Genomic DNA, 57,671 nt, shown 5'->3' on the forward strand with positions numbered 1-57,671 from the left:
CGATGTCGTGTTGGTGGTTCGTTTGGTTTTATTTGCCGCACTAAATTAAGTGAAATCACCGACATGACCAAATCCTGGGCAACTTTTTGTTGCTCAGGATATTATAAAAATTGTTAACAAAAGTGCTGCGGAATTAAGGAAGATGGCAGTTTTCTCCATTAGTGTGAAGCAGAACATATCCCATTCTTTCAAAGCCTGGTGTTACGAGTATAGAGCCCTTAGACTCACCTGCACGCATATAGGTTATTCCCTTTTCTTTCATTATAGGTTGGAGGGTTGACCTGACATGATTTACAAGAACCTGTACTTCTTCGGGATTCTCAGACATTCGTTCGTATAGCTGGTTTGCCCTATCTTCGTTCTCTAATTCTATTCTTCGTTTATTTGCAAGAGCAATAAATTTCTCATCTTGTTCTATGCCAATAAAATTACGGTTTAGGAGATTTGCTGCAATGCCTGTTGTGCAGCTTCCTGCAAATGGGTCAAGAATAGTTTCCCCTTTACGTGTTGAAGACAGAATTATTCTGTATAATAGACGGAGTGGCTTTTGAGTAGGGTGCTTACCGCAAGTCTTTTCCCAAGTGCCAGGAGCAGGCAATTTCCACACGTCAGGCATGTGAACACCATTATTCATTGCCTCCATCAATTCATAGTTGAAGTAATGACTGACATTTTCACATTTCCTTGCCCAAATTATATACTCGGCAGAGAAATTGAATCTTTGGTTGGTTAGTGTTTTGGGAGGATCAGTCTTTTGCCAAACTATCATGTTTAGAATCTTATAGCCTAAATCCTTCATACAGTTGGCGACTTCGTATATATTATGGTATGTTCCACATACCCAGATTGTTCCAGAGTCTTTAAGCTTCTCTCGACAAAGAGAGAGCCATTTATAGTTGAACTCATAGATTTCTTCTTTTGATCGCACTCGATCCCAATCCCCTTTGTCAAAACTGTGATACCGGTTGCCGATTTTTACGGTTCCATTTCCTGTTGAGAGGAAATATGGAGGATCCGCAAAAATCATATCAACAGGACCTACGATCCGAGGTATTTCGGTCATACAATCACCTTGTATAAGACTAAACTTGTTCATCAGGGATTATAGTCGATAGTTGGGGCATACAATTTCTTGTCCAGCTCCAAGCTGGCTCATAAATACGGATTTTTGCATATCGCCGCCCTTTATGGCATCTGCATAATACAGTAGATTTTCAGCTGTAAGCACACAACCATCAATACCAGTACTTTGCTTTATGTTATTCAGCATGTGCTTAATTTCTCCTTTGAAAAGAGAAGAAATGAAAACGAAATTGAAATGATTAACATCGTCGCCAAAGTTAAGCCACCATTGGTTTGGATTACGTTCTGGGTTTCTATCGTTGTTTTCTTGAACATATCTTGTCATTTCATCTGCCATGCCTCTTGTGATTGTAAAGCCTTTTGAGTAGGCTTTATTGTCAATAATAACTCCGTTGTTGCCATGATAAAATATACCATCAGGTTTTCTGGTTCCTCCAAGGTGAATACCATTAAATGCTAATTCATTTACAAGCAAGTCTATTGTATAGACCTCAAAGTCTGTGCATTTATTTTTGCCAGAGAAAGCATAGTCTATAAGTGTAAGATATTTATGGTCAATATGTTGTAATCTTAGTCGTGCTCTGTCCTTAGCAATAACAGCATCAGTAATATCTTTGGCAATCTTTTCTTGATATGGAATCAACTTCTCAATTTTGTCATTGAGTTTATAGCACTTGCCATCATGCTCTATATCCATACCAATATTGATTAATCCTGACATATCATCCTTGATAGTTGTCCACTTTTCTTCAATATTTTTTGACACAAGGAAAGCCCTAATCTCATCGACACTTCTTGGTGTATGGTTGCTAAGATACGCTAAGATAAGAGAACGACGCATTCTTAAATAGTTAGCGTCTGAAGCTTTGCTTGCAAGCATTTCTCTATATACGAATTTGGGAACTCTGGGGCTGTTTGATTTGCCTAAGGCTTTGTTATAGTTGATTATACCAGTACTTGTTATATCAAAAGCAGAGGCAATAACGCATGTGTAAGTTTTAGAGCCAAAGGTTTCTCTTACAGTCTTAGGTCTCTTGTTGACCCAACCTATAGCTTCTAACCAACCACAAATCATACGTGCGTATTTATCAGACGAACCCTCTGTGTCTGAGCGTAATGTTTTCTTCTCATTATCATCTGTAGATTCTTCATATGCTTGAACCCAAATGTTCTGAGGAAATGAAGTGAATCCTGCTTCGTCAGTAAAACCAAGTTGAGAGCCAATCTCGAATTTTGTCATGTGACCTTTTGATGCCAAGAGCCCTAATACACGGCAAACAGGAGGATAAGATAAATATGCTTGACCAAGAATTGAGTTTTTATCTTTTGTTGTCTTGGCCATTACAAGAGCAACTCCAGATTCCGTTATTCTACATGTGTCATCAGCATAATTGTAATCAAGAAACCCCAACGAGACAGCCCACCTAAGGAAACCATCTGCTGACCAATCATCAGTATATGGCTTCTTAATACGAATTTTTCTGCCATCAACAATATACTCCTTAAATTGTTGACCTGTTATTGCAGCCTGAGCGAGACCAGAACATTTCGCTTTTGCGCGTCTCTCTCTACCTGCACCTTGTCCCTTTAGGATGTCAAATGCAATAGGCTTGTTTGTTCTCAAGATTTTCTGGAACTCCATGTAAAGACTTGGAGTCTTGAACAGTCCAGCACTTGCCAATAATGGCAATCTTTCGTTTACCATATAGGTATGAAATTCGGATCCTGGAACAAATAGTCCAAGGATGTCCCTTAATGTGTCAGTGGAAGAAGGATTTTGAATCCAACCAAAGGTTCTATTTGCCATATTTTAATAATTTGTTATCAAAACTTCAATTGTCTTACTTTCTGTTGCTTGATAGTTTGAATTCGAATAATCTGCGTTTAGATAATGAATATTGTAGTTGTTAGCCCATGCAATAAGAGGTTCGTTTGCCTTACCTTTATGTCTGGTTACATTGGACAAGGCAAAACTGATTCCCCGTTGATTTAGTTTGTCCAGTTTTTCAAACAACGCTAAATCATCATTTGGACTCCATCCCTCGAAGCCTCTTTTGCCATCATTGTATGAGCCACAAGAGATTAAATAAGGAGGATCTGCATAAAGGAAATCACCAGGAACCATGAATCCTAAATCAAATTGTCTGAAATTGCTAATATGATACTCAAAGCCCTGAATAGCCTCATGTAGTTGCCTGAGATTCCTTTCGGTATTTGCATTATATGAGCTTCTGTTTATGCCAAATGGATTGTTAAACTCTCCACTGCTGTTAAACCTAAATTGGTGATTAAAGCCGTAGCAAACGAGCAAAAACAAATGAAGTGAAGAACGAGTTCTATTAAACTCTTCACGCAGAGCATTGAATCCTTCTCTGTTTTGCTTTGTTAATCCATATTCATTGATTACTCCATGAATATTCTTTATCAGCTCTTCAATCGTGTAGTGTTGAAAATACTCAAACAGCCCTATTACATAATAATTTATGTCATTGCATATTACATGTTCTGCATTTACATTTATAGAAACGTCAAGTCCCCCTGCAAACAAATCAACAAAAGTGTTGATGTGCTCAGGAAACAGTGGAAGGATTTGAGGCAACAATTTATATTTACCTCCGATGTAATTTAGTGGAGATTTTATCATGTTACTTTTCTATAAAATAAAGTTGTTCCTTTAAGCCTTCTGTGTTATTAGGTATTTTATTCTTATAACGTCTATAATTGTATTCAAAAAGCCTGAAACTGGCTGCATTACCCGAGTCTTTAACAATTTGAGACATCAAATCTGTACTCAATAGTCCTTCGTTGTTGTAGGACAAAAGAAGGTATCTGCATTTCAAAGAGCTTAACAATTCTCTAAATGCAACTTCTGCACGACTTTTCTTGCAGAAATCAGACATTTTATCAGGATCGATTCTAACACCTGTTACACCCTTAATTGGTGGGTTATCATACCTTGCTATCGTTTCGAGTATATGATAATTTGGCATATATTGCCTACCGTTATATGGAGGATCAAGATATACCAAATCACATTCTATTTGATGTGCAAATTCACTTGCATTTTGATTATAGCAGTGGCAGTCAACATCACTTGGAATAATATCAACCTCTTTTAAAACCAATTTGTTGAATGTTCTTTTGTCCCAATACTTTAGGTAAGCTCCATAAGTGCCTGTTATGTTAGAAACATAGGGTACAGCATTTAGAAGAAGGGACAATAAGTAGTAGTACTCGGAATCAGAAATCTCATTTCGCAATCTATCAATTTCTTGACGAACTAAATCAATCTTCAATGCGTTGTCGCATTGAAAGTACATTCTCTTGCAATCGTCATGCGGGGAATAATTCTGATAGATAAAAGCGCTTTCAATGTCAAACCAGGGGCAATTATCTATTGATAGATGGTTCAAGTGACCAATGATATCATGCAAATTGTGAGAGATTGGTGCATTCATCTCAAGAACCCCTTTGTTAATAACATAGGAAAGATATAAAATATCATTTGATAGTACTGAATAACCGTGTTCCTTAAAGAACCGAGACACAGTACCAGTACCAGCAAATATATCCGTGATTATACGGACGTTTTGAGTACACTCATTGATTACCTCCTGAATGTTGTCAAGCATCAGGCCTTTACTACCTAGATAGCGCATTATAATGATGTTGTTTAGTTTTCTTTTTCATGATTCGCGGTTGTGTTACATGTGTGATAAAAGCACGACGATGTTAATAGCGGTCGAAGTTTGTGGAGATGACTTGGAACTCGGTGCGGCGGTTGATTTGGTCGGCTGCCTGTTGGTCCTCGGGTGAGAGCCCCTTGATGAATTCCTCGTTGAGTTCCACGCCTTCTTCAAACTGCGGGTACTGGCTGTTGATGCGCTTGGTCACCTTCTTGGGCACGGTCTTGCCGTAGCCTTTGGGTTTGAGGCGTGAATTGTCGATGCCGTGCTCTACCAAGTAGTCCACTACGCTCTTGGCGCGGCGGTCGCTCAAGTCCTGGTTGAAGCGTTCGCTGCCCACGCGGTCGGTGTGTGCTGCCATCTCGATCACGATGTCGGGGTTGTCCTTCATCACCTGCACCATTTCGTTGAGCGCTTCCTGGCTCTCGGGACGCAAGGTTGCCTTGTTGTAGTCATAGAAGATGTGCTCAATTACCTGCGGCTTGGTTGTTGCTGCTAGAATGAAATCAACGTTATACTCGGCATCGGCCTCGTCGGGGTCGCTTGTGAACTGCTGCTTGCCGTTGAGATAGCCCTTAGCGCCGGCGAGCATCACATAGTCCACACCGCGCTGCAGGTCGAAGCGGAACGATCCGTCGGGCTTGCCTGCTGCCTTCTGGTTGCTGCCGTCATTGCCCACGATGCGTATCACGGCATTAGGCACTGGCTCGTCGTCCTTGTCCAGCACATAACCGCTGATCCATATCTTGAGGTCGGGTTTCTCGAAACTGTAGATGTGGTCGTAGCCGCGTCCGTCGTTGCGGTTGCTTGAGAAGAACCCTGCTTCGGTCTGGTTCTTGGCATAGGTGATGCCGAAGTCGTCGTAGGCCGAGTTCACGGGCGAACCCATGTTCTCGATGAACCATTTTCCCGAGGGCTGTAATTTGGCGCAGAAGATGTCCAGTCCGCCCATGCCAGGGTGACCGTCGCTTGCAAAGTAGAATGTGCTGTCGTCGCGGCAGTAGGGGAAACGCTCGTCGCCCGGGGTGTTGATTTGTTCGCCCAGGTTCTCCAGCGTGCCGTGCTTGTCCTTGAGGTTGATGCGCCACAAGTCCTTGCCGCCTTGTCCGCCAGGCATGTCGCTCGAGAAGTAGAGCCATGCGCCGTCGGCGCTCACGGCCGGGTCGCAATAGGCGCTCAATGTGTCGGCGGTGATTTCCACCTTCTGTGCCGCGCTCCACTTGGCCTCGCTGCGCTGCGAGGTGTAGATGTCGATGCTGCTGGGAGAGTTCTTGCGCACGGCCTTGGCCAGGTACATCGTGGTGCCGTCGGGGCTGAACGAGGTGATGCCCTCGTCGTCGGTCGTGTTGAGTTCTCCCTCCACAGCCTCGGGGCGCGACCACTTGCCTTTCTCGTCCTTCTTGGAGAAGAAGATGTCGCTCTTCTTGGTGCCGGTGATTTCGCTTTTAGTGTCGCCCATGGCTTTCTCGGTTGACGATGTGAAATAAAGCTGGTCGGCATTTCCGTCGAGGAACATCGGGGCAAAGTCGGCTCGGCGAGAGTTGAACATCTTGGCGTTCTTCACGATGTAGCGCGATCCCTCTTGCTTCCACTTGGGGGCAAGTTCGCATCCTCTGATGCCCTGTTGCGACTTCCAGTCGCCGGGCACGAGTTCCAGGAACTTGTTGTATTGCTCGATGGCCTCCTTGTACTTTCCCTCGTGGTGCAAAGCCTCGGCGAGGTAGAAGATGGCCATAGAATCTTCATATTCATATCGCAAGGCATTCTGATAGGCAGCCGAGGCACGCGATGCCTGGTTGAGGTGACGGTAGCATTCGCCCAGTTGGAAGGCCACCTCGCCACGCATCCAGCGGTCCTCGCGGGCAGTGAGTTTGTTGTAAACCTTGCGGTAGATAGTTGCTGCCGCGTCATACTCGCCGCGGTCATATGCCTCGTCGGCATCACGCATTTTAGCGCTCTTGCAACTGGTCACCGACAGCGCCACAGCCGCCAGCAGTGATATGATAATATAGTTGAAAATCCTGTTCATAAACATGCACATTACGGCAGGTTCTATCAAGCCGAGACGATTGAGCAAATCAATAGTTCTCATAATTAGCAGAACCGACCTTATATTTTACTATATATAACGCATCAGCCCGGCTTTTATTGTATCGCCAGCCAGCAAATTCCTGCGCGACGAGCCGGCAACGCTCATTAATGCAAATCTAAACTTATGGCGGCAGGAAGAAAAACTTTGCGTTTGCGTTTAAGTTTTCGTTAAAAAATAGTACCTTTGCATGTTGAAATAATTTTAAAAACTAATATAAGGATTATGAAACTGACCGAAAGATTCTTGCAGTATGTGAAGTTTGACACCCAGAGTGACGAACTCACTAATCTCACTCCTTCGACTCCGGGCCAGATGGTGTTTGCCCGCGCCCTTGAGAAGGAACTCCACGATATGGGCTTGAGCGATATCTCGCTCGACGAGAACGGCTACCTCTTTGCCACGCTGCCCAGCAACACCGACAAGAAGGTGCCCACAGTGGGCTTCATCGCTCACATGGACACTGCCCCCGACATGAGCGGACACGACGTGAAGCCTCGCATCGTTGACTACCAGGGCGGCAAGATCGTGCTCAACCAGGAGCAGAACATCGTGCTTGATCCCGAGCAGTTCCCCGAACTCAACGACTACGTGGGCCAGCAGCTCATCGTCACCGACGGCACAACCCTGCTCGGAGCCGACGACAAGGCCGGCATCGCCGAGATTCTTGCTGCCGTTGAGTACTTCCAGGAGCACCCCGAGGTGAAGCACGGCGACATACGCATAGGCTTCAACCCCGACGAGGAAATCGGCATGGGCGCACACAAGTTTGACGTTGAGAAGTTTGCTGCCGACTGGGCCTACACCATGGACGGCGGTGCTGTGGGCGAGCTTGAGTATGAGAACTTCAACGCTGCCAGCGCCAAGATTACATTTACCGGCCTCAACGTGCACCCCGGTGCTGCTAAACATAAGATGCTCAACTCAATGCGTGTGGCCAACCAGTTTGCCATCATGCTTCCACGCTGGGAAACTCCCGAGCACACCGAGGGCTACGAGGGATTCTATCATCTCATCGCTATGGAAGGTAGCGTAGAGAAGACCACGCTCACCTACATCCTGCGCGACCATGACCGTGCACGCTTCGAGAGCCGCAAGCGCGAGATTGAGCACCTGTGCCACAAGGTGAACTGCGAGTTCCCTGGCTGCGCCAAGGCTGAAATCAAGGACCAGTACTACAACATGCGCGAGCAGATTGAGCCCGTGATGCACATCATCGACGTGGCGAAGAAGGCTATGGAGAACGCTGGCGTTCCCGTCAAGGTGCAGCCCATACGCGGTGGCACTGATGGCGCGCAGCTGTCGTTCAAGGGTCTGCCTTGCCCCAACATCTTCGCTGGCGGCATGAACATGCACGGACGTTATGAGTACGTTCCCATTCCCTCGATGGAAAAAGCAATGAAGACTATTGTCGAGATTTGCAAGATAGTGGCTGAATAATAGACAAGCCGCACACAAAAAAATCGCTTAACCTGGGCTCGATGTCCAAGTTAAGCGATTTTATTGTTGTCGCATGCTGTGTAACTATTCAGCAATAGAATTTTGCAGAGTCCCCGCCCAGACCTTATGAAAATTATTGTTGTCCGGTAAAAAAAGAAAATATTTTTATTATGATTTTTATGCTTCGCTTAGAAAATAGCTTGCTCTGCAAGCAAAATGGAATTACCTCATAAATAGTGTATTATCATTTTGAGGACAGAGTCCTCCATTTTAAGGGAGGTTCGCTGGTTGCGGCACGGGCTTTGCCCACTTACCGCTGCTCACTCCCTTGAGCATGGTTCTTGGCGTGAGCCATATAAACTAAAAAATTCATTTTCTTTTTTTTGTTCTATACCAAGCCCCGGTTATACCAAAGTGTCGTAACTGACAGTGTTTGGAGAAGTTAGTACGACTCTCGCAACTTTAACCGGACAGCAATATATGAAAATCTTTCTCTCGCACAAAGCATAAGGCAAAGAGAGGCCATACCTCTCGTGTGATTACACGTTGCCCTGCACAATGCGTGAGTGCGGCGGCACGTCGTGAGTGAGCCAGATGTTGCCGCCCACCACGGTGTCATGCCCTATCGTGATGCGTCCCAGCACCGAGGTGTTGGAGTAGATGGTGACGTTGTCCTCGATAATGGGGTGTCGCGGAGCGTCCACGGGGCGGCCGTCGCTGTCGCGTTGGAAATTCTTTGCACCCAGTGTCACGCCCTGGTAAATGATGACGTTGCTGCCGATTATCGATGTCGCTCCGATGACAACACCTGTGCCGTGGTCGATGCAGAAGTGGTCGCCTATGGTTGCGGCGGGATGTATGTCAATCCCCGTGTCGCTATGCGCCATCTCGGTGAGCATGCGCGGCAGCAGTGGCACCCCCATGAGCAGCAGCTGGTGTGCCACGCGGTAGTGAAGCATCACCCATGCCAGCGGGTAGCAGTACACCACCTCAGCACGGCTTTCCACCGCTGGGTCATTGGCCAGCACAGCATCAACGTCGGTGTGCAGCAGGCGAGAGATCTCGGGCATCGCGTCGAGAAAATCGCTGGCGATTTTCCTTGCGTGTGCATTGTCGTCGAGCACTGTTGACAACTGGTAGGTGAGTACCGTCTGCAATTGCAGTTCCAGCGGTTCAGTTCTCGGGAAAAACTCGGGAAACACGATCGAGCGCACCGTCTCAATCAATTTCTTCAACTCTTTATGTTGCGGAACAGATGTTATCATTGTTTTTTTGTTTAGGACGCTTTTAAGGGACGCCTCGCGTAGCGTTCTTAAATATTAAAATACGCTCAGGTAACGTTCGCCGGTGTCGGGGAGGATGGCTACGATGGTCTTGCCACGGTTCTCGTTGCGGCGTGCGAGTTCAAGGGCTGCGCTGAATGCGGCACCGCTTGAGATGCCCACGAGCAAGCCGTGCTGGCGTGAGAGTGTGCGGGCCGCGTCAAATGCTGCTTCGTTCTCCACGGTCATGACCTCGTCGATCACCGCCGCGTCATAGACTGCGGGGACGAATCCCGCGCCGATGCCTTGGATCTTGTGGGGGCCAGGCTTGCCGCCACTCAACACGGGTGACGATGCGGGCTCTACAGCCACTACCTTGACGGCGGGGTTGTGCTGCTTGAGGGCACGTCCTGTGCCAGTCACTGTGCCGCCTGTGCCTGCTGCCGACACGAAGATGTCCACCTGACCTTCGGTCTCGTTCCATATTTCTTGGGCAGTGGTACGCTCATGCGCGGCGGGATTGGCGGGATTGACAAACTGCCCCAGGATGACAGCACCCTCGATGCTGTCGCGCAACTCCTCGGCACGTGCAATAGCACCCTTCATGCCTTGTGCGCCAGGAGTGAGTTCGAGCTGCGCGCCATAGGCCTTGAGCAAATTGCGACGCTCCACGCTCATGGTGTCGGGCATGGTGAGGATCACCTTGTAGCCCTTCACAGCGCCTATCCATGCCAGTCCCACGCCGGTGTTGCCGCTTGTGGGTTCAATGATGGTGGCGCCGGGGGTGAGCACGCCGCGCGACTCGGCATCTTCGATCATCGACAATGCCACGCGGTCCTTGACGCTGCCGCCAGGATTGAATGCCTCTACCTTTACTACCAGACGTGCCTGCATGCCGTCGATTCCTGTAATCTCAACTAAAGGGGTGCGACCGATAAGGTCAGCCATACTTTTGTAAATCATAATAAATTTTGTTTTTGCGCCAGTGACTTTGCAAGAGCGAACATGGTGAAAAAACTTTTCAACATAACAACAATGTCCGCCGCTGAAAATCACTGGCAGACATTGTGTATATTTATTCAAAAAACTAACTTTACTAATGATGAGTTGTTTTATCGCACAATAGAATCACACCAGTGAATATCAGTGGTGCAACAACAACAATATGTGGCGTTAAAATTTTTCATCGCTGCAAAGTTATACACTATTTTTGGTTTGAGCAAGAATTTTTGTATTTTTTTGATTTTTCTTATCCTGTCGCGACCCCTTCGAGGCTGGTTGCTATATGCCCCTTTGTTCTGACGACCATCGGTTACGATGCAATGTGACGACTGTTGCCAAGAAGCGAAAAAATCCGTGAGATCATTGAGATCCGCGCGGGGTGGACTCTGCAAAAAACATTGCTGTATAGCCCCCATTTCAAGGCGGGTGTGTAAACATGTGTTAAAAATACACATGTGATTGAATTTTGTGCCTGAAAAACTTGGTTATTTCATGTTTTTTTTGTACTTTTGTACTATGAAAAACAAAATTTCTTGAATTCCCCCCCATATATAATTATGAATTGGACTAGGTAATGGTTTTTACCTGAACCGTTTTTTTTTTTATCGTTGTGCTTGCCCTCTCATCCAGGGCAGTGTTGTTCCTTACGGAGTTTTTTGAGCAGATTCTACTGATGGCTCCTGAGGCTTTATCTTGCTGACTTTCAGACTTTATAGCTAGGATAATAATTAAAAAAACTAATAGATCATGTTAGACATCTACACAAATAAGGGTTTTATCACGGAGTTTTACGGAACACAGGAAATAGCAGCCGATTTTGCTCTGCTCAAGGAGCACATCGGCAACGAGAAATGCCTCATGGCGCTGGCTCGCTTGCAGCAGTGCATGGGGGTGGACACTGCCGACGACAAGCGTGCCTCATGCCGCAGTATCACCCTTGAAATCAAGAAGGTGCCAGTGCCGTCGAAGTGCGCGCGCGGGACGAAGATGAAGTATGGCGTAGAACTGACGGTAGGTGGCAGAACGACGTCGATATACTTGCGCAGCACCCATGCCACGATGATCTTCGTGTGCACGTTGTTGCGCCACAAGGCGGGGCAGCGTCTCTACCGCGGCGAGATGCTCAAGGGTGTCGAGGCTCCTGCGGCGGCTTGGTTCAAGGGGGTGTATAACTTCATGTTCCCCTATGCCGGCATGCGTTTTGAGAAGTGGTTCGCCCAACTGCAGAAGGGCGATGGACACAACTTGAGCCAGGGCAAGTGTAACTGCAATGCGATGCTTAAGGCTGAATTGCCGCAGCACGTGGCCGAGTTGTGCGAACTGGTAAAGGTGAACGGCAAGTGTGGCGCATACTATAAGGTGGGCATCGATGCGCAGAACATCATCGTTCCCGAGGAGTTGCTTCGCGTGGTCGGACAGCACAACTTGACATGTGCTGCGTGATATATTTTTTTATACGTATAGTTGTTTTCTCCAACTCATTTTTATAATATACCTTTGCACACGAAAACAAGAGTAAAACATTAAAAGACAATAGATATTATGAGCAAAAAACACATCACCCCCAAGAGAAAATCAATGACTAGCGGTCAAAGTTGCGTAGAAGATCCCGTAGAGATCACCAAGTCCATGCCCACCAAGTGGACCATTATCACAGCCCTTGACTGGGTGCTCGAGAACGCTTGCGACTCTCAATTGAGCGAGGTATTCTGGAAGGAGAACGAGAAGCCGCTCAAGTATCTCACTCGTCGCCTCAAGTTGAACAAGATTCAGGTTGTGTTTCTCGCCATCCTTGTCGAGAGAGCCGAGCCTCTGTCTTGGCGCAAGTTTGGCCGTTTCCTCGACTGCTCTCGCATGTCGATGATGACTTACACTGACGACCTCGACGACCTGGTGGCTAAGCGTTGGGTTGTGCGTCGTGGCTCTCAAGAGTGTGGCGTTACCTACGAGGGATTTGACCTTGCCCAAGGTGTGGTGAGTGCACTGCGCAAGAACAAAGTGTTTGTCCCCGAGAAGATTGAGGACCTGTCGGAGCAGCAGTTTATGGACCGCATTGAGGGTAGGCTCTCCCGTGACCTGCATGACCGCAACGTTGCCTTTGCCGACACCGAGGAGTGGCTGGTGATGATGTGCAAGGCCAACCCCAATCTGCCCGTGTGCAAGCGTCTGCTGCGTTACCGCGACATCCATGTGCTCTCGCTCATGCTTGCCATTATCTTTGACCATCTCCAGTGGGCTGGCAACGACCAGGAAGGCGTGTCGATGAACTCTCTCTCCATTTTCCCCGACGACTATGAGTGCGACGGCATGAGATATGATCTCACGCATGGCGAGCATGTGCTCATGCGTGACGGCTATCTCGAGTGGGCGTGTGAGGACGGCGTGGTCAACAACTCCAAGTTCAGGATCACCAGCAAGGCCAAGAGCGAGTTCCTCTCATCGACCACTCCCAGCCGCTCGATGGTGCCCATGGGCAGCAGCAACAACCGTCTCCTCGCCAGCCACACGAGCATCACGCCCAAGACGCTGTACTACAACGCCAGCGAGCAGAAGCAGGTGGAGCGCATCATGAGTATGTTGAGCGAGGACAACCTCCCCGCCATCCAGAAACGCCTGCAGGAGCAAGGCATGCGCAAGGGGGTGGCATGCTTGTTCTACGGTGGCCCAGGCACAGGCAAGACCGAGACTGTGTTGCAGCTTGCTCGCGCCACTGGACGTGACGTGATGCAGGTGGAGATCGCCGGATTGCGCGATAAGTTTGTGGGCGAGAGCGAGAAGAACATCAAGGAGGTGTTTGCCTCTTACCGCAATCTGTGCAAGACGGCGCCGGTGATGCCCATCCTCTTCTTCAACGAGGCCGATGCCATCATCAACAAGCGTTCGGCCAATGCCTCTCAATCGGTCGATAAGATGAACAATGCTATGCAGAACATCATCTTGCAGGAGCTTGAGACACTCGACGGCATCTTGATTGCCACAACTAACCTCACTGCCAACATGGACTCGGCATTTGAGCGCCGCTTCTTGTTCAAGGTGGAGTTCAATAAGCCCGAGACCGACGTGAAGGCCAAGATATGGAGCTCGATGCTCAAGAACATCAGCGACAGCGATGCCTATGAGCTCGCGTCGAAGTATGACTTCTCGGGCGGTCAGATTGAGAACATCGCCCGCAAGCGCGCTATCGACTATGTGCTCACCGGTGAGTTTGCCGGACTCAAGGACATTGAATCGATGTGCGACAGCGAGCTGATCGACTCGCGGCAGGCGGTACATCGCCAGCATGTGGGGTTTGCAGTGTGATTTACCTGCGCAGATAGTTGTAATCACACAAAAATATTGTATATTTGTAGTTATTGCTGTCCGGTTAAAGTTGCGAGAGTTGTACTAACTTCTCCTAACACTGTCAGTTACAACACTTTGGTATAACCGGGGCTTGGTATAGAACAAAAAAAGAAAATGATTTTTTTAGTTTATATGGTTTACGCTTAGAACCATGCTCAAGGGAGTGAGCAGCGGTAAGTGGGCAAAGCCTGTGCCGCGACCAGCGAACCTCCCTTAAAATGGAGGACTCTGTCCTTAAAATGATAATACTCTATCTATGAGGTAATTCCATTTTGCTTGCAGAGCAAGCTATTTTCAAGGCGAAGCATAAAAATCATGATAAAAATATTTTCTTTTTTTACCGGACAACAATAATTTGCAGTGAAGTTATATCCTTGATTAGCATAACTAAAAAAACAGATAGAAATACATGAAGATCATTTCAACTAGCGACTGGCACTTGGGCAATCTGTTTCACGGAAACGATCGTCTGGCCGAACATAAGCATTTCTTATCATGGCTGTTGCAGCGCATTGAGGAGCATCAACCCGATGCCTTGCTTGTGGCAGGCGATGTCTTTGACAACGGCAACCCGAGTGCTGCGGCACAATCGGCCTACTATGAGTTCCTTGCCGATGCCACCCGGGCATGCCCTGCCATGCAGGTGGTGATCACCGCTGGCAACCACGACTCGGCCAATCGGCTTGAGGCTCCGCGCGCATTGCTGTCACGCCACAAGGTAGAAATACGCGGCACAGTGCATCGCGAGTGGGTGGTGACCGACGACGGCGGGTGCTGGACCGTGAACTATGACGACCTCATCATTCCCATGCAGAGTTCCGACGGCTGCCAGGTGGTCGTTCTTGCCGTCCCTTACCTGCGCAACGATGTGGTGCGCGGCGGCAGTTACTCGGAGGGCGTGAATGACTTCATGCGTTCACTCATGGCGAGAGCGCGTGAACTATATCCCAGCCACAAGCAGGTGATGATGGCTCACATGTATGCCAAAGGGGCCGACATCGCTCATAGCGACGCAAGCGAGAAAATCGTCATCGGCGGACAGGAAGAGGTGAACATGGAGGGATGGGACCACCACCCCGACTATCTGACCTGCGGCCACATACACAAGCGCCAGCACATCTGGGACACAACATGGGCACGTTACACCGGCAGCATCCTGCCCATGTCGTTTGCCGAGAAAGACTATGTGCATGGTGTGGACCTCGTCACGATGACACCCGGAGGCAAGACCATCAACGTGGATTTCCTCGAATACACCCCGCAGCATGCGTTGTGCGTGCTGCCCGAGGGCGACGAGGAACTCACGCCCAAGAAACTCGCAAAACTCATCAACGAGTCGCTCGCCGAGCGTGTGGATGGAGTGCTGGGCGATGACTTCAAGTATGTGGTGCTCAAGGTGAAACTCGACAAGGTGAAGAACGACGAGATCAAAGCCCTGGAAGACCTGATGGGGCGCAAGAACGCCGTGCTGTGCAAGATACAGAAGGTGGTGGGCAACATAGACCTCACCACTGTGGTGGGCAACCGCCACATCACCAGCATCGACGACATCATCGACCGCGACCCGCTTGAAACGCTCAAAGAGACATTTGTGGCCGAGCACAAGCGAGAGATGAACGAGCGACAGGAATCATTATTGAAGGAATTATTAAGCAGCATTAACGACTAATCTCCACTACTATGAAACTCATCAAACTCGAGATACTTAATCTTGCATCGCTCGACAATAAAGACGGCGAGGTGATAAACTTTGAAGAAGGCGCCCTGGGCGAAACCTCTATCTTCAGCATCGTGGGGCCCACGGGCAGCGGCAAATCGACGTTGCTCGATGCCATCTGCCTTGCCCTGTACAACCGCGCGCCGCGTTACCCGCGCAAGAAAGGCGACCGCAACCAGACCATAGAAATATATGGCCAGGCCGACAGTGACGAGAAAAACCGCATTGCTCCCACCGACGGACGAAACATATTGACACAAGGCAAGAAGGACGGTTACAGCAAACTCACATTCCTTGCCAATAACGGCAATGTTTACCGTGCCGAGTGGCATGTGCACATCAACATCAAGAAATTCACGGAGCCCATCACCAATCTGTTCCTTCTCTCAACGAAGGACGGCCAACCCGTGGAGGAGATGCGTGAATGGAGCGAGCTCCCGTCTATCATAGGCCTTGACTACGAGCAGTTCCTGCGCACCGTGCTCATTGCGCAAGGCTCGTTTGCCAACTTCCTTACTGCCAAGGAGAACGAGCGTTACGAATTGCTTGAGAAACTCATTGGCTGCGAGGAAACCTACACCCGCATCGCTGCCGAAATCAAGGCGAGGAAAGACGCTGCCGACGATATCTATAACAACATCAATGCCAGCGTGAACGCTTTCAGGCAAAATGTACTCGAGGCAAGTGATCTCGAAGCCCTCAACGAGGAGATCGCCCGACTCGAAGCGCTGGAAAAGCAACGGAACGAGCAGGTGAAGAAGGTCGAAGAAGACTTGAAATGGTTTACCGACAATAATGCCTTCCTGGGTCAGGTTGAGAAACTCATCGGCGAAGAAAAGGAAGCCCAGGAAGGGCTTGACAGCATCAAGACGGCAGTAGAGCGGCTGTCGCTGCACGATGCAATCTTGCCAGCCGTTGACATCCAGCGCGAAGCGGTGCGCCTAGAAAAAGCCGTCGCCGATGCCGACAAGGCCATCAGGGACCTGACGCAAGACATTGAAAAGAGGGAAAAGGGTATCAATGAGCAAGATGAGGCGAGAAAACACCTTGTGGACAAGGTTGCTGGTGTCAAGGCCGAGATGGATAGGCTGACACCTCACATCGCGAAGGCACGCGAGATACGTGCACTCATGGAACCTGCACGTCAAGATGTGCAGGACAAAATCAAAGCTTACGGCATCGCACAGAAAGAAAAGAACGATGCGCAAAAGGCCGTAGATGAGAACCTGAAAAACATCAGTGCCGGCGAGGAGCAAAGGAACAAAGCCCTGACGGCGCTGGAAAACCTCACCGCCGAAATCTCCGTCAAGAAGACTAAACTGGCGCAGGCCGAGGAAAACGCGCTTGCCCTGCTTGAAGCCGAGAAGAAGAAAATTGAGGGCGTCAATGCCGATAAACTGCAGGCCGACAAGGACCTTGCTGCGACAAACTATGCCCACCTCGCCGAGGCGATTGAGGTGGTCGAGCGTATAGGCGACATATCAAATGAGTTGGCCTCAAAACGCTCGCGCCAAGACGTGCTGAACAAGGAAAACAATGAATTGAAGGATAGGCTGAAACATCTCGACGTGGATAGCCTGAAGAAAGATGTTGAGGATTTGATGAGGGTCTATACCCTCACCACCAGCGAGCAATGGACGAAGCATCGCCAGCAACTCCGGGACGAGCAACCCTGCCCGTTGTGCGGCAGCAAGCATCATCCTTATGTAGCCAGCGCAGAGCAATGTGAGGAGGCTGCAAGTGCACTGAAGACTATGCTTGACAATAAGAACGACCAGCTGACCCGGATGCAGCAGGAAGAGAAAGAATGTTCGGGCAAGTTGCACCAGAACGATGGTGAGTTGACAGCGCTTGCCGATAGCATCGGCAAGGCAACAACCGAATTGGCGGCGATGGACAACAAGTGGAACGTGCTGGCAGCCAGCCACTCCGAGTGGATTAAGGACAAGACGTCGCTCCAATCTTTGAAACCCGCATGCGAGAGCGCCAAGGAAGAAAGCGAAGCGGCGCTCGCCCAGTTTAACCAAGCGAGCCGGAACATAGAAACACTGCAAGGCCGCAGAGATTCTGCTACACGCGACAAAAACCTCTATGAGTCCACTGCAAGCACTCTCATGGAGAAGGCAAGGGGCGCGGTGACTAGTGCCGAGACCGCACTGGCAGGATTCAATGCACTCAAACCCAAACTTGACGAGGTGCTTGCTGGCAAGACCAATGTGTTCAATCAGGCCAACGACGCGCGTGAGGATGCTTTGGAACACGAGAAAAAACTCGTTGCCAGTTTTGAAGCCGAACTAGGAGGAAAAAGCCCCGAAAGCGAGGAGAGACGCCTTCAGGACGACAAAGCTGCTGCCGACAATGCCGTGGATGCCAAGGTCGAAGAAATCACCCAGTTGAAGACCCGATTGGGCGAACTGCAAGGAAATCTGGCAGCCAAGCAGCACCAGCAGCAAGAGGATGCTGCCGCCCGTGAGGAAAAGGTCAAGGAACTTAACGAGTGGATAGGTAAATACAACTCGTCGAGCAACGCACGGCTCTCGGTGGAAGACGTGAATGCTATGCTCACCGACACCTGCGACTGGGAGGCTGTGCGTGCTAGCAAGAAAGACAAGGAGCAAAAGCTCAACTCGGCCACAACATTGAGAAAACAAGCCGAGGAAGTGCTGACCAAGCATCAAGAGAAAAAACCGTCGAAGACGATCGACGAGTTAGAGGTTGAGCATGTAAAGCTCTGTGACGACTCCCAGCATCAACAACTTGTCGCAGCCAAGGCAAAACTCACGAACCACGATAACGCGGTGTCACAGATGGGTGCAAAGGCCGACGAACTGAGCCGCGCCGAACAAGATAAGAGCGACTGGACCGAAATCACCAAGGCGATAGGCGGCGACGGCAAGACTCTGCGCAAGATTGCACAGTGCTACACGCTGCGTTTCCTCATCGAGCATGCCAACGACGAGATACGCAAGTTCAACAACCGCTATGAATTGCAGCAAGTGAAGAACTCACTGGGAATACGCGTGATAGACCACGACCGTGCCGACGACGTGCGCGACACCACATCGCTCTCGGGCGGCGAGACATTCATCGTGTCGCTGGGACTTGCACTGGGCCTTTCATCACTCTCATCTCGCAACATCTCGTTTGAGAACCTGTTTATCGACGAGGGATTTGGCACGCTTGACCCTGACACCCTTGCCACCGTGATCGACTCGCTGGCAATGTTGCAGACCTCGCAAGGCAAGAAGGTGGGCGTGATATCGCACACCGACACGATGAGCGAGCGCATCACCACTCAGATACGCATCATCAAGAATGGTAATTCGGGTAGCAGCCACATCGAGGTCTATCCGATGTAACCGTCTTATTTCCACCAGCATTCAAACTCGTGGTGGCTATTGCGCTTGTCCTCGGGCGGGAGTTGCATGTAGTCACCATAGTGCTTGGTGAGGTAGGCATCGTAGGCTGCTATGGCGCGATAGGTGCGGTTTTCAAACTGCACGTCGATGTAGTCCCTGAACACATCGGCGTCCATAAACTCTTTTTCGCCATAAGTGCCGGTGATGCATCCTGCCACCTGCGCGGTGTCAAAGTCATGGCTGCGCAGCAATGTGTTAAGTTGGCGCAATCGTATGCAGCGGGGCACAATAAATCGATAGAAGTGTAAGATGATGTAGGCTTGTTCTTTATAGTTGAGACTAGACCACGGGTATCGAGTCATCCTCACCACGTACTTGTATTTTTTATACAGTTGATAGTACTCAGGCAGTTGTTCCCATGAGGGTAAACCGTCTATCGCAAAGATATCAATATATACACCGTTGTTTAGACCAGGTTCAGTGAGCACTGTGCGATCGTCAAAAATCTTTGCAAAGAGCAGATGATACCCTCTGGTGTTTCCCATGTGTTGCAGCTTATAGTGCTCATAGTTGCCCTCAAAGCCGGCAATAAACTTGTCGTAGTCGGGCCGTGGCATCATGATGTCGATGTCGTCGTCCCACGGGATAAATCCCTTGTGGCGAATGGCACCCAGCAGCGTGCCTCCGCCCAGCGAGTAACGCAACCCATGACGCGTGCAATAGTCATGGATGCTGTCCATCATGCCGAGTTGCAACTCGTGCATCTCCTCAAGAGTAACAGGCCGTTTATTCATGATTATATGAAATAAAGAAAATGATTTTAATTTTTTATGGCTAGCGCCTGGAAAATGGTGGACTCCGTAAATAATATTACTTTATCTATCAGGTATTTCCATTTTGCTTGCGGAGCAAGCCGTTTTCTAAGCGAGTTACTATTCAGCAATGGTATTTTGGGTAATATCCCCGCGCAGATCTCGCTGATAACACTGATTTAATAATAACTGAAAGAAATTAAAATAATTAGAATAATTTCTTATTCAGTTAAATCAGAGCAATCTGTTGTAACTATACTACAATAGATTTTTTTGCAGATTCCCCGCGCAGATCTCACATGATTTTGTAATGAGAGGCTGGAAGCCGACACGCAGAACGCAGTTCTGCACATAACCCTGTCCTAACTGAGCGCAAGCGAAGGCAGGGCGGGGTAAACGCGATACACTATACTGCGGTTGAAGACCGCAACCTTGATACGTGCAAGATTCGCACAGTGCGACCCCTTCGAGGTCGTTTTTTTGGGGGGGGCGTATTCCTTTCCGACGGCCTGCGGCCATCGGTTACGATGCAATGTGACGACTCTGTCGTCAAGACACTATCTGTGATGTAATTCCATTTTGCTTGCAGAGCAAGCTATTTTCAAAGCGAAGCATAAAAATCAGAATAAAAATATTTTCTTTTTTTACCGGACAACAATAATTTTCAATGAAAAAATCAGTGAGTTCAGTGAGATCCGCGCGGGGAGTTCCATTGCTGAATAGTTACTCTAAGTGAAGCAGAATGTCAAAGATAAAAAATTTTCTTTTCTTTTACCGTACACTAATAATCTGTGCTTACTACTGCTCAAAAAAGTGTAAAGTACGGGCGATGCCTTCGGTGAGGGTAACGCGGGGAGTGAAGCCCAGTTGCTGAATCTTAGCGTTGTTGAGTGCGGTGCGCTGGTAATTGCAGTAGCCAGTGTTGCTAGATGGGGCTGCATGTTTCACTACCTTGATGTCGTGGCTGCTGGTCTCACACACGATCTGTGCCACGTCGCCGATGGGTGAAGGCTCACATTCGTTCGAGAGGTTATAGGCCTCGCCTGGTGACCCTTTCAGTGCCACATGCATCATGCCGCTGATAGCGTCGGAGATGTAGCAGAATGCTCTCACCGCAGTGCCGTCGCTTGTGAGCACGATGTCGCGGCCGGCTATGGCGTCGGCAATGAAGTCGCTCATCACGCGTCCGTCGCCCTCGGTCTTCATGCCAGGGCCAAAGACATGGGCTAGCCGCACGCTGTTAAATGACACGCCATGCTGCAAGTAGTAGCTGCGGGCAATGGTTTCCTCGGCGCGTTTGCCCTCGGGGTAGCAGGACCGGTCGTCCATGGGGTCGAGTACCCCCATCTCGTGCTCGCTCACGCAGTTGTGGTCGCCGGTGACGACATTCATGTCGCCATAAACCTCGCGCGTGGAGGCGAGAATGACACGCTCCGACTTGCAGCGGCGGGCAAGTTCCATCACGCTGAAAGTGCCCATGAGATTACACCTCATGATGCCCACCGGGTCGGTCTTGATGTAATGAGGGCTACAATTTCCTGCAAAATGGAAAATGAAGTCGGCTTCGTCAGTATTGATAGGCGCAGTCACATCTTGACACAAGAATTCACCGCTATCAAGCAGTTTGCCAAACAAGTGTTGCATGCGTTGCATGTTGCGTCCAAGCAGCTTGAGGCTCACTTTGATGCCATGCTCACGGTTAAGGTATATTAGGAACAAAGCTAAATAAGTGCCCAGCATGGAGTAAGCCCCGGTGATGAGCACCGTCTTTCCGTGAAAGCGCTGCCAGTCGAGCTGTTCCCGGGCAATGACCGCAAGGTCATGCTGTACTATATTGTTGTGATACATTAGTTTCGAGAGGTGTCGTTACTGTCGTTATTAATGTTGTTAACGGTAATAAACTGATAATTAATTGATTAAATCATAAAGGGGGGGGGTAAAAACCTGTTGCATCTCGATGTAGTTGAGCAACGAGCGGAACAGGATCACGTCGCTAGGGAATGTAATCTTGATATTGGTGGTGGGACCGATTACCATGTGGTAGGGGATATCATAGTCGCACAGCATCGAGCAACAGTCGCGGAAGTCGGTCTTGCCGTCGGCGATGGCACGCTCGTGCAGTTGCAGAATGTCGTTGAGATGGAAGCACTGTGGCGCGCGCACGATGTGCATTTTGTCGCGGTCAAGCAGCTGCCGTTGCCCCTCGTTCTCAATGATGAAAGTCTCGGTGGGCGTAGCCACGACGATGGCATTGCCATGCGTGGCGGTGGCATTGATGCAATCGGTGATCAGCTGGGTAGTAACCATAGGTCGCACGGCATCATGCACGAGCACAGTGGGGTTGTCACATCCCGCCTCGCGCGCATAGTCACGGGCCGCAAGCAATCCGTTGTAAATGGATCGCTGTCCCTCGTCGCCGCCTTCCACCACACGCACTACCTTGCTCATGTAGTTTCGTTTCATGGCAACTCTAGCGATTTCCATCCATTCCTTGAGGCACACCACCACAATAGCATCAATGAGTTGGTGGCGTTCAAACGTATCGATAGTGTAAGCGATAATGGGCTTGCCATTAATGTCGATAAATTGCTTGGGAATCTTGTTCCCCATGCGGGAACCTTTTCCTCCAGCAGTAATAATAGCTATATTCATAGTTTAGTTTGTTGTTACAATTTGCTAATATATCGTTTGCATCTTCTCCTAAAACGGATAAGTGTTGTTATGAAGTATTCAATAAACTTGAAAACCAAAGGATATGATTGATGTATGTATTGTAGAGTTATCCAAGCGTTTGTGTTAAAAATATTTCTTTTACTATATAATTCCCAAATCTTTGCTCCCTCAAAAGGAACTGGCACGGAGGGAGATATAAATAATGACTTACATTGCAGTATTTTATGTACTATGTCTTTTGTTATTCCCTGTTCTTTCACTTCTAAGAACAGATTTTTACCATAAAAAGGATGCAGTGAAGGCCCTTTAGCTGTAAAAAACGTATTAAAGAAGTGCATTATGTGAGCAGTATGGAGATATTGAATACTAGCCATTACTTGACAATTCATATCGCCTGACATCTCTGTTATCACATGTCCAAGTAGAAGGTTTGTGGCTGCAAGTGACGCTTGGTCTTTTATTCCATCGTTTTCATACCTTTTGGACATCCACATCTGATGCCATTTTTTATAAAATATGTGTGTTTGAGCATTGTCTTTAACATAAGCCACTCCACTATTAAAGTATTTGGTTTCTGCTGAAATGTCTACGTTGAATAGTCTTTTTGTGCGGTTTGTTACTCCTGTGCGGTATAAGAAATCCTTCATTTCGCAATTCTGATCCAGAGCCATTCCGATGCTAAAGTTATAATCATCAATATGTGATAAATTGCTGCATACCACAGTGTCTGAATCAAGAAAAAGATAATCGCCCTCAATCAACTTTCTCAATGAAGTCTTCATCCAGCGAGAACGTTCTCTCATGCTTTGCTCAGGTCGAAAATCTTGAACATGAAACGTGTCAAACAACGATTTGTATTGTCCTCTGATGCCTGATTTCATAGTGGCGAATGTGTCTTGATCGCATACCATCTCTATGTGACAATCTGGGTTATAATGCCGAGCAGACCAAGCAGAAACAAAAGCTTGTTCCATATAGATATCAGCATCAAGCGATGCTAGTACATACACTATCTTGGTTTTCATTATAAATGTTGTAATAAACTAATCATACTCATGACATGACACATACTTTCCAATATGATATTATCATTTAATCCATTCCTCTCTTGCTCGCTTTGATGTCTCCCAGTCAATCATTTCGATGCCTTTCCTGTCGCAGTATCTGCAAGCACGACCAGGGATGCCAAATTTCCAAAGAATATCCCAACGGGTAACACGCTTACTGATATCAATGTAGTCGCATTTTTCGTGCGTGAATTTTGTTCCAAATTTCTTGTTCAAATTATCGCTATAAGCAAGATAAGGACATAGGTAAATTCTACAATCTCTAAGCTGGTGACAAGTTGTTTGTTTACACAGTAAATAGTTTTTTAGCCAGTTGCTACCCTCGTTTTCAGATAATAGTCTTTTTTCAAATTTGTCAATAGAACGACGGAAAGAGGTAAAGAAGTAATCAGCACCTTTTTCATCCAAGAGTGTTTTTATTTCGTCGTAGTTAACACTACAAGGATAACGGGTAACTCCTATCTGTATATTATTTTTTTTGATTGTATCAAAAAAAGTGTCATCTTGTCTAGATAGTAACGTCCCATTGGTAAAAACCTGTATTTCTTTAGAAGGAAAATACTTTCTTACTATTTGCAGAATGTCTATTATCTGTGGGTGTAATAACGGCTCTCCTCCCAAAAGGTGTATGGAACGAAAGTGAGCCGGGAAATTCTGTGAGAGCTTTTTGAAGTTTTCTTCGGTTTCTTCTAAGCTGACTGAATATCTTTCGGAAACAGGCGAGAAATGACTACAGCATTTACAATTCAAATTGCAGTGATCACAAATATGGTATTCAATGTACCAGTTCCCCACTAAAGCATTGTGCATCTTTCTGCACAGTTCGAACCGTCTTAGAAAATATGTAACCTTAACAAGAAGGTTATATAGCTGATTTGAAATGTAATCTAGCATTGTATTATTCATTTGCAGTAAACATAATTTGATATCCCTAAGTAATAAAACCTGTCTTTTAGTTTTTAACTAACCACAAAGTATATCTAGCTATACGGTACATTCTCTGCTTTATCGTGTATCTTTTCAAACTATTGTATAATGTTCCGTCAAAGAAACTTAAGAAGAAGTATTTCCAACATAAAGCTACGCTGTGGTTGTGAATTCTTGTCAGGATATACTCTAGACTTTGTGCATATTCTGCTTTGCCATGGTCCACTACCAATTTGTTGGTTGTTTTGGCCACATGGTACATCTGCCGTAGATGCGCTTTAGAAACAAATGTGTTTGACATGCGTGTACTTCGTTCTGTGACACAATATAAAACATCAGGAGACACCTCAATGCTTTGAGCTTTAAGGGCAAGTAACTTGGCCCAATACAGATCGGTTAGAATTCTCGTGTCCTCCTGAAACCGAATATCATGACGGATGTAAAAGTCGCGTTGCACCATTTTTGTCCATGTTGTCACTGCAATAGCCAATAGCATATTCATGGATATTTCACCTGCTATAGCTTTATCCATATATCCATTATATTTCATGCCTCTGTTGCAAGGTTCAAGCGTGTAACAGTCTTTGGCACAGATATGAAAACAGACGACTTCGGCATCACTATCTTTGTATTTGTCCAGCATTTCCAATGCTCCTGGCATCATGAAGTCATCAGCATCTGCAATGAAAATCCATTTGCCAGTTGCTTTTTTTACTCCAATATTACGAACATAACTTACTCCTCCGTTTTCCTTAGTAAATATCATATTAACACATGGCTGCTCTATCACGTCGGCCATTGTGTTCTCATTTACTGTCAGCGGGTCACTGGCATCATCGACAATAATAATCTCGATGTCATCTCTGCGGGGGATGCTTGCTACGCATCGGCGAAGCAGGTCAGGAATATCCTTGTGAGGTATGATGAAAGAGTAATTAATCATTTGTTGATTTCGTTTATAATGTCAATGTTCTTTTTTGCCAAAGCTCTTATGGTGGGCGAGAGCACAATGGGTGTTGAGTGGAATTTCTCTAATTGGCTAAGAACTATCTCTTGGCTCACTTTTGCTAATTCTATACATCTTTGACTTTCTCCTATTTGCTTATAGTAGCGATGGGTCTTATTATAATTATGAGGAAATGATATGACGCTTTTGCCCAAAGATGCTCCCACTATGCCTACATGTAGCCCAAGGGTAACAACAACATTGGCACAATTGATAAATGAAGCCAACTGATAACTATCATGATAATGATAAAAGAAATAATCACCCTTATCAGCCATATATTCCCTTGTTTCGTCGGCCGTTTCTGTTTTGTCTGTTGTCACAGCAAGAGCATAGTCTGGATGAGTTTGCAGAAATTCTCTAATGGCTGGCAATATTATAGATTCCTGAATATCTCCTTTCTTTGGGAAATGGACAGCAAATAATAACATTTTTCTACCCCTCAAGTAATTGTCTAAATCATCGGATTTTTCGAATGGAGGAAGTTGTTGAGCCGTGATTACTTGTGCGGTGTCGCTGGTCACTTCTATCTCATTAGTCACACCTATTGACTGGAAGTATTTGCGAGTTTCTTCGTCCCTGACCATAATTCTGCTAGCCCTAGTCCATATATGTCTAGCAATTTTACGCATAGGCCATGCAAAAAGCGGTCCACCTCCACAACCAAGGATATATACGGGTTTATGTAATAGCGTAAATAATAACATTGGCACAAAAAACCGTTTGAAACGTAGGGTAACGCCTCGTCGGGTATATACTCTGTCTCCCATCATTCCGCCAGATTGAAGTATGAGGGCATCATATCTAAGAGTTTGCCAAATGGAAATTTTTTCGTGATAGTCCAATTCGTTTCGGCAGAAATCGCATAGGACATGCTCGGGCCATTGCCAGAATGACACCTTGTCAAATCCCGCTTCCTTGCACTTGTCGTAGAACAGGTGCGAGAAAAGCAAGTCGCCGAAGTTGGAGTTGAATGTTGCTCCTACTAATAGTACTTTCATATCGTGAAGTGCGATTGTGTTTATGTTGTTGTTATGTCCCACTCATGCTCGCACAGTAATGCGCTGCCCATGATGTGAGCGGGTAGGGTTCGACCGTTGCCGAAGAAGTCGGCATCTTCTACCTCAAATCTCATTGCATCACGCTGGCCGTAAAGCGTATCTTTACCGACTTCGATAAAGAGTCCTGCCATGTAGTTACCTGCTGTTACTGGCAGTTTGGGTATCTTGAGCTCAAAGCAGTGGTTGCCCCGGAGCATTGCAAATTCATCATGCGTGAGATAACTGGGGCAGGCGAGGATGGGACGCTCGAATGGGTCGCGTATCACGAATGCAACTTTCACGCTGCGGTAGTCGTTGAGTGCATGACACTTGATGCGCACCGTGAGCGGGCTGCCGCAACGGGGGGTGATTTCGTCGCCGTTCTCGTCGAGGAATTGCATTGATATGTCTTTGAGTTGTCCCTCGCTGCGCGGGTCGGGAGTCAATGTGCTACTTGCTGCTGGTGCTGTGTGCTGCAGTGAGTAATGTTGTATGGCTTCGTGGGCAGTCCCGGCAAAGGCGAGAGTGCCATTGTTGAGCACTATGCCCGAGGTGCACAGGTGGCCCACTGCTGCCATGTTGTGGCTCACGAAGAGCACGGTGCGGCCCTGACCGCGCGACACGTCTTGCATCTTGCCTATTGCCTTTTTCTGGAACTCGGCGTCGCCCACGGCGAGAACCTCATCTACCACGAGTATCTCTGGCTCGAGGTGTGCCGCCACGGCAAATCCTAGGCGCACTTTCATGCCCGAGGAGTATCGCTTGACGGGGGTATCGACATACATCTGCACGCCGGCAAAGTCAATAATCTCGTCGAGCTTGCGGTCTATCTCGGCGCGGGTCATGCCCATGATGGAACCGTTCATGTAGATGTTCTCGCGGCCGGTCATCTCGGGGTGGAATCCTGTGCCCACCTCGAGCAGCGATGCCACGCGCCCGCGGCCTCGTATGCGGCCAGTGGTGGGTGAGGTGACACGAGACAGTATTTTGAGCAATGTGCTCTTGCCAGAGCCGTTCTTGCCGATGATGCCCAGCACCTCGCCTTGTTCTACTTTGAGGTTGATGTCGCGCAGTGCCCACACGAAGTCGCCCTGGGCCTTGCTTGCGCGGTCATTGCGTTGGCCTATCTTGAGGTAGGGGTCTTCCTTGCCTCTCACGCTGGCCCACCAGCGATTAAGGTCACGGCTCAACGTGCCAGTGCCAATCTTGCCCAGCTGATACTGCTTGCTAATGTTTTCAAATTCTAAAACTGTCATACTTTTATTAACGATGACGATGCGCTCGCAGGGCTCGCTACGATGCGCTTCGCTACGATGACTTATTTTTTACGATGACATGTTCTTTGTAAATTAATCTCGTTTTTTGCGAATGTGATGTATAAAGGCGGTGAGCTGTCTTTCGATCGAGTGTAAGGGTATAATAAGTTGATCAAAAGACTCTTGGGTTATATAGTTGATATTCTTTGATATAATCAGTTGCGTTTCCACCTCATACGCAGACCCAAGGGCGATGTCGAGATATTTTGCAAAATCTTGATCACTAGGTTTTGCTGCTCCTTCTGCAATATTAGAACTAATGCTGACTGCGGCACGTTGGAGTTGGTCACATAGACCTTTTTTCTCAAACCAGGGTAGGGTAGAAGTGGTTTGATACACTTCTGTTGCAAATTTCACAGCATCAATCCAAACCTCATACTCTCTGAAGTTTCGATTGCTTCGATTATCTTCCATATATTATTTTTTTAAAAAAGGTCATCGTTAAAAAAGAAAAAGGTCATCGTCATCGTAGCGAGCTCCAGCGAGCGTATCGTCATCGTTTAGATAATCACACTACGTCGATGAAGTTACGTTCTACTTTGTTGAACACTATGGTGCCTAGCAGGATGACGGCGACAGTAAAGGCGAGGCTGTAGGCCAGCGAAGCCCAGGAGAACATGCCGCTGCCCAGGAAGGCAAATTTGAAGGTCTCGATGATGCTGGTCATGGGGTTGGCCTGCAGCAGCCACACGTAGTCAGGGTGACTCTTGGCAAGCGTGCTGAGCGGATATATGACCGGGGTGGCATACATCCACAACTGCACCCCGAAGGTGATGAGGAACTTCAGGTCGCGGTACTTGGTGGTGATGCTTGTGATGAGCAGTCCGAATCCCAAGCCCAGCCCTGCGAGCATGAGCACAAGCAAGGGCAGTAGCAAAGCGTAGGCGTTGACGGCACAGCCGTGGCCCATGATGACGTAATACAGGTAGATGAGAGCGAACAGAATCGCTTGCACGCCCATCTTCACCATGTTGCTCAACGTGACGCTCAACGGCACCACGAGGCGCGGGAAATAAACCTTGCCGAAGACATCCTGGTTGGCGACAAAGGTGTCGGAGCACCGGTTTAGGCAGTCGGCAAAGTAGTTCCAGCACAGCAGTCCTGCCATGTAGAACAGCGGCTGGGGCAACCCATCGGTGCTGATGCCCGCAATGCCGCCAAAGACTAGCATGAACATCGCGGTAGTGAGGGCTGGCTGGATGAAAAACCACAGCGGACCCAGCACCGTCTGCTTGTAGTAGGTGACTATATCGCGCTTCACATACATGCGTAGCAAGTCGCGGTAGCGCCACACCTCGCGCAACTTGAGCGAGAACAGGCTGCCATGCGGCTCAATGCAAAAGTCCCATGATTGAGAAGATTCCATAAAGGTGATTACTGTGGTTGGAATTTATTATAACTGAAAGAAATTAAAATAATTAGAGTAATCAGAGCAATCTGCTGTTAATTTTCGTAAGATCAGTGAGATCAGTGTGGGGAGTCCTTTAGTTGGTCTAGGGATTCCTGGAAGTGTTAAATCTGTTCCAAAAGCGACCGGCTGATGCCCGACACGGCGACTGCCATGGCGCCTAGACTCACCACTAGCTTGCGGTCGCGCCTTATCCTCACCACACGGCCAGTGAGCCCCTGGAACAGACCAGCTTTGACACGCACCAGAGGGCGGTCCTCAAAGCGAGAGTAGGGGTCGCACAGCAGCTTCACGTCGGCGGGGCGACTCTGCAAGGCGAGTTTGAATGCAAGCATCTCATTGTCGGGCACAGTGGCAGGCAAGCCTGTCAGCGGGTCGGTCATTGGCGCTTGCAGGACGCCAACCGAGTGCACCACGGCATTGATGTCGTGGTGAGTGTCAATAAACACGATATTGTTGATAGCAATCGTAGTGGTAGGAAGCATCTCGCCTGCCGCAGCGTCATATCGCTCAACGGCTTGCTCAGGAATAAAGTGCACGATGCCTGCCGCATCAAGCTCACTCACGAGCTCGGCAACCTTGCAACTGCGGTTCTTATAGACTACGTGCCACATAGAAGTGTAAATATTTTCCCTCAGGCGAATGCGTCTGTGGGAAACCATATAGAGTATAGACAAAAGTTATGCTTACCAGCGACAATCATTTTGTCTCACTTGATATGTCGTAAAATAAACTGTTCCAGTCTGTCATGGAAAATAATAGTTGTCTTGCCATTAGGGAACAAGAATCATAATAGCATCTGTGCAAAGGTATAAAAATTACACGAAACGCACAAGAATCTCCTGAAAAAATATAAGAACTACTAATTTGCCTAGCGAAGCAAGAACACATCGTCATTTACATTATGTTAGCCATTTGCGAGCATTGTTTAACGCATTGGTTTATTGTATCAACAACATTCAAATTCGATTCCGCTCCCTCACGCCACGGCATCAAGCCTATCTCAAAAAGTAAATCGCTAACCCGCTGTGATTGGTAGAGTTAGCGATTCCTTCTTGTGAAGTGTATGTCTATATTTCCTTCAGTTTCTTCCTGTGATATGATTCAGTGTGTTGATGAAAGATGCAAGTAGGCAGGCTTAAATCGTTTGCTATATCTCGTGCCCATTTCTGGTGAGCTTCAAACCAATGCCGGCTTGAATTGCCAAGCCTTGCAGTTTGACGAGGGTGAGCCAGACATTGAACGGTATAATCATTCCCGTTGATAGTGACCATAATCTCCTTCCCGTAGGGCTCTATACAAGAAAGCCTCTTGACCGCAGGGACAAACTTGTTAAGGAAATACCTAATAGGTTCATCGCCAAGCAGTATAATACGTCTTGCCTTCGATGCCTCAAGTTCCTCCACTATCTCTCTGACTCTCTTTTCGTCAGCGATTGGCCTTGGAACTAGAGGAAAGTTGTAGGGAATATCTACGAATCCGTCATAATTCTTGCAGAGAGCAGCTGCCTGTGATGGATTCTTGCGAGACTCCGGCAAAAGGTCGCAGAGCCACACATCCTGGCGAGTCAACCCCAGCGGCTCAATGTAGTTCTTGTCAAGACAAACCCCCGAAGGTCCATTGAATGCAGCATCGGCAGGCTCAAGATGTCCATATTTAGGGTCAAGGTTAATGCGGTCAATCACCGATTCCACATAGTCATTGCCGCCACGCCAAAAGATCTCCGGCTCACTCGCCACAGCCATAGCCCTGATGCGAATCCTGCCATCAGGCCCAAACCACTTTACATGAACCGCACTGGCATAGACCCCCAGAACGAACAACTCCCTCGCCCGACCATCATCCACCTGCCTAACAACATCGACCCCCAGCCCAAAAGGAAAAGTGAATTTCATATAACTGGTTGTCAAATGAACTAATAGTGTAGTTGATTAAACCTCCTTTTTACTTCCTATTCTTGTCTAAACTTTACTCGGAGAATCACATTAGCTATTTGTACTTCAGCACCTTTGCTGGTACACCTGCCATAACTGCCTTGGGTTCAACATCACGAATGACAACAGCCCCTGCACCAATAAGACAATCTTCACCAAGAGTATGTAATCCAGTCATGATTGTAGAACTGATGCCACAATATACATACTTGTGGGCAATTATTGATGCACCAAAGTTACAACCTGTTGAGAGAAATACACCTTCTTCTAACACATTGTGGTGTGCTACATGCACCCCCATCGAAATCATCACAAAGTCCTTGATTATAGTGTATGGCATTATGGTAGTACCAAGCAAGATATACACACCTTCTCCAATGGAAACATTAGGAGAAATCAATACCGAAGGGTGAATGTAGTTAGGGGTCTTGTACCCCAACTCTCTTGCCTTAGTCAAGAACTCCACACGCAATTTATTATTACCCAAAGGACAATAAACAGCTTTCACTCCATGTGCATCTCTCAGCGATGCAAGATCAGCCATTTTACCAATAACAGGGATTCCACGAACTTTATTACCTTCCAGTTTTGGATTATCGTCAATAAAGCCGACAACGTCTACACCAGCCTCTTGCAGGTACGCAAGATAGACCTCTCCATAGGTACCCGCACCAATAATTATACTTTTCATACGATGTAAAACTAAAAATCAATTGGTGCCATCGAAAGGATACATAGTTGCCGCAGCCTCATTGTTCACATCCTCACGGAAAAGCACTTTCTTTATAGTTATAAAAATCACCTTTATGTCAGTCATCAGCGAAAGATGATCTACGTACCACACATCCAGTTTGAATTTCTCTGTCCAACTGATGTTGTTTCGCCCATGGCATTGAGCCCATCCAGAGATTCCTGGCCGCACATCATGCCTTCTATGCTGCTCGGGACTATATAAGGGCAGATAATGTACTCGCAATGGTCGCGGACCAATCAGCGCCATGTCACCTTTCAAAACATTAATTAATTGAGGCAACTCATCAATTGATGTAGAGCGAACGAATTTGCCGACCTTTGTCAATCGCTGGGCATCGGGTAGCAAATTCCCGTTCTCATCCTTCTCATCTGTCATTGTCTTGAACTTGATTACCTTGAAAATCTTTTCGTCCTTGCCTGGTCTTTCTTGGAAGAAAAATGCTCCCGCACCCTTATTGGCAAAGTGCAACCAGATAGCAATAATAGCCAGTATTGGCCAGATTATCAAAAGAGCTATCAGCACAATAGTAAAATCGATAACTCGCTTAAAGAAGTTTTTATACATAGAGTAACTGATTTATAGGTTTACAATAGGAGCCTTCGACCAATCAATCTGGAATGATGCCTGTTCAAGATTTACAAAGTCCTTGGCACAGACCAGTTTTTTCAATTTGTCGAACGCTGTCTTCTTTCCGATACTTGCTTTTAGGTAACGTGTATATCTAGCTTTCAAAGTACCTGGTTCTTTGAAGTACTCTTCATATTTTTCTTTGGTCATAAGTCCTCTTGATTCGGGAACCAGATCACCTATATGGAAATACGTCATAGAGTAGTCTGCACTCGCCATTTCCTTCTTCACATACCATAGAGGGAAGAACCGGAAATAGCCGCCACCAGAGTAGGCAATCTCTTTGCCCATCAGTTTTGCAGTACAGATTGGGAACTCCTTCAACTCAATGCCATTATAACGGATGATGGCAGGGGTCTTTTGACCGAATTCCGCAAAGCCGCCAAAGTCACGAACGGCGGGGAATATGCTTGCATCGCGTTCAATGCCACATTCCGCTAGAACCTCGAACGCCCATTTGTTACTTGCACCAATTGAAAAGGCAGGAGCGCGATAGCTCTTCACTTTCTTGCCGATTACTTGCTCCAGCGAATCAACTGCCATACGGGTATCAGCCAGACATTCCTCACGTGTCATCTTGTTCAACCACGTGTGCACATCGCTATGGCAACCCACTTCATGCCCACGATCCGCAATACGTTTCACTACGCCGGGGAACTCACGGCCAAGGCCACCTACACAGAAGAACGTACCCTTCATGTTGCGTTCATCAAGCAAATCTAGAATTTGAGAGAGATAACCATCATACTGACGGTATTTTTCCTCACCACCCGAATGGAAATGTTTCTCTATATACCATTCTTCAATATCAAATGTTAGAATGTTCATATTACTTTACCCTATCAGGAATCTGTTTCACCACCTTTGCAGGTCTGCCCATTGCCACTGTCCAAGCTGGTAGATCTTTTGTAACCATACTGCCTGCTGCTACTACTGCCCCTTCGCCAATTGTTACTCCTGGCATAACGAAACTTTCCATACCAACCAAACATCCTTTTTTCAGAATAATTGGCTTAATAGTGTACCCCAGTTTCATGTAGTCATCTCCAACACAATAGTCAGAAAAATCGCGCTGATGGCAAAGAAGGCGAGTTCCTCCTGCAATGCTAACACTATCCTCAAGGGTAATCATATCAGCATGGCCAATATCTATGCGAACATGGTCGCCAATAAAGCAACCTTTACCAACTTTACATCCCCATTTGCGCATAATCCAAGGTCGCATTTTACGTGGGAGTACAGGCGCGAAAATCCAACAATCCATCCAACTCTCTAAAAGATTATTTCTGAATGTCACAAATACTTTCTTAATCACTCCGAAGAATGTAACATTACCGTATGCTGTTTCTGAATAGTTGAATCCTAATGCACGGAGCATGCGAAAGGTTAAACTTAATTTCTTATTTTTATTTTCCATTATTAACAAATTTGTTTAAGAAATCCAACATTGATTGGTTTACTATTGATTGTTCGAACGAATCGAGTATGAACTTGCGCCCATTTGCTCCATGTAGCCTACCAAGTTCCTGGTCAAGGTATTTTTCTAACATATTACAGATAGAGTTTCCTGTCAAATCAACATAATTGCCTGTGATATCAGGTAGAATGGTCTCTCTGCAGCCTGTTATGGAAGATACAAGAACAGGACATCCCATAGCAGCCGCTTCAAGTGCTACCATACCCAAACCATCACGATGCGAAGGCAAAATGAAGACGTTCATCACCATGTAATAAGCTGCAATGTCTTCGTAAGGCACTAAACCTGTAAAGATGATGTCTTTTGAATTGCGGATAACAGACAACGTGCTTTCTGGCAATCCATCACGAACCTCTGGCTGACCAATGACCATCAGTTTGATTTTCTTTTCAGGGTGCATAGTCTGAAGTTTACTGAATCCCTCCAGCAATTCAATAACCCCCTTGTCCTTAACCAACCGACCGACAAAGCCAATTACGAAATCATCATCTGTTATTCCATGCTTTGCCTTGATTGAGGCAATCTTGTCTTCGTTATACAAAGCAGGGTTAAACTTGTTTACAGCATCAATACCATTGCACGAGCCCTTGCCAAGTATCACGCGCTTTCCTGCAGCATCAATATGGTCTTTCTCGCGCATTTCAGCCACATATTTGCTTACGCATACGACTCTATCTGCTAGCATAGAAACAAGTTTATCGTTCATCTTAACTAGCCAACGTTTCAAACCATGCATTGTCTCATACAATACACCATGCGCAAATACCACGCGGTAAGGTACACGAGTAAAGAAACACGCAAGCATTGCCAAAAGACGGGCTTTGGCTTGATGAGCAATAACTACCTCAATATTGTTCTTTTTGATGTACTTGCAAATTTCTGTCATCGCCTTAATGTCTGCAATCGGTGATAGTTGTCTGTTTAATTTTAGCGGATGATAGACGATGTTCATCTGCTTGGTGTATGCTTCCATCTTGTCATCAGGTGAACATATCAAGTGCATACGGTAATCACCATTCTCTTGCAGATAAGAGAACTGTGTTCCTATGAAATTTCTTGCAGAACTAGCAAGATTTATAACTTCTAATACATTTTTCATTATCTTCCAAGTTTTTTGCGATGAAAATACTCATACATAAAGGTGGGCATGAGACCCTTGATGAGTGCCATTATGGCAAACTTCAAAAATCCGAAAAATGGGATGTGAATAGTTTTATATGCTATCCAACGTGCATAAATGCCATTGATGCGACCACGGAAGTTTCTGCGCTTTGTTGCGTTACGGTCATCACGCATCATGTAGAGGTGTTCTGCTGTCATATACCCACGGAATCCTTTAGCGTACATCTTTGTCCAAAGATTGTAGTCCTCGTGACGCAGAAGACGCTTGTCAACCGTATATCCGCCTACCGCCATATAAGCTTCTCTACGAACCATACAGGGTGCATGGCAAAAAGGTGTACCCCTTACGAAGGCGTCAAGTCCTGGTTCGCCTTCACGAACTTGTCCTCTGCCAAATTCGCCCTCCTCGTCAAAGTATATCATAGGATTGCTGACGATGGCATATTCAGGGTGCTCATCAAGAAATTTTACCTGTTTCTCAAAACGAGAGGAATCACAAAGGTCGTCACCATCCATGCGGGCGATATATTCACCTTTAGCCACAGCCAGACAGTTATTGAGCGTCTGATTGAGCCCCATATTGTGAGGATTCTTCAAGAGAACAATATTAGGATGTGACTTTTGATTCTCAAGTGCCAGTTCGTAAGTATTATCCTTCGAACCATCATCGCACAAGATTATCTCAAAGTCCTGATAGGTCTGGGCATAAAGTGAATCCAACGCCTCCTGTAGCGTTGGAGCACAATTGTAAATACCCATGATTACGGAAATTTTTGACATAAGTTTATCTGTCTAGGCGTTGTATATAAAACACATAAAGAAAGTGAATCCGGAGTATAACAAAAGAATTGCTGCTAATGCTCTATCTTGTTTTTCCCAAATTTTAAATCTAAGTAGCGGATAAGCTATAACTAGAGGATAGATGAACCACGATAGATATGCAAATCTGTTGCTTTGCTCAGAACGTATTACCATAATCCAAAAGGCATTAGCCAGAATATAAGTAACCGCTAACACATTGAACGTGTAATCTTTAAAATTCCGCTTAACCGTAAGATACCAGATAAAAAATATAGGTATTACACTATAAAAAATAAAATCCCAACGAAAGCGACCTCCATTAGAATTTACGACTTCGTAACCTAATTCGTCAGCAGGCAAATTGGCATATTCTGCCATTCTATCATCGAATCCCAAGTTCACAAAGAAACCTGTAATAGCATTTCCTGCAACAAGCGACAAAGGAATAGACAACAACCAGAAATACAATGCGTATTTAGGATTCTTAACGTACCAACACCCCAAAAGTGCACATAAGACAGGAAGCGTCATAGCTCTGTGGGTACTTACAGACATCAACATTAGCAATAAGCCAATGGCTATATCTAAATTCGTTTTTTTTGTTGCCATAATTGCAATTCCTGCAAGGGCAAAAGAGGCTGCAATACCGTTTGTCATTCCATTCACGCCATAAGCCACAAATGAGAAAGAAGAAAAGCAAAACAGAATTGCAATCCACATTCCGTCTCTCATTACAATCCAGCATGCAACAAACATAAAACTCACATATAAAAACATCAATGAGGTCAAATATCCCATGTCGGAGAAATTCATCATCTTGATGAAACATGATATATTATACCACAACCACTCTTCGTTAAAGTCAATAGGCATGAAATGGTCGTAGCTATGGTAATAGGAATAAATGTAATAACCAGTATCTGTGAATGAAGCGTGTACAGGTCTTGGTCCGAGGAATAGTATTGTAATTGATGCCAAAGCCAAAGCTAAAATAAGACTAATTTGCCTATTTATCTTGGTATGGTTTTGATCAAAACTATAATAAAATGCAGTAATTATGCACAAAACCATAATTAAGCCATTAAATACACGGGAGTAGTATTGAGGCGGTATAAAATCAAAAATGGAAAACATTTTATTTTGCAAATTTATATAATAAATATAATCCTAAAGTGAACCGCATTTGTATCATCAATGCAATTATTTTATCTTGATAGATAGAGAATGCCTTTATACTCATGCAATGGCGTACAGTATCATTATGTACGAAATTTTTTATTACTTTTGTTGAATCTGGATATGACATCTTGCCATATGTAAACATGCAATGCAAAGAACACCATTATAAGGAAAGCCCGAGGCCACTGAAAAAGTCAAAACCAGCCTTTTTTGACCGTTCTAAACCCTCTGAGATTTGAATATTTGAATAGGGATTCAGATAGGGTATCAAGTATGAAAATAGATTTTTTCTGATACATGATACTTTTTCAGTGGCCTCGGAAAGCCCTGTTACGATTACCATAATCGAAACGATAATCAAGCCTATTTATGTACACTTGCCAAACTGATATAGACAATATCGCAACAATAGCAAGATAAATGTAGTGGTAAATAGATTCTATATTCATGTTTATACTCTTTTTTTATTATATTTATACAACAAGAATGGACAACGAATTTTCATTGACCAAACCATAACAAAAAATCCTCTTGGGACAGTGAACAGAGATGCTTTATGAATAGCTTGCATCAATAATTCACTTTTTAAAATATCCTGGAATTGTTTCTTATACAACGAATAGTTTTGACGTGAAGCATTCTTCAATACAAAGTGTACCGCAAATAAAAGATGACCAAGTCGACGCTCATGAACTAATTTTTCCGGGAATTTATCTAATACCTTAAATAGTTCTAACGTCAACGATTTCATCATACTCCATGCATTTTCTCTATATTTCATTGTAAGAGAACCAGGGTTAATAAAATAATTATATAATGGAGTATTAATAACAACTAACTTTTTTATTGAAAACAAAAGTCTCGCAGTAAGCACCAAATCCTCCTTGTATACTTTTCTTTCACTAATAAATAAATCAGTACTTATTATATCTCTTCGAAAGAGTCTAAGCCACATAAAAGCTGGCAGAACATTTGAGCCTTTTCTTATTGAATCTATTTGAGGAAGGAAATAATCCTTCAGTATCTCTTCGGAATCATTAAGGATTGTCGTTCCCTGCGGAAAGCAAAGTGAAACGGGGGTTTGCGAGTTTCCAAATACCGTATTATAAGAACACATACTTACGTCTGCATCGTATCTTTTAATTATAGAATACAGCACCTCTAGATATTCTGGTTGCAAGCTATCATCACTATCTATAAAAGATATATATGTCCCTTGCGCAGATTCCAATCCTTTCAAGCGCGCAGAAGAGAGCCCTCCATTTGTTTTGTCGATGATGCGTATGCGTTCGTCTTTTCTTTCATAGTCAGCAGCAATATCTCGACTTCGATCCTTTGTTCCGTCATTTACGATTAACAGTTCCCAATCAGTAAAAGTCTGCTTTTGCACGCTTTCTATAGCTCGTGCAATATAAGCCTCTACACCATACATCGGCATTACTATACTTATAGCAGGTTTCATGATTCTATGAAGTTTTCAAATTGTTGAATACAACGTTCTTTTGAGAAGAAATTAGAGCGCTCTTTGGAGTTTTTCTTCATCTGGCTGACAAATTCGGAATCAGTAAGCATACGTCTCATACCATCAAGGAGTCCGATCTCGCTATTCTCTACTATCATACCACATCCACTGCCACCAAATATTTCTCTCATGCCAGAACAATCAGTGGTGATGACCGGTGTATGAAGTATGATACTTTCGCTTACCGCAGTACTATATCCCTCAGAGAACGATGAGCAAACGAAGAAATCCATCTTTGAAATATAGCGATGTGGATTACTTTCAAATCCAACCATTGTTATGTTTTCGCCTAGGTTTAATTCGTTCATTATAACCTCCAAGCGTTCTTTCTCTTCACCTTTTCCCATCAGGTAGAAATGCCAATCACGAATACCTTCCTTATATAGTGTGCCGAGAATACGGAAAAGGCGGTCAAAACCTTTTACTGCAGTCAAACGTCCTGCCGTACAGAAATTCACCTTAGCACTAAATTCCTGAGGAATAGCTTCGTGTGAATTTCGGATTATCTGATCAACCTCTAGTACATTATTTACAACCTCAAGATTCATATTCTGCAGATTCACAAGAGATTGAAAAGTTTGAAGAGCTGTTTCTGACACAAAGGCAACACCATCAAAACGTTTGTAGGTTTCATGCATTTCCTTATCCGAACGATACACATGCATTAGTTCGTCTTTACCTTTAAAATTTCTATGTACCCAGGCATAACACTTAGTTTCTTGATTTTTGCATCCGCCCACAATACGAGTCGGATTACCCTCAAGATATGCAATTTCTATATCGTATTTATCCTTCACAAACCACTTGTGCAATAATTTTGGACTGAACAGTTTCAAAACATTACTTATGCCACGGAATGGTTTGAAGTTGAAAACATATTTAAGCTTTATGTGAGGAGCAAGATCCACGAGTCTAACACCATGATTAAACAACAACAGCAGAGTGATGTCAAATTTTTTTGAATCGAGATTATTGAGCAGATTTATCAAGACATTTTCTGCACCACCAACCCCGAGATCGAAATGAAAGAATAGTATTTTTTTCATAAATGAAGTTTGCTTTTAATTTTATTGTAGAATTGGGCAAAGAATGGCTTGCGATCATCTTTAAAATAATATAGAAAACCATCGCATCCACACAAATCCTTAATCCAATCTATAAAACTTTCATCACCTTGTATTAACCCAGAGAAATGGACACCCTCCCAAATGTATTTCTTTGATTCTTTGATAGGATTGTATTCTTTTAAGGGATGTCCCATCATATCACAATAGTGTAAATAAGGTAGATTCACGCCACCATGCACAATAAAGGAATTTTCTCCATCATTTCTAAAGTTGATTTCTGTAAAATAAATTTTATTATCTTTTTTGTTGTGCATAAATTCAACGGAAAACAAACCGACAAAACCAATATCTTTCATCAGTCTTTCTATATTATCCACTTCAAGTTGTATTTCAGGGTCCAATGGTTCAATATAACTTACCGTGGATGTTTCAGCCAACTTATGATTGAATTTCACCATTCTATCTGACAACGGAATGTATACTTCACCGTTCGTGTAAGAGCAGCCCATCATGTCGTATTCATAGTCTTTTTCAATAAACTGTTGAATTATGACTTCTTCCGTAAACTGGAGGTTATGATTGATATGATTTCTCACATCCTCTATTTTGTCCAATATCCTTATATCGCGTTTATCTCCTTCGCAACTGATTAAAGGTTTAATAATACATGGTAAAGGAATGTTGTCGGCAATAATATCTCCTCGTTTAATTTTGATTGAAACAGGTATATTGAATCCGTGTTTTTTAGCAAGAGCGATTTGATTATCTTTGCGCATATAATGACTTAAAGTCCCTTTTTTTATTATTCCCTCAAAAATAAAATTCTTGCTCAGACAGTCTTTATACTTCTCCAAAGTGAGTGCAGGACCATCTCCAGAAGGGATTATCAATACATTATTTTCTTTTTGAAACCTAGATAATAACATATCTATTGCTTCGCTATAATCCGCGATACAAATTATTTCTCCTGCATATTTACTTGCCTTTACTAAAGTTGACCTGCGGCATTTCAGGACCGCAATTGTTTCAACTCCTTCTCTGCCTAGACTTTGTACTAAACCTAAAGAGTTAACACAATCATCACCAAATATTATAACCTTATTGTTCATTATCAAATGAATTTTCGTATTTTGAAGTACACGTTGTGTAAGAATTTGCTCCCGTAACGATACCCGTCAATCACAACAACGTCGTTTTTATATACATTATAGGTATGGAATCCCTCTGGGTAGTCCTTTGTAGGAGGCATCATGCGCTTTATTTCTTTTAGCGAAATCTGACCATTTTTTTCTTCCATAACTTGTAGTGACACCCCCTCACCATAATCGTTGTTACACACTTGAGCAGGGCTGATAAGCTGACCATTACATACAAATACATTACCCGCTCGTCTAGCTATATTGTCAGGAAAGCGTATTTGTTGACATTCTTTATAACCATTTAAGGGAGAATCACTCTTGTAGACTCGCAAATTATCGCCATTACATTCTTCGCCTAAAGTTGCTAAAATGTAATATTGTCCATTAATTTCTGCAATTGTTGCATCCGACAAGGGAAATTCTGAAAGTACACCTTCCATTTTAAGTTCTTGGCCGTATTTATAATACTTGGTATTACCAGCAGCCCCATTTTCAGGATAGATATACACATTTCCTTCCACAGCAATCGTATTTGGGAAAGACAGATGAGTTGGAATATCCAAAATCGTCTCATTTTTAAGTAAAATGCAGTCTTCTTTACTTACGGTTAAACGTGCAAGTCGCCCAAGGCGCGTTTTATGCATATACTCTTCGGCCAAAACGATGTAAGCGTCCTCAGTATCGCCAACGATAAATGGGTCTGCAAACCAACGGTCTTTATAAGTATGTTTCATCCATTTGATTTCTTTCAGACTAAAGTCATCGTTTTTTTTGGCAATCGCAATATTCCAGTCTTGTAAGACATACTTTATAAGAAATTTACGAATCATATTCATAGAAACCTAATTTACAAATTATCACAAATTATCTTAACAAAATTCTGTTGACCAAGATCCCAATTACTAGCTATATTTAATTGATTCTGCTCCAGTTTTATAGTTGCGTTGCATTCCTTGCAGAACTGTATGTAGCCACAATCCTTTATCCACTCGTAGCATTTCTCAACTTTGAAGTTACTATTGGGGAACACAATGGCTGGGGTGCCTGTGATGTATGCGAAAATCATTCCGTGCAATCTGTCTGTAACTACCAACTGAGAAGAACTGAAAATATTCCAAATTTTGTCTAACTCATCTTTTCGAACATCTAGCGACATGTGCTCTTTTTCTATGTGGGTGTCGTAATCCATAATAGGTAGCCCAATCTTTGTTGCTTCCTTTCGCAATTCTTCCGCCTTCAGACTATGTTTTGATTTCTCTTTGTCATTGCGAATACAAAAAACAACACCATTGCGTTGACTCTTACGCCTTTCGTCAAGAGTCATTACCACATCGGGCGTAAGTTTGACGTTTACCTTAGGGAAGAGCTCGCACATTCTGTTATACGACACTTCTTCGCGTGCCAACATAGTAAGATTGCGATGATTGCAATAAGTATGTTTTGCAAGTCGTAACAAATAGGTTTTAACACCAGAATAGTCAGTTGTCAAAGGAAAAACGACAACCTTGTTCTTGGGGAACATTCGGATGACCATCAACCTCAATAGTTCAATGTCTCCATACATCTCGCCCATGTTACCACCACCGGTTATGGTAATGATATCATCTGGAGTAACAATCTTCTTAATCGGACGAAGAAGAGACAAAGTCTTGCTGATAGGCACATCCATAATCTCATAATCGGGATACTTCTCCTTCAGTAACTTCTCCTGAGCGTATGTGATTGCCACATCACCCAAGTTTCCATAATCTGCAGCAAGAAACACAAACACCTTCCGTTTGTTTGTCGGGAGTGCGAATGATTTATCCTGGTGCAGGAAAGAATATAAACGGAATCGATAATGTAAATATCTTAAGTTCATAAAAAACTGCATTATTTCCCTTTTAGTATCTGTTTAATATATTGAAAAACCATTCGGATTTGTACAGACCATTTCTCACTGCGTAGACATTCTCTGTATTCTTTTGTGAATAAGATTTTATAGTTTCCGTTTGATCGTTCTATAAGGAAATTACATTTTTTCTGTTTGTATAGACAATACTCATGATATGTGCCAACAGTAAAATCATCGTACGAAGAGTACATTTTTGACAGACGACGGTAGTGTCCAATTCTTTTCTCTTTGTTGTTTATTACAGTATGAGACCATCCGTTTTCTACAGACAAACGATATGTAGACATTACTTTGTTCAAGAAATACACTTCACCTACGGCCAGGAAATACAGAAGATACTGTATATCACCAGTTCCCGTTGGTTTCATGAATTCATGTGAACATTTTAGAAATTCATTCAAAACAGAAATCCTCATGAAGTAAGATGAAAGTTGGAATTGCATAATTTCAGTTTTTCTAAAATATTTATTCTTGTCAAGCCATCCTTCAGCTAACTCCTGTCTTGGTAAGACACTTTTAACGTCACCATCTTTTGACGTTATAGTTTGATGAAGACACATAACACATTCGTTATTGTTATCCATTACATCGCATTGCCGTTGCAATTTTAAAGAATCTGTCCAATAATCATCACCTTCACATAAAGCTTCATACTCGCAACAAATTCGCCAAGGCGCGACTAAGGATTTCTTCTTGCTTGTTCCATAAAGGTTTTGCTTCAAGAGATAGAATGCAAAAGTACAACGTTTATTTGCTCTATGTGGCACGAGGATTATATTGGAGAGTTCTAATTCTGTGTGTTCTGCTCTGGACATATCACACTCGCGTTCCAACCAGGCCTTGATAACATCCTGCTCACCATCGGTACTACAGTCGTCAACTACAAGACAAACAAAGGGGAAGTTCGTCTGTTGCAATGCAAAACCATTTAGAGCATCCTCTATGTATCTGCAATGATTGAATGTAAAGCACCGAACTAATACCTTATATTCTTGCTTAGGAGTATAAATTAGTTGCATAGTTATAATTTGGCTATTTGTTTAGATAGGTGGTATTGCACCACAATGGTTCCACTTGGGCATTATAATTCAACACTCGCTCTTCTTGGTTCGAAGCAGCAGCAAGGACGGAGGGCTACTATGCGGACTCCACTTGCTCGTTGGGGGCCTACTTTGGCAAAGGTGGCAAGAACTGATGTCTTACCGCCAAGGCCTAGAGCTCCTGTGTTTGATTCGTTTACTCTATCAGTGATAGTGTTCTCGAAGTCACTTTGAACGCTAAAGTCACCCTTTGCCATTGCTTCCATCATAAGGCTAGTAGCTTCGAACTGTGAACGGCCTATACCAATTGCTAAAGTGCAAGGCGAGCATCCCAATTGGCTAACAGCAGGTATGGCACGATTGACGATCTCATTAATCACCACCTGTACACTATGCTTGTGGAATACTCGTTGGGTTATACCTCGAATAGCTGGGCCGCCACCAAGCATCAGTACGGTCAGACGGAGGGTATCTTCTTCGTCCACATTCTTGACAAGGAACGGAGAGGGAAGCAAAGCACCACTATCCTCATTCAAACCGCCACTCTGGTCGATACGTTCATAGTCATCACCCTTTATAGCCATAGGACGACCAGGAAGTCTGCGAAGACCTTCACGTATTCCTTCCTTGATGTCTGCCATCATCTGACCTGTAAGTGCTCGATTCTTGCCAACCTCGATGAATACATGAGGAATACCGGTATCATCGCAGAGTGGGCCACTGGTCTTCTCTGCCACAAAGGCATTGTCCAACACCTGCTTCATTACCCAGCAAGTGCCCTCGTTCGTTTCAGAAGAAATAGCTCTACGATAAGCCTCTTTCTGATCCTCGCGGAATGTACTGCCAGCTGCAACCAGACAACTAGCTACCTTTTCAATTATTTCATTTGCCATAATTCTGAGGTTTTTGGATTACTTATCATAGATGCTTTTACCTTGAGCTGCAGCTATGATGGCTTGATAATTGTTAACCTTGATTGAATGTAGGGCTTCCATTCCCAACTCTGGATAGCATATCACCTTGATGTCGGAAGTTTGACTACCCAATAGAGCCGTAACAGGAGGGATGACGGCAAAGACGGCATTGTTTTCAGCCAATGCTTTTACGGTTTCGGGCTTGATGGCACCCTTGCCAAGATGCATCTTGACGCCATGGCGTGAAAGTGGCTCAAAACTTGATTCTATCTCCAGTTTGTTGCTCGATGTAGGGCCTACACCAGCAGAACTTACAGCAGTATGGAAGATGATCTGACCTTGCAAATCCACATTGACATCTTCCAATGTGCCTTCCTCGGCATGCTTAACAATCTTTGGTAGGACGGCATCACGACCGGTATAGATATAGCCGGAGATGGACACCACATCACCCACTTTCAACTGGGCAATGTCCTCTTCGCTGAAAGGTGTTGTTAAATGTATCATATTATTAAAATTTTGATTTCGTAAGTCTTTCATTCGTCATATATACAATATGAGATGCGATAAGAGTCAAAATTACAACTATTATAGGCATTGCATATTGCGCTAACATATTTCCAGATAATTCGACTTTGGCATAAATAAACTCCAATCCATGCCAAACGGCAGGATGAATGATGTACACAAACATTGAATATCGTTTGCCTATTTCTTGGATTGTGCCCCTGTGTAAGGTTGGATTATTGACTGCATAAAGGAACAAACAGAAAACTTGAGGCATGGTGACAATATTCACACCGAAATCACGTCCCATAATGTAGCGCTCAACCCAACATGACAAGGTGCTTACTATAATAATAGCAATGAGGTTTTTAGTGTTGAACTTCAGTTTATCTTTATAGTTATGAATCCAATACCCGAGCATGAAATAAGCAAATCCTTCTACAAGCCAGTTGCGATAGAGCATGTTTGGTATGCGATGTCCTGCTAAGTGCATTCCTTGTGCCAATACAATATATACCACAAACATAGCACCTGCCAACCAGTAGGCTTGCTTAAGCCATCCTAACCGGACCAATAAACCAAAGGAGATGTAAGTATATAGAAGCGCAAAGAGAAACCAATACTGGCCCGCTACTCCTGCCCAAGCAGGTTTATTGAAAATCACCCAATTGAACACCCCCCATTTGGAGATTGCCCAACCGACATCTTTTCCTGCTAGTGCCATTACCATCATAAAGATTGTATAAAATATACAAGCATTGATGGTAATAGCCAATATGTGCTTCACCTTTTTGGTAATATTCAAGGGATTCCCTTCTGGTTTAAAACAGAAATAGCCGGAAATCATAAAAAACAGAGGTACGCAAAACCTGCTGATAGCTTGTACCATCGCCCCCAATACTCCAGGAAACTCGCAATGCATAAAAACCACAAAGATACAAGCAAGCCCCTTGATGAAGTCCAAGCAATAGTTGTATTGTTTTGACATCTTATTTTTTTGTAGTTGTCAATGTGTCAATAAGCGCATTGATACTGAATGTTGGCTGAGTTATTAATTCAATTACTTTGATGCAATTCTCTTCAGAGAGTCCGCTTGCCAAGGCGAGTGAGTTAAACTTTTGGATAAGTTCTTCATCTGTCAATGGATTTTCTGGTTCGCCTTTAGGAAAATCTACTCGATGAGAAAGAGTTGTTCCGTCCTTCATCATTATATTAAGGATAGAAGCACGCTTCTTAGGTACCAGAGAAGATAGTTCTTCATTCTCTACAACCTTCACCTTTCGTGCGAGAGCAAGTATCTCCTCATCAGTAACATTTGTCTCACTGAAGTCCTCCATGCCAGCACTGCCCCTGTAGAGAGCGAGTGCCACTGCAAACGGCATGCTCATTTTAGCAGAACTAACACCGCGAATGTCGGTGTGGTCATGACCGGAAACTGCAAGTTTGTAAACATCAACCTTTATTGAGCTTATTGACGACAGCTGATTAATGATAGAAGGTCTAAGAGTTAGTGCAGCTTCTATTGCAGGATGTGTATGACGGCAAGCCGCATAGGTCTTCATATATATTTGAGTGATAGCAAGTGGCGCATCATTATCAAAATTCGTTATGTATTCGGTATACGGATCATCCGTCATCACCTTCAAGAATCCTCTTCTGCCACCAATAGCATCCAGTGGTGCCTTGAATCGCGCTTTGCCGAGATATGCAGCAGCAACAGCATCCATGGCGGCACGACCCACATTTAACGGTTTAAGATCAGCATTATCCTCCTGCATTTCAAGAATACCAGCTGCACTTGTTATAGCCGCAGAAAGTGCTGATTTCATCTGATTAAAGTCAAAATCAAGAGCAGCCGCAATACCCATAGCAGCACCAACCGTACCACATGTACCAGTAGCATGATAACCACGAAGTTTGTTTCCTGGCTGTATTGCACAGGCAAGACGGATTGCAGTCTCAAAACCAATTATAGCACCATAGAGCAAATCTTCAGAAGAAAGATGCTCATGTTCTGCCACAGGGAGAAGAGCAGAGAAAATAGTTGCGCCAACATGGAGCGCGCCTCTTCTGTGTCCGTCATCCAATTCTATTACATGAGCACTCATGCCATTCATTAGAGCAGCTGTCTGCAAAGAGCACTTGCGGTTAATACCAATGACAGTTGCGTCACCAGTCTCTCCTAGTGCATCCATATAGGTAGTTTCCTTTTCTCGGAATGCCTTTGCTCCAGGAATGGTTACACTCAGGTAGTCCAACAATGCTCTTCGAGTCTGATGCCATACCTCATGTGTGATGTTTTCCTTGCGGATAGAGCGGATATTGTTTAAGAATTTGTCTGTCATGGCTTTAGAATCTTGTCCTCGATTTCTTCTAATCTCCCCTGATCATAAGCTACAATATTATCTATAGCCCCTTTCATCATTGATTGGAAGGTTTCAAAAGAAAGACCTGCGATGTGAGGAGAGAGGATAACATTGTCTAGTGCATAGAGAGGATCATCTTTTAGCATTGGTTCTTCGTAATGAACATCCAAACCTGCTGATGCCAGTTTGCCAGAGGTGAGAGCTTCATACAAATCGCTCTCATTGATGAGTTTTCCTCTAGCCGTATTCACTACTATAGCTTCATCCTTCATCTTCGCGATGGTTGAAGCATTTAGCATCTCCTTGTTATCATCCGTAAGGGGGCAATGGAAAGAGAGTATGTCAGCCAAAGGGAGAAGTTCCTCGAATGAAGAAACGTATGTTGCACCAAGAGTATCTTCCTGTTCTTCATTCAGGCGGAACAAATCTGTATAAACAGTCTTTGCCCCGAAGCAATGCAAGTAGGTTGCAACCTGACGACCGATGGCGCCCATGCCCACAAGAGCAACGGTCTTGCCATAAAGTTCGTGACATGAAGTGCCTGTTTCCTGCTTTTTCCACACTCCATTGCGTACCTGCTTATCAATAGCCGGAACTCGCTTCAAGCATGAAAGAATAAGCGTGAGCGTATGTTCTGCCACACTTCTAGCATTAACACCAGCATTCACATAGACAGGAATTTTGCGTGATTTGATTTCTTCTTTGTCAAGCATATCTGTTCCTACACCAGTTCGCTGGATCATCTTTAGGTTCTGGGCGCTATCCAATACCTCTTTATTGATTTTCAAGCGGCCACTTACCAAAAGGTAATCAGCATCAGCAGCCTCTTTTATAAGTCGCTCCTGAGTGGGTTCGTCCAATGTTTTGACGGTATAGCCCTTGGGAACTACTGATTTCAGTATTTCCCACGGACATCCTGTATAACGATATGTATGAAGTATTTTGGGCATAAATAATTCTATTTCTAAAATTTTTATTCAGAAAATCAGTCTCCATGTTGCACTAATCTAGACGAAGAAGTTGCTCTTGCATCAGTCTGGTGATTACGATATAAGTTTATGGCTTAGCTTGTTAATTAGTTACTGATGCAATTATCGTCAAGATTTTTTGTCACATGCTGTTTTTCTCTTCTTGAGTGATGATACATAGAAAATAAAACCGAGAATCACCCAGATGCCAAGACAGATATATGACTCAATGCCTAACGAGCAGTTGAACATCTTGATAGGAACCAATAATAGAACCGTGAACGCAGCTGCCATAATAATGCCAATGACACCCGTGAAGATGATTCCTGCATCCTTGCGTTCAATAGCATATTTCAATGCTGCTGCTGAAGTATAACCATATCCGATTGCAGCGCCAAGCGAACTCATATCCACAATCCATCCAAGAGCTGTACGGCCGAAAAATGGAGCGACTAAAGCAATTGCCATCACAAAGAGAATAGCATTCATTGGGGTCTTGTGAGTTGGATGCAACTCGCCAAACCATTTTGGAAGCACACCTTCACGCGACATCGAAAACAGTAAACGGCTGGTTGCCATGTAGAAGCCTACAATACCAGAAAGGCAAGCCGACAACACAGCAATACCCAAGAAAACCAATCCCCAAGTTCCCAACATCATGTGAGCAGCGTTAAAGGTCGGAAGCGACATCAGTCCATCAAGATTCTTCAAGTCATCAATGTACTCAAGCCAATTGGCATATCCGTCAGGTACAACCATTGCAGTAACGCCATTCAAGAGCACATACACTAAACCTCCAAAAAGAATCGAGATAACCATAATCATCTTACCCTTTGTAGGCGAAAAGTTGAACTCCTCTGCTGCTTGTGGAATGGTATCAAATCCCACAAATGCCCAAGGTGCAACAGCTACAACAGCAATGATGCATGATATTTCACTCGATCCAGGATGATAAGCAGGTGCAAGATTTGACCACTGTGCTTCAGGACATACAAGTGCAGCAACAACTACAAGTGCCACCCCACCTATCAGCGCACAAGCCAACATTGTCTGGAATACTCCTGCAAACTTCACTCCCTTAATGCTAAGGTATGCAAAGAACAGCAAAGCAACCAATGCAAGGCAAATCTCACCAAGATAAACATCATAACCTGCAACTACATAATGGAAGCCAAATTGAAAGACGCTACCCATAAGGTTACGACCGATAAGAGCCAATGCCGTCGCATTCAGTGGAACTATTGCTAGGTACGATAAACCGAGAAACCACGAGCAAACAAAGGCATGGTTCTGACCGAATGCCTTTTGGGCATAAGTAAACTCGCCACCTGCTATAGGATATTGCTTAATCATGTAACTATAGTTAAACGCTATAATTATCATGACCAACGAAGCAACAACCATTGCAATTGCTGTACCGAGAGGACCACTTTTCACTAAGAAAGTGTTTCCTGGCATTACGAATGCGCCCCATCCAATAATGCAACCAAAAGCTAACGCCCAAACATTCAAGGGCGAAAGCTTCTTTTCCAGTTTTTGATCTTTAGCCATGGATTAATCTTTAACTTGGAAATGTTTTCTTATGTATTTATTTTTTAAACCAGGAAAGTGAGCTTCCATGTTTCTTATTTGCCCGTGAGAATTAATTTCCAAAATCGCAAAACCATCATCTGTTGGTATTATATCCATTACCAAATATGGGGTAAATGGCAGATAACGAGAAATAGTCTGAACTAGTTCCTTTAGTTCACCCCATCGTGGTATTGTTATGCCTCCCTCAAGATCGACATTGGTGTCAGGATGGTTACGTATGGGTTTAAAATCTATGTCTGACGCGCGATAAATAGGTTTAAATGTTTTACCTGTTTCCATATCTATTCCACAATAAATAGTCCCATGATAATCCGTTACGACCCCTGCCTCTTTACATCCTAATCTTGTCATAGCTCCAAATATTTGAGTGCCATCCTCCTGGTCGTAATAGGTTACTAGTCTCATTACAGCAAAAGCATCTTTTCCTATTTTTTCCTGGATGCTTTGAGCTGGGTAACTATATTCTGTAAAAATATATCCTTTTAAAGATTTGAGAAGGCCCATCATTTCTTCTTTGGAAAGATTCTTGCGATTTGCAGCATATCCGGCAGCAGTTTTCTCTAGTAGATAAAATCCAACTCCATGTCCACCTCTGCATGCTTTTGCTGCAATAGGTGCAGTATCAATCAGTTTTATCAAATCTTCGATACTTCCATTACATTTATTGTCAACATCAAGAGGCATGATTTTTTTTGAGCCATCCTCAATATACCAATAGTGCTTTGGCATATATTTTTTAAAAGGTGCCAGTAAGAGCCAAGTATTAAGTTTATTTTCGAAAAATTCCAAATATGTATTCTCAACATAAGTAGATGGCTTGTAAAAGTCAAAGTCTGATAAATATTGAGAAGCATTCTCCTTTGTCATGCCATACCATAAGTATTTAACAGGATTTAGACCTTTTGATATAGCCCACAATTTGTCTTCTTCGGATATTTGTTTTAAGCCATAATACGCTTCGGTATATTCAGATGCTAAACGTTTTACACGGAATTTAACCACACCTTTTGATGCGGCAAGTTTCGCAAACTTATAATACATAAGCTTTTGCTGAAAAGATCCTTTGTGTTTTGCAGCTAGTCTTATGGTTAAAGGCGTTAGCCTTACGAAAAGTCTTTTAATTATACTCATTTTTATTCAAATTATTTTACTCCAAATAATTCAATGTAACTACCATCATGCTCAATAACACCATAAGCTTCAGCACGCATCAAGACTCGTTGTGCCCAATTCTTGTGAGGACCGATTTCATTCATACCCTTGGTTCCTTGAATCACACCTCCACTGGTATGCATAATTTGGTAAGCATCATCATACTCGTCCTTGGTAACAGCCAACATACCGTTTATATATTTTAGATGTGTCGGATGAATGCATGTCTTACCCATGAACCCATTAGCCTGATCAAGAACCAACTCGCGCATAAGACCATCAACGGCATCGTTCACGACCGCTTTACGTTTTAAAAGAGTTTGTTGGAGATCCACCTTTGGTAATTCTTCCAAATTCTTCATGCGTTTGTTAGCCTTGAAGTACTCCCATACAGGACCACTAACGGTATAATCATTGTTTCGGGTGAAGATGTTAAGAATGTCCATCAAACAGTTGCTGACGGTCATGATGTCATAAATAGTATAGTTGATACCTCGGCGAACTCCAAAACAACTACTGAAATCTGTGCCACCTACGCGAATATTGAGTACAAGTTTCTTATGGCAATCACACACGTTCTTGATAGCCATCAATTCAAGAAGTCGAGTTTCTTTGTGTGCAACACGTGAATCCTCGATGATTGGCATGCCATAGATTATTTCACCAAACTTTGTGTTTAACTCTACAAGATGCTCCATGTAAGGAGCAGCTGTGAGGCTGTTGAATTTAGGGAAGTTGAAACCACAAAGATACTTGATGTGGCGAGGCTGAAGCATCGAAGCAAAGTGCTTGAACTGAGTCACATTACGAACTCGGAAGAAGATAAGAGGAATATCCTCATATTTCAGTGTGCCATTATCCACGGCATCAGCCAAAGCATCAAGCACATGAATGCTGTTAAACTCAGCTGCAGACACATCTTCGGCCTTACAAGCATCCTCAAAACACATCACCATAGAGGTGAGGCCGGGATACTTCTTATTAATTACTGCCTGAGCAAAATCCTTAGTTCCTGGCATGTACATAGTAGCTCCAAGACAATACTGAAGGAGTGCGCGACTGGTATATTTATTAAAGTCGACGGGTGACTTAACAAATTGGTAATTAGGATTGTATTGATGGTGAATCATAATGTTTTAAAGTCATAAATTGAACGATTGAGAAGTGGCTTTCCGTTCTTATCTCTAAGCTCAATACTCTCTATTGCTTTCCTCTCAAGTTCGTTCAATTTGCTATAGGACTGTGCTTCGAGAATAAATGCAGCAACTCGATTAGAGCTTCTCATGTCGCTATCGACTTCTGCCCCCTTGTTCTTCATGACAAAAATGTCGTGAGCAATCCCTGAATCCTTTAACTCCTGTAATCCTTCTACATGATCGAAGATGCCAGGAATCATATAAAGAAGGTTTGTGGAATAGCATTTCGTGAGTTGATGGTCACAGAAGGTTATGTCCTTGCCAATAAACGAATCTATGGCGGCTTCAACAACGTCAAAACCTACTAACTCCTTGATGATATAATAACTGAGACCACCACCAATACGAGGTGCAAATTCTAGAACTTGAATACCCTTTTCGGTAACTATAGCTTGATAGAAGAAAGGTGTATTCAGCAAGCCAAATGACGAAGCAATCTTTTGGGCGATTTCTTGTGCTTTCTGATAGAGATTATCAGTTAACGGGGCAGGGAAGATAGAACCTATAGAGTTAAGAACCATTTGGTTACCCTTGCCCGCAATCTTCTTTTTCTGTCGTGTGAGAACAACCTTTACTCCATCTTTTGTGGAAACGCAATCAACCTGAATTTCTTCTCCTTGATTGTAATCTTCAATAATGGCTCTGTGTGTGCGACTAAGTTCTAGAGCTTCAGAAACACGTTGAATTGTTTCTTCTTTTGTATCAACTCTATGAACACCCTTAGAACTATTGCAGTCAACAGGCTTTACAACTGCAGGATAAGAGACCTTACTCCAATCAATATTTTCAACAGAATCGGTGAGGATGTAAGAAGAAGTAGGAATCGCATTGTCTGCCATTATCTGTTTCATCAAACCTTTATTGGTAACATCAAGTGAAGTCTTGTAGCTGTAAGGATGTGGTAAATTGAGTTTCTCTGCCACATAGCAGCATACACTATTGGCCTGATCAATACATGTGCTGATGACAAGGGAAGCACTATTTTCACGTGCTATTTCAAGCACTCTGTGTTGATCCAGAGTGCTTGTTTGTATATGTTCATCAGCAAATTCCTTGGCAGGTGGATTATCAAGATAATCCACAAGAACCACATGATATCCTCGATCTTTCAGTTTCTTAATAAGAGTAACATGTGGAACGGTTCCTCCAAGAACTATTGCTATTGGTTTTTCCATTTTTTATTTTTTGAAGCCTTGGGGAGACCAAATGGCCTCCGGGTAATACGAATCAATTACTCTCTTGACCAGGGCAACTTGTTTTGCTCGCTTCTTAGCATCATCTGTAGTTGAATCCCAGCTATGAGTCTGGGCTACACTACCACCAGTCTTCAGGTATATAGGAGCAGCCACACGAATGAATTCAGGGACCTCATAGTGACGGATAAAGCCTCCAGTTGACTTGGGGTTTTCTGTGTGAATATCAATGGGCACATTTACTGCTTGACGCATAGCAGCGAGCATCTGCACTTGAATATCACGAACAGGATTTATTGAGTCTGCACCTATGCTTTCGAGCAAGTGTGCTGAGCAGGGGTTTGCAAAACCCGTATGAGCTGATACCTTGAAATGGCAATCAGCTGGAATCTCGCCAGCCTTACGCATCTCGTTCAATGCCCAGAGACACCCCTCGTCATAAACGAGGAAACCACGGCAACCAATACTTGCAGCACGCTTCACATCCTCAATGGCACGCACCACTTGCTCCTGTCCGCGAAGACGATAACCCATACGCACACCCTCAGGTGTATTTACTGAAGCAGATGTATCAGTCGTAGCACGAGGGCCTATAGCAAGAATCAACTCAACGTTAGCTCGTTGAGCAAGATTCACCATTTGCTCAATATCATCGTCAGAGAGCGACATGATACCTTTTGTCTGAGTCACACGATGGAGATATAGACCATAGCGGTCAATCTCCTCAAGCAATGCTTCCATTACCTTGGGTCCCTGAATGCCAGGCACCTCAAAACGATACTGACCGCCATCATCAAAACGCTTTTCAGAAGTAGGAAGTGTATAAAGGTCGCCACCTGGCATACCGATTTTTTCAAGGAATTCTCTTGTTGCTTTCATATTCTTATTATTATACGTTATTTATTTTTTGAAGAATGCTAATGTACGTTCAATATTGTCATCGCTCAATTCATGATGCATTGGAAGGCAGATAACGCTATCTGCCATCTTATGCGCATTGGGCAGATTGGCAGGATTAGCGCTTTCAAGACCACGATAGGTAGAGAATTCGGAGATGAGAGGATAGAAGTACCTACGTCCAAGTACGTTGGCATCTTTCATCTTGAAATATAGTTCATCACGAGTCATGCCGAATGCTTTTGCATCGATGAAGCATGGGAAGTACGAGTAATTGTGCTTTACGCCAGGCATATCATCGAAGAATGTAACACCCTCAACATCACGAAGTGCTTCACGATACTTAATGGCAACCTGCTGGCGAGCGGCTATAGCTGCATCAACTTGACGAAGGTTGAGGAGTCCATATGCCGAACGCATCTCGTCAACCTTAGAGTTGATACCAGGACCAACGATGGTAGTTTCACCCGCGAAACCGAAGTTCTTGAGATAGTCAATGCGTTTCTTGGTTGCCTCGTTAGGCATAATCATCGCGCCACCCTCGATAGTGTTATAAACCTTTGTTGCATGGAAGCTAAGAGTTGACATATCACCCCAGTTCAGGATGCTCTCCGTCTCGACTTTCTGTTCTTCACGCTTAACAGCTGCACATGGTTCGAGTGCATTGCGAGCTTCATCGAATGCACGCTTATAGTCGGCTTCATTCTTAGGGATTTCCAAAGCGAAAGCATGCGCTGCGTCATAAATTACTTTAAGACCGTATGTGTCTGCGATTTCCTTGATTCTGCGCACATCACAAGGTTTGCCATAGCAATGCACGGGCAAGATAGCTGTAGTTTTTGGTGTGATTGCTGCCTCAATCTTCTCAGGGTCAAGGTTTCCAGTACGAGGGTCAATATCCACGAAAACAGGTTTGCATCCTGCCCACCAAATGGAGTGAGTGGTGGCAACAAAGCTATAAGGAGTTGTAATAACCTCACCCGTGATGCGAAGAGCCTGAAGGGCGGTAAGCAAAGGAAGTGTACCATTGGTGAAAAGACTTATTTGAGGCACACTAAGGTACTCCTTGAGTGCGGCCTCAAGCTGTTTGTGGAACTGACCATTGTTAGTAATCCACTTGGAATCCCATATCTGTTTAAGCATCTCGTGGAATTCACCGAGATTTGGAAGTAACGGAGATGTTACTGTAATTAAATTATTGTCCATATTTAATTATTTTCTTTTTATTTCCGTTTAATTACTTTGTTTATCATTGGCATGACAATTCCTTTAATCTCTAGATACTCAGGAAGTTTCTTTAATTCACATATAGTAATAACTATAGCGGCACCTAAAATTATCTGAATAGGTAGTACAATATATGGCGTTATATCTAAAAATTGTAGCATGCCCACAGGGATTGCCATTGTAATTGCTACTAAAAACGACGGAATTATATCCTTAATTTGGTCTTTAATACTATAATTCAAGAATGGCCCAGAATAGTATGCATTAATATAGAATGCAATAAAACCAGTAATAATGCTACAACCTACCATCAGATAGATGTCTATAAAAATGCCTAGAAGTATTGGGCCGATAGATATTACTTTTTTGATTATTTCAAGTCTTAAAAACAAATCACTCCTGCCCTGAACTTGCAACATATTTAAATTTATTGCATGGAGAGGGTATAAAGACCCATTAATGCATATCAAAATAAGAAATCCAATGCACCTCAACCATTTTTCTCCAATTAATACTAAAATCATTGGTTTTGCCACTGCTGCCATACCAAACATCAATACAAATGTTGGCAACATTGCAGATTTTATGATTTTTCGATAGGCTTCCCTTAATCTTGTTTTATCATCTTGTATACTACTTAAAACAGGAAAACTGACACGTTGAATAACTGTAGTCAAATTACTACTAAACATTGCGCTAAATTGTTTTGCTCTGGTATATAGTCCGAGAGTAGCAGGAGCATAGCATTTTCCAATTACTACTTGATAGATCTCTTTCCAAACCGTTCCAATTAATTGACTAACAAGCAACTTCCATCCGTATGACCACATAGATTTGAAGCTTTCTTTGCTAAAAACAAGTTTGGGAAACCATTTATTGAATATCCAATAGCATATTGCAGTAAACAATGCTGCTGCTATCTGCTGAGCAACCAAAGCCCAAACACCATAGCCAAGATATGCCATCAAAATACCTATAAATCCACTTGCCAAACTAGAGATCACTGTGACCTTAGTTTGTGTTTTAAAGTCTACACGCCTTGCTCTAATTGCTCTTTGCACCAAGCAAAATGCATTTATCACAATTACAATTGATATACATCTTGTAAGAGCCACCAACTCCTCACGTTGAAAAAAATTAGCTAAAGGTTTTGCTAGAAAAAAACATATTATGGCCATTACTACAGAGACACACAGATTAGTGTAAAATGCAGTACTTAAGTCGGCATCTGTCGCGTGTTTCATTCTAATTAGAGCGTTCGAAAAGCCACTATCAACAATAGAGTTGAACACGGAAATGAAAATTGTTAAAATTCCGATCAAGCCATACTCTTCTGGTCCTAAAAGGCGTGCTAAAACGATACCAACGATAAATGTTATGCCTAATTTTGATACATTATCTACTGCACTCCACCCTAAGCCTTTTACTGTTTTGTTTTTTAATGATTCTGCCATAATTATCGACCTTGATACATTTCCTTGTAATATTTCTCGTAGTCGCTGCTGGTGATGTTGTCTAATCATGCCTGGTTGTCGAGATACTAGTTCATGGTATTCTCGATACCTTTTTTAAACTACAACGAGAGCTCCCTGTTCAGTTCTTGTTGTAAGCCTCGTGGTGCTCGACGCCTTGGTCGAGAACGGAGGCCCTCGGGGTGTGTCGGTTTGAGCGCGCCATATGCCTCGTCGGTTGAGATATGGTAGAAGCGCTTGCCCTCATATTTCTCGGGCAGAGACCCCCAGTAGAGCTTGGCGGCAAGGTGAATGATGCCGTCGATGTGCTCGTCCTGCATGAGCTTGTAGAACGCGTCAAAGTCGCATATATCCATCTTGACAAACTTGTAGTTGGGCTTTCCCTCGATGTCCTTGAGGTT

49 protein-coding genes and 1 pseudogene (1 of these 50 running past the window's edge) are annotated in these 57,671 nt (G+C 44.2%); 5 read left to right on the plus strand and 45 right to left on the minus strand.

Features of this window, described 5'->3' with window-relative positions; all coding sequences use genetic code 11:
• Positions 1 to 133: 133 nt before the first annotated feature.
• The 5 genes from ACKI3C_RS00875 to ACKI3C_RS00895 form a co-directional block, all read right to left on the minus strand.
• Positions 134 to 1,063, minus strand: a complete 930-nt coding sequence (locus ACKI3C_RS00875; RefSeq protein ID WP_407401114.1) for a DNA-methyltransferase — start codon at positions 1,061 to 1,063, stop codon at positions 134 to 136.
• Positions 1,064 to 1,102: 39 nt separating this feature from the next.
• Entirely contained in the window at positions 1,103 to 2,890 is a 1,788-nt protein-coding gene (locus ACKI3C_RS00880; RefSeq protein ID WP_407401115.1) for a restriction endonuclease FokI C-terminal domain-containing protein, read from the minus strand.
• Positions 2,891 to 2,893: 3 nt separating this feature from the next.
• The gene (locus tag ACKI3C_RS00885) at positions 2,894 to 3,727 is read right to left on the minus strand and encodes a DNA adenine methylase (RefSeq protein WP_407401116.1); all 834 of its coding nucleotides are present in this window, start codon (positions 3,725 to 3,727) and stop codon (positions 2,894 to 2,896) included.
• A gap of 1 nt (position 3,728) precedes the next feature.
• A complete protein-coding gene (locus ACKI3C_RS00890) occupies positions 3,729 to 4,742 on the minus strand; it encodes a DNA adenine methylase (protein ID WP_321625237.1) in 1,014 nt (337 codons plus the stop codon).
• A 73-nt stretch (positions 4,743 to 4,815) separates the two neighbouring features.
• Positions 4,816 to 6,861, minus strand: coding sequence for an OmpA family protein (locus ACKI3C_RS00895; protein WP_407401117.1), 2,046 nt, complete (start codon positions 6,859 to 6,861; stop codon positions 4,816 to 4,818).
• Positions 6,862 to 7,083: 222 nt separating this feature from the next.
• Between ACKI3C_RS00895 and pepT the strand changes: the two genes are divergently transcribed.
• Positions 7,084 to 8,298 (plus strand): peptidase T, encoded by a 1,215-nt coding sequence (gene pepT / locus ACKI3C_RS00900; protein ID WP_407401118.1) that lies wholly within the window; start codon positions 7,084 to 7,086, stop codon positions 8,296 to 8,298.
• Positions 8,299 to 8,837: 539 nt separating this feature from the next.
• On the opposite strand, the gene ACKI3C_RS00905 is transcribed toward pepT, so the two are convergent.
• Together ACKI3C_RS00905 and cysK are read right to left on the minus strand one after the other, a co-directional pair.
• Positions 8,838 to 9,563, minus strand: a complete 726-nt coding sequence (locus tag ACKI3C_RS00905; RefSeq protein ID WP_407401119.1) for a serine acetyltransferase — start codon at positions 9,561 to 9,563, stop codon at positions 8,838 to 8,840.
• Between the two features lie 54 nt (positions 9,564 to 9,617).
• A complete protein-coding gene (gene cysK / locus ACKI3C_RS00910; protein ID WP_407401120.1) occupies positions 9,618 to 10,523 on the minus strand; it encodes a cysteine synthase A in 906 nt (301 codons plus the stop codon).
• A 786-nt stretch (positions 10,524 to 11,309) separates the two neighbouring features.
• On the opposite strand from cysK, the gene ACKI3C_RS00915 reads away from it, so the two are divergent.
• The 4 genes from ACKI3C_RS00915 to ACKI3C_RS00930 all read left to right on the plus strand — a co-directional run bounded on the left by ACKI3C_RS00915 (position 11,310) and on the right by ACKI3C_RS00930 (position 18,980).
• Positions 11,310 to 12,005 (plus strand): hypothetical protein, encoded by a 696-nt coding sequence (locus ACKI3C_RS00915; RefSeq protein WP_407401121.1) that lies wholly within the window; start codon positions 11,310 to 11,312, stop codon positions 12,003 to 12,005.
• Between the two features lie 99 nt (positions 12,006 to 12,104).
• Positions 12,105 to 13,862: an ATP-binding protein gene (locus tag ACKI3C_RS00920; protein ID WP_407401122.1), complete on the plus strand. Its 1,758-nt coding sequence runs from the start codon at positions 12,105 to 12,107 to the stop codon at positions 13,860 to 13,862.
• A gap of 451 nt (positions 13,863 to 14,313) precedes the next feature.
• Positions 14,314 to 15,573 carry an exonuclease SbcCD subunit D gene (locus ACKI3C_RS00925; protein WP_407401123.1) on the plus strand — a complete coding sequence of 420 codons (1,260 nt, stop codon included), beginning with the start codon at positions 14,314 to 14,316 and terminating at the stop codon, positions 15,571 to 15,573.
• An 11-nt stretch (positions 15,574 to 15,584) separates the two neighbouring features.
• Entirely contained in the window at positions 15,585 to 18,980 is a 3,396-nt protein-coding gene (locus ACKI3C_RS00930; protein ID WP_407401124.1) for an AAA family ATPase, read from the plus strand.
• 5 nt (positions 18,981 to 18,985) lie between these two features.
• On the opposite strand, the gene ACKI3C_RS00935 is transcribed toward ACKI3C_RS00930, so the two are convergent.
• From ACKI3C_RS00935 to ACKI3C_RS01120, 38 genes and pseudogenes are all read right to left on the minus strand, one after another.
• Positions 18,986 to 19,774 carry a phosphorylcholine transferase LicD gene (locus tag ACKI3C_RS00935; protein WP_407401125.1) on the minus strand — a complete coding sequence of 263 codons (789 nt, stop codon included), beginning with the start codon at positions 19,772 to 19,774 and terminating at the stop codon, positions 18,986 to 18,988.
• 816 nt (positions 19,775 to 20,590) lie between these two features.
• Entirely contained in the window at positions 20,591 to 21,640 is a 1,050-nt protein-coding gene (locus ACKI3C_RS00940; RefSeq protein ID WP_407401126.1) for an NAD-dependent epimerase/dehydratase family protein, read from the minus strand.
• Positions 21,641 to 21,700: 60 nt separating this feature from the next.
• Positions 21,701 to 22,444, minus strand: coding sequence for a 2-C-methyl-D-erythritol 4-phosphate cytidylyltransferase (locus ACKI3C_RS00945; RefSeq protein WP_407401127.1), 744 nt, complete (start codon positions 22,442 to 22,444; stop codon positions 21,701 to 21,703).
• Positions 22,445 to 22,458: 14 nt separating this feature from the next.
• Positions 22,459 to 23,490, minus strand: a complete 1,032-nt coding sequence (locus ACKI3C_RS00950; RefSeq protein ID WP_407401128.1) for a hypothetical protein — start codon at positions 23,488 to 23,490, stop codon at positions 22,459 to 22,461.
• Positions 23,491 to 23,553: 63 nt separating this feature from the next.
• Complete coding sequence (locus tag ACKI3C_RS00955; RefSeq protein ID WP_407401129.1) at positions 23,554 to 24,342, minus strand: radical SAM protein; 789 nt, start codon at positions 24,340 to 24,342, stop codon at positions 23,554 to 23,556.
• A gap of 142 nt (positions 24,343 to 24,484) precedes the next feature.
• Positions 24,485 to 25,402: a glycosyltransferase family 2 protein gene (locus ACKI3C_RS00960; protein WP_407401130.1), complete on the minus strand. Its 918-nt coding sequence runs from the start codon at positions 25,400 to 25,402 to the stop codon at positions 24,485 to 24,487.
• Complete coding sequence (locus ACKI3C_RS00965) at positions 25,399 to 26,466, minus strand: polysaccharide pyruvyl transferase family protein (RefSeq protein ID WP_407401131.1); 1,068 nt, start codon at positions 26,464 to 26,466, stop codon at positions 25,399 to 25,401. The genes ACKI3C_RS00960 and ACKI3C_RS00965 overlap by 4 nt, the downstream gene beginning before the upstream one ends.
• 20 nt (positions 26,467 to 26,486) lie before the next feature.
• Positions 26,487 to 27,761 (minus strand): ABC transporter ATP-binding protein, encoded by a 1,275-nt coding sequence (locus tag ACKI3C_RS00970; RefSeq protein ID WP_407401132.1) that lies wholly within the window; start codon positions 27,759 to 27,761, stop codon positions 26,487 to 26,489.
• Positions 27,762 to 27,854: 93 nt separating this feature from the next.
• Positions 27,855 to 28,235, minus strand: a complete 381-nt coding sequence (locus ACKI3C_RS00975; RefSeq protein WP_407401133.1) for a four helix bundle protein — start codon at positions 28,233 to 28,235, stop codon at positions 27,855 to 27,857.
• A 94-nt stretch (positions 28,236 to 28,329) separates the two neighbouring features.
• Positions 28,330 to 29,187 carry an ABC transporter permease gene (locus ACKI3C_RS00980; protein WP_407401134.1) on the minus strand — a complete coding sequence of 286 codons (858 nt, stop codon included), beginning with the start codon at positions 29,185 to 29,187 and terminating at the stop codon, positions 28,330 to 28,332.
• Positions 29,188 to 29,333: 146 nt separating this feature from the next.
• Positions 29,334 to 29,843 carry a hypothetical protein gene (locus ACKI3C_RS00985; protein WP_407401135.1) on the minus strand — a complete coding sequence of 170 codons (510 nt, stop codon included), beginning with the start codon at positions 29,841 to 29,843 and terminating at the stop codon, positions 29,334 to 29,336.
• A 456-nt stretch (positions 29,844 to 30,299) separates the two neighbouring features.
• Positions 30,300 to 31,124, minus strand: a complete 825-nt coding sequence (locus ACKI3C_RS00990) for a hypothetical protein (protein ID WP_407401136.1) — start codon at positions 31,122 to 31,124, stop codon at positions 30,300 to 30,302.
• Positions 31,125 to 31,218: 94 nt separating this feature from the next.
• The gene (locus ACKI3C_RS00995) at positions 31,219 to 31,854 is read right to left on the minus strand and encodes an acetyltransferase (protein ID WP_407401137.1); all 636 of its coding nucleotides are present in this window, start codon (positions 31,852 to 31,854) and stop codon (positions 31,219 to 31,221) included.
• Between the two features lie 18 nt (positions 31,855 to 31,872).
• Positions 31,873 to 32,481, minus strand: a complete 609-nt coding sequence (locus ACKI3C_RS01000) for a sugar transferase (RefSeq protein ID WP_407401138.1) — start codon at positions 32,479 to 32,481, stop codon at positions 31,873 to 31,875.
• A gap of 12 nt (positions 32,482 to 32,493) precedes the next feature.
• Complete coding sequence (locus ACKI3C_RS01005) at positions 32,494 to 33,372, minus strand: polysaccharide deacetylase family protein (RefSeq protein WP_407401139.1); 879 nt, start codon at positions 33,370 to 33,372, stop codon at positions 32,494 to 32,496.
• 1 nt (position 33,373) lies between these two features.
• Positions 33,374 to 33,961, minus strand: coding sequence for an acyltransferase (locus ACKI3C_RS01010; RefSeq protein WP_407401140.1), 588 nt, complete (start codon positions 33,959 to 33,961; stop codon positions 33,374 to 33,376).
• Positions 33,951 to 35,120, minus strand: coding sequence for a glycosyltransferase (locus tag ACKI3C_RS01015; protein ID WP_407401141.1), 1,170 nt, complete (start codon positions 35,118 to 35,120; stop codon positions 33,951 to 33,953). The genes ACKI3C_RS01010 and ACKI3C_RS01015 overlap by 11 nt, the downstream gene beginning before the upstream one ends.
• Positions 35,120 to 35,902: a glycosyltransferase family 2 protein gene (locus ACKI3C_RS01020; RefSeq protein WP_407401142.1), complete on the minus strand. Its 783-nt coding sequence runs from the start codon at positions 35,900 to 35,902 to the stop codon at positions 35,120 to 35,122. Before ACKI3C_RS01020 ends, ACKI3C_RS01015 begins: the two co-directional genes overlap by 1 nt.
• A 33-nt stretch (positions 35,903 to 35,935) precedes the next feature.
• Positions 35,936 to 37,090: an EpsG family protein gene (locus ACKI3C_RS01025; protein WP_407401144.1), complete on the minus strand. Its 1,155-nt coding sequence runs from the start codon at positions 37,088 to 37,090 to the stop codon at positions 35,936 to 35,938.
• A 484-nt stretch (positions 37,091 to 37,574) separates the two neighbouring features.
• Positions 37,575 to 38,585, minus strand: coding sequence for a glycosyltransferase family 2 protein (locus ACKI3C_RS01030; protein ID WP_407401146.1), 1,011 nt, complete (start codon positions 38,583 to 38,585; stop codon positions 37,575 to 37,577).
• Positions 38,582 to 39,691, minus strand: a complete 1,110-nt coding sequence (locus ACKI3C_RS01035; RefSeq protein ID WP_407401148.1) for a glycosyltransferase — start codon at positions 39,689 to 39,691, stop codon at positions 38,582 to 38,584. The genes ACKI3C_RS01030 and ACKI3C_RS01035 overlap by 4 nt, the downstream gene beginning before the upstream one ends.
• On the minus strand, positions 39,688 to 40,821 hold the full coding sequence (locus ACKI3C_RS01040) for an ATP-grasp domain-containing protein (RefSeq protein ID WP_407401150.1): 1,134 nt from the start codon (positions 40,819 to 40,821) through the stop codon (positions 39,688 to 39,690). Before ACKI3C_RS01040 ends, ACKI3C_RS01035 begins: the two co-directional genes overlap by 4 nt.
• Positions 40,822 to 40,823: 2 nt before the next feature.
• On the minus strand, positions 40,824 to 41,687 hold the full coding sequence (locus ACKI3C_RS01045) for a hypothetical protein (protein WP_407401152.1): 864 nt from the start codon (positions 41,685 to 41,687) through the stop codon (positions 40,824 to 40,826).
• A gap of 11 nt (positions 41,688 to 41,698) precedes the next feature.
• On the minus strand, positions 41,699 to 42,712 hold the full coding sequence (locus tag ACKI3C_RS01050) for a polysaccharide pyruvyl transferase family protein (RefSeq protein ID WP_407401154.1): 1,014 nt from the start codon (positions 42,710 to 42,712) through the stop codon (positions 41,699 to 41,701).
• Between the two features lie 11 nt (positions 42,713 to 42,723).
• Positions 42,724 to 43,764: a hypothetical protein gene (locus tag ACKI3C_RS01055; RefSeq protein WP_407401156.1), complete on the minus strand. Its 1,041-nt coding sequence runs from the start codon at positions 43,762 to 43,764 to the stop codon at positions 42,724 to 42,726.
• 62 nt (positions 43,765 to 43,826) lie between these two features.
• Positions 43,827 to 44,678 (minus strand): fumarate hydratase, encoded by an 852-nt coding sequence (locus ACKI3C_RS01060; protein ID WP_407401158.1) that lies wholly within the window; start codon positions 44,676 to 44,678, stop codon positions 43,827 to 43,829.
• 18 nt (positions 44,679 to 44,696) lie between these two features.
• Positions 44,697 to 45,206 carry a fumarate hydratase C-terminal domain-containing protein gene (locus tag ACKI3C_RS01065; protein ID WP_407401160.1) on the minus strand — a complete coding sequence of 170 codons (510 nt, stop codon included), beginning with the start codon at positions 45,204 to 45,206 and terminating at the stop codon, positions 44,697 to 44,699.
• A gap of 4 nt (positions 45,207 to 45,210) precedes the next feature.
• Positions 45,211 to 46,194 carry an acyltransferase gene (locus tag ACKI3C_RS01070; protein WP_407401162.1) on the minus strand — a complete coding sequence of 328 codons (984 nt, stop codon included), beginning with the start codon at positions 46,192 to 46,194 and terminating at the stop codon, positions 45,211 to 45,213.
• Between the two features lies 1 nt (position 46,195).
• Positions 46,196 to 47,551: an MmgE/PrpD family protein gene (locus ACKI3C_RS01075; protein ID WP_407401164.1), complete on the minus strand. Its 1,356-nt coding sequence runs from the start codon at positions 47,549 to 47,551 to the stop codon at positions 46,196 to 46,198.
• Positions 47,548 to 48,522 (minus strand): 2-hydroxyacid dehydrogenase, encoded by a 975-nt coding sequence (locus ACKI3C_RS01080; RefSeq protein WP_407401166.1) that lies wholly within the window; start codon positions 48,520 to 48,522, stop codon positions 47,548 to 47,550. The genes ACKI3C_RS01075 and ACKI3C_RS01080 overlap by 4 nt, the downstream gene beginning before the upstream one ends.
• A 147-nt stretch (positions 48,523 to 48,669) precedes the next feature.
• Positions 48,670 to 50,091 (minus strand): APC family permease, encoded by a 1,422-nt coding sequence (locus ACKI3C_RS01085; RefSeq protein WP_407401168.1) that lies wholly within the window; start codon positions 50,089 to 50,091, stop codon positions 48,670 to 48,672.
• A 3-nt stretch (positions 50,092 to 50,094) separates the two neighbouring features.
• Complete coding sequence (locus ACKI3C_RS01090; RefSeq protein ID WP_407401170.1) at positions 50,095 to 51,264, minus strand: sugar-transfer associated ATP-grasp domain-containing protein; 1,170 nt, start codon at positions 51,262 to 51,264, stop codon at positions 50,095 to 50,097.
• An 11-nt stretch (positions 51,265 to 51,275) separates the two neighbouring features.
• Positions 51,276 to 52,415, minus strand: coding sequence for an HpcH/HpaI aldolase/citrate lyase family protein (locus ACKI3C_RS01095; RefSeq protein ID WP_407401172.1), 1,140 nt, complete (start codon positions 52,413 to 52,415; stop codon positions 51,276 to 51,278).
• Complete coding sequence (locus ACKI3C_RS01100; RefSeq protein ID WP_407401174.1) at positions 52,412 to 53,656, minus strand: ATP-grasp domain-containing protein; 1,245 nt, start codon at positions 53,654 to 53,656, stop codon at positions 52,412 to 52,414. The genes ACKI3C_RS01095 and ACKI3C_RS01100 overlap by 4 nt, the downstream gene beginning before the upstream one ends.
• Before the next feature lie 3 nt (positions 53,657 to 53,659).
• Positions 53,660 to 54,553 (minus strand): peptidase, encoded by an 894-nt coding sequence (locus ACKI3C_RS01105; protein ID WP_407401175.1) that lies wholly within the window; start codon positions 54,551 to 54,553, stop codon positions 53,660 to 53,662.
• Positions 54,554 to 54,574: 21 nt separating this feature from the next.
• Entirely contained in the window at positions 54,575 to 55,777 is a 1,203-nt protein-coding gene (locus ACKI3C_RS01110; RefSeq protein ID WP_407401177.1) for a DegT/DnrJ/EryC1/StrS family aminotransferase, read from the minus strand.
• Between the two features lie 17 nt (positions 55,778 to 55,794).
• The gene (locus ACKI3C_RS01115; protein WP_407401179.1) at positions 55,795 to 57,252 is read right to left on the minus strand and encodes a lipopolysaccharide biosynthesis protein; all 1,458 of its coding nucleotides are present in this window, start codon (positions 57,250 to 57,252) and stop codon (positions 55,795 to 55,797) included.
• 188 nt (positions 57,253 to 57,440) lie between these two features.
• Positions 57,441 to 57,671, minus strand: a pseudogene (locus ACKI3C_RS01120) (GDP-mannose 4,6-dehydratase) (its annotated part continues 129 nt past the right edge of the window); the annotation flags it as partial.

Source organism: Sodaliphilus sp. (assembly GCF_045598405.1).
GTDB classification, from domain to species: Bacteria; Bacteroidota; Bacteroidia; order Bacteroidales; family Muribaculaceae; genus Sodaliphilus; species Sodaliphilus limicaballi.

Coding starts and splice junctions, on each gene's coding strand:
- ACKI3C_RS00940 (WP_407401126.1), bottom strand. CDS start 21,640: ATGTATCACAACAATATAGTACAGCATGACCTTGCGGTCATTGCCCGG.
- ACKI3C_RS01065 (WP_407401160.1), bottom strand. CDS start 45,206: ATGATACATTTAACAACACCTTTCAGCGAAGAGGACATTGCCCAGTTG.
- ACKI3C_RS00905 (WP_407401119.1), bottom strand. CDS start 9,563: ATGATAACATCTGTTCCGCAACATAAAGAGTTGAAGAAATTGATTGAG.
- ACKI3C_RS00970 (WP_407401132.1), bottom strand. CDS start 27,761: ATGACAGTTTTAGAATTTGAAAACATTAGCAAGCAGTATCAGCTGGGC.
- ACKI3C_RS00955 (WP_407401129.1), bottom strand. CDS start 24,342: ATGCACAATGCTTTAGTGGGGAACTGGTACATTGAATACCATATTTGT.
- cysK (WP_407401120.1), bottom strand. CDS start 10,523: ATGATTTACAAAAGTATGGCTGACCTTATCGGTCGCACCCCTTTAGTT.
- ACKI3C_RS01110 (WP_407401177.1), bottom strand. CDS start 55,777: ATGGACAATAATTTAATTACAGTAACATCTCCGTTACTTCCAAATCTC.
- ACKI3C_RS00945 (WP_407401127.1), bottom strand. CDS start 22,444: ATGAATATAGCTATTATTACTGCTGGAGGAAAAGGTTCCCGCATGGGG.
- ACKI3C_RS01100 (WP_407401174.1), bottom strand. CDS start 53,656: ATGGAAAAACCAATAGCAATAGTTCTTGGAGGAACCGTTCCACATGTT.
- ACKI3C_RS00880 (WP_407401115.1), bottom strand. CDS start 2,890: ATGGCAAATAGAACCTTTGGTTGGATTCAAAATCCTTCTTCCACTGAC.
- ACKI3C_RS00930 (WP_407401124.1), top strand. CDS start 15,585: ATGAAACTCATCAAACTCGAGATACTTAATCTTGCATCGCTCGACAAT.
- ACKI3C_RS01045 (WP_407401152.1), bottom strand. CDS start 41,687: ATGAATATGATTCGTAAATTTCTTATAAAGTATGTCTTACAAGACTGG.
- ACKI3C_RS00960 (WP_407401130.1), bottom strand. CDS start 25,402: ATGATTAATTACTCTTTCATCATACCTCACAAGGATATTCCTGACCTG.
- ACKI3C_RS01085 (WP_407401168.1), bottom strand. CDS start 50,091: ATGGCTAAAGATCAAAAACTGGAAAAGAAGCTTTCGCCCTTGAATGTT.
- ACKI3C_RS01000 (WP_407401138.1), bottom strand. CDS start 32,481: ATGTATAAAAACTTCTTTAAGCGAGTTATCGATTTTACTATTGTGCTG.
- ACKI3C_RS00925 (WP_407401123.1), top strand. CDS start 14,314: ATGAAGATCATTTCAACTAGCGACTGGCACTTGGGCAATCTGTTTCAC.
- ACKI3C_RS01055 (WP_407401156.1), bottom strand. CDS start 43,764: ATGCAACTAATTTATACTCCTAAGCAAGAATATAAGGTATTAGTTCGG.
- ACKI3C_RS01050 (WP_407401154.1), bottom strand. CDS start 42,712: ATGAACTTAAGATATTTACATTATCGATTCCGTTTATATTCTTTCCTG.
- ACKI3C_RS01010 (WP_407401140.1), bottom strand. CDS start 33,961: ATGGAAAATAAAAATAAGAAATTAAGTTTAACCTTTCGCATGCTCCGT.
- ACKI3C_RS00980 (WP_407401134.1), bottom strand. CDS start 29,187: ATGGAATCTTCTCAATCATGGGACTTTTGCATTGAGCCGCATGGCAGC.
- ACKI3C_RS00965 (WP_407401131.1), bottom strand. CDS start 26,466: ATGAAAGTACTATTAGTAGGAGCAACATTCAACTCCAACTTCGGCGAC.
- ACKI3C_RS00935 (WP_407401125.1), bottom strand. CDS start 19,774: ATGAATAAACGGCCTGTTACTCTTGAGGAGATGCACGAGTTGCAACTC.
- ACKI3C_RS01105 (WP_407401175.1), bottom strand. CDS start 54,553: ATGAAAGCAACAAGAGAATTCCTTGAAAAAATCGGTATGCCAGGTGGC.
- ACKI3C_RS01030 (WP_407401146.1), bottom strand. CDS start 38,585: ATGAAACCTGCTATAAGTATAGTAATGCCGATGTATGGTGTAGAGGCT.
- ACKI3C_RS01005 (WP_407401139.1), bottom strand. CDS start 33,372: ATGAACATTCTAACATTTGATATTGAAGAATGGTATATAGAGAAACAT.
- ACKI3C_RS01015 (WP_407401141.1), bottom strand. CDS start 35,120: ATGAAAAATGTATTAGAAGTTATAAATCTTGCTAGTTCTGCAAGAAAT.
- ACKI3C_RS01060 (WP_407401158.1), bottom strand. CDS start 44,678: ATGGCAAATGAAATAATTGAAAAGGTAGCTAGTTGTCTGGTTGCAGCT.
- ACKI3C_RS01035 (WP_407401148.1), bottom strand. CDS start 39,691: ATGAAAAAAATACTATTCTTTCATTTCGATCTCGGGGTTGGTGGTGCA.
- ACKI3C_RS00975 (WP_407401133.1), bottom strand. CDS start 28,235: ATGGAAGATAATCGAAGCAATCGAAACTTCAGAGAGTATGAGGTTTGG.
- ACKI3C_RS01095 (WP_407401172.1), bottom strand. CDS start 52,415: ATGATTCACCATCAATACAATCCTAATTACCAATTTGTTAAGTCACCC.
- ACKI3C_RS00885 (WP_407401116.1), bottom strand. CDS start 3,727: ATGATAAAATCTCCACTAAATTACATCGGAGGTAAATATAAATTGTTG.
- ACKI3C_RS01115 (WP_407401179.1), bottom strand. CDS start 57,252: ATGGCAGAATCATTAAAAAACAAAACAGTAAAAGGCTTAGGGTGGAGT.
- ACKI3C_RS00985 (WP_407401135.1), bottom strand. CDS start 29,843: ATGTGGCACGTAGTCTATAAGAACCGCAGTTGCAAGGTTGCCGAGCTC.
- ACKI3C_RS00990 (WP_407401136.1), bottom strand. CDS start 31,124: ATGAAATTCACTTTTCCTTTTGGGCTGGGGGTCGATGTTGTTAGGCAG.
- ACKI3C_RS01070 (WP_407401162.1), bottom strand. CDS start 46,194: ATGTCAAAACAATACAACTATTGCTTGGACTTCATCAAGGGGCTTGCT.
- ACKI3C_RS01075 (WP_407401164.1), bottom strand. CDS start 47,551: ATGACAGACAAATTCTTAAACAATATCCGCTCTATCCGCAAGGAAAAC.
- ACKI3C_RS00915 (WP_407401121.1), top strand. CDS start 11,310: ATGTTAGACATCTACACAAATAAGGGTTTTATCACGGAGTTTTACGGA.
- ACKI3C_RS00920 (WP_407401122.1), top strand. CDS start 12,105: ATGAGCAAAAAACACATCACCCCCAAGAGAAAATCAATGACTAGCGGT.
- pepT (WP_407401118.1), top strand. CDS start 7,084: ATGAAACTGACCGAAAGATTCTTGCAGTATGTGAAGTTTGACACCCAG.
- ACKI3C_RS01020 (WP_407401142.1), bottom strand. CDS start 35,902: ATGGGTATTTACAATTGTGCTCCAACGCTACAGGAGGCGTTGGATTCA.
- ACKI3C_RS00895 (WP_407401117.1), bottom strand. CDS start 6,861: ATGAGAACTATTGATTTGCTCAATCGTCTCGGCTTGATAGAACCTGCC.
- ACKI3C_RS00890 (WP_321625237.1), bottom strand. CDS start 4,742: ATGCGCTATCTAGGTAGTAAAGGCCTGATGCTTGACAACATTCAGGAG.
- ACKI3C_RS01040 (WP_407401150.1), bottom strand. CDS start 40,821: ATGAACAATAAGGTTATAATATTTGGTGATGATTGTGTTAACTCTTTA.
- ACKI3C_RS00875 (WP_407401114.1), bottom strand. CDS start 1,063: ATGACCGAAATACCTCGGATCGTAGGTCCTGTTGATATGATTTTTGCG.
- ACKI3C_RS01080 (WP_407401166.1), bottom strand. CDS start 48,522: ATGCCCAAAATACTTCATACATATCGTTATACAGGATGTCCGTGGGAA.
- ACKI3C_RS01090 (WP_407401170.1), bottom strand. CDS start 51,264: ATGAGTATAATTAAAAGACTTTTCGTAAGGCTAACGCCTTTAACCATA.
- ACKI3C_RS00950 (WP_407401128.1), bottom strand. CDS start 23,490: ATGAAAACCAAGATAGTGTATGTACTAGCATCGCTTGATGCTGATATC.
- ACKI3C_RS00995 (WP_407401137.1), bottom strand. CDS start 31,854: ATGAAAAGTATAATTATTGGTGCGGGTACCTATGGAGAGGTCTATCTT.